The sequence below is a fragment of the Pelosinus fermentans DSM 17108 genome, assembly GCF_000271485.2.
GTDB classification, from domain to species: domain Bacteria; phylum Bacillota; class Negativicutes; order DSM-13327; family DSM-13327; genus Pelosinus; species Pelosinus fermentans.
Window position 1 is genome coordinate 3,064,900 of the sequence record NZ_AKVN02000001.1, and the last position, 57,671, is coordinate 3,122,570.

Below are 57,671 nucleotides of genomic sequence, written 5' to 3' on the forward strand. Positions count from 1 at the left end.
GTTGTCAGGGTCTTCTACGGCAAAAGACATGGATTTGTCCTTGAGTTTTTCAACGACATGACGGATGACTTGTTCGGAAGTTTCAGCTCCTGCTTGACTGGCTTTAGTACTCAGCTGTAAAGGATTTTCACTAAACTGAGGGTAGGAAGGCATCCATCCAAGTCTAGCGGCTAACACATTATAGTCTGCGGGATGGCTATAGCGGCTTTTAGTGACTGTTGGTGATTTTAGTCCATCCATGCTATGTGTTTCATACTGCCACTGGTTGGTGGCAAAATAAAAAAAGGAGGTCGCATTCTGCAGACGGGGAGGCATTGACCAGTCACGAGCAAATGCTACTGTACCCCAGCCTTCGATAGGACGACACTTCTCCTGTCCTACATAATGAGCCCAACCACCGCCATTTACGCCCTGACAGCCAGTTAGGATTACCAAATTTAATATAGCCCGATAAATGGTATCTCCATTAAACCAATGATTAATGCCTGCTCCCATGATAATCATGGACCGCCCCAACGTATCGGCAGCATTTTGGGCAAATTCTCTAGCTATCTGAATCACTAATTCCGTTTCCACATTCGTATGTTTCTTTTGCCAAGCCGGGGTATATGTTTGTTCATCATAATAATCTACAGGATATTGTCCTGGCAGATTACGTTTCACTCCATATTGAGCTAACATCAGATCAAATACAGTTGTGACTCTTAGCAATTTACCGTTATTCATAATCAATTTAACAGGGATGCCTCGTTTAACAATTCCAGTACCACCTTCCGTAAATTCAGGAAGATCCACGCAAATTTGCTCATCTTCCAGGCCAAGGAATGTCAGTAAAGGAGAAAGAGCCTCACCAGATTCATTCTCCATTTTCAGATTCCATTGTCCCGTACTATCCCAACGCTGGCCAATGGTCCCTTTAGGAATTGCCGGGCCTTCTTGTACTGCATCCCACAGTACTGGTTTCCACTCGCCTTTATTTACTGCCAGCCCAAGATCACTAGCCCTTACAAAACGCCCCGGGGTATAAACAGTATCCTCTTTTTCAATGAGTACTAAAAATGGCATATCCGTAAACTGTTTTGCATAGTCCAGAAAGTATTTTTCTTGTTTATCAACATAAAATTCTTTCAAAATTACATGGGTCATTGCCTGAGCTAGAGCAGCGTCTGATCCCGGATTAACTGGAAGCCAATTGTCAGCAAATTTTACATTTTCCGCATAGTCAGGACTGACGGCTACGACCTTCGTACCTTTATAACGGACTTCCGTCATAAAATGGGCATCCGGTGTTCGAGTCATTGGTATATTGGAACCCCACATAATGATATACCCCGCATTATACCAGTCGCTGCTTTCTGGTACATCCGTCTGCTCACCCCATATCTGTGGTGATGCAGGGGGCAAATCTGCATACCAGTCATAAAAGCTTAGCATAGGGGCACCTAAGAGTGATAAAAATCGTGATCCCGCTGCATAGCTGACCATGGACATGGCAGGTATAGGCGTAAAACCAGCAATGCGGTCAGGTCCATAAGTGATAATGGTATATAGCAGCATAGCTGACATGATTTCATTAACTTCTTGCCACTCAGCCCGTACAAAGCCGCCCTTGCCCCGCACCTCTTTATATTGTTTTGCTTTGTCTTGATCTTCTACAATCGAGCCCCAAGCCTTTACTAAATGACCATTATTTTTTGTTAATGCCTCACGCCATAATGACAATAATTGACTGCGAATATAAGGGTGCTTAATTCTAAGAGGACTATATACATACCAGGAGAAGCTAGCTCCCCTTGGACATCCTCTAGGCTCGAACTCTGGCATATCCGGTCCTGTGGAAGGATAATCTGTCTGCTGGTTTTCTGAGGTAATAATACCGTCCTTAACAAATACCTTCCAGCTGCAGGACCCTGTACAGTTTACACCATGGGTCGTGCGTACCACTTTGTCATAATTCCAACGCTTACGGTATATAGTTTCAGCGTCTCGATCATCTGCAACCACTTGACTCCAGCCATTCTGCGCTGTTTCTTTGATTTTAAAGAAATTCAGTTTTTTCCATAATGGTAATTCTTGCTTCTCCATTTATTCTCACCTCCATATATTTCTTAGCACTTTATCTCTGCATTTGCACGACTATAATAATAATGAATTACAAATAGACTGATGATATAAAAGGCAATAAAACCATATAAGGCCATGGCAGGCGATCCAGTAGTCCGTGTTGACCAACCAAAAGCTATGGGAACAAAAAACGCACCATAAGCAGCAACGGCTGAAATAAAGCCAATAGCTGGCGCTGCTTCTTTAGGGTTAAATATTTTGGAAGACATGCCAAACGTGGAACCGCTGGCTGCCCCAGTAGTAACAAATAAAATTAATGCCATGATAAAAAATGCGACAAAATTATGTTGGTTCATAAAAAAGATAACTCCTAAGGTAGCACCACTCATAATAAAAATAGACCCAAAGCTTACTCGCGCCCCACCGTATTTATCAGCAGCCCAGCCTCCTATAGGACGAGAGAGAGCGCCTACGAGAGGTCCTAAAAAAGCATACTGCAACGGGTTAATGCCAGGAAATTGCAACTTTATCAATAAAGGAAACACTGCGGAATAACCAATAAAAGAACCAAAAGCAATGGTATAGATAAAACTCATGACCCACATATGTTTACAGCTAAAGATGCTGAATTGTTCACGAAGGGATGCTTTAGCAGTCTCCAGGTTATTCATACCAAAAAACGCGGCTACTGTGATCACTACAATAGGAATAATCCATATAAAGGCAGCATTTTGCAGCCAAACACTTTTAGCACTCCCACCATTCACTAAAAGTTGAGGCTCACCACCGATACTGCCAAAGATTCCAAAGGTAATAACAAACGGTACCACAAACTGTACAACACTGACGCCTACATTACCCAATCCCCCATTGATTCCTAATGCAGTTCCCTTCAATTTCTTAGGGAAAAAGAAACTAATGTTACCCATAGACGATGCGAAGTTTCCTCCACCTAAGCCACACAATATAGCCAGTATAGCCATTGTCTTATAGGTTGTCGTAATATCCTGTACTGCATATCCAATACCAATCGCTGGAATTAAAAGAGATGCTGTGCTAATCACCGTCCAATTCCGTCCACCAAAAACAGGTATTACAAAAGCATAAAAAATTCGTAACGTTGCACCTGATAATCCTGGCAAAGCAACTAAATTAAACAACTCCTCCGTACTGAATGTGAACCCTGCACTGTTAAGATTAACCGCTACAACCGACCATAACACCCAAATGCAAAAAGATACGAGTAGAGCCGGAACAGAAATCCATAAATTTCGGTTCGCAATTTTTTTTCCCTCCTGCTCCCAAAAAATAGGGTCCTCCGGATTCCATATTTTCAATTTATACAATGACTGGTCCCCCTTTAGTAAGTGTGTAATATATATTGTCAGATTTATTTTAATATTTTGTCGATGAAAAGTAATGTAGGGAATCCCCTATATCGATTAAGGGGATCCCCTACATTGGCTATAAAAAATCATTTATGTCATTATTGTTAACTTTACCAATATATATACTCCGCTACTTGCGCCTTAGGATTCAAAATTACATCTTTCAATACCCAGTTTTTGAATACCTGATAACCAGTTCTATCAACAATGTATCCTACATGTTCCTTTCCTCCTGGTGCATCTTTGTCTATATAATTATGGACATAGGCATAGGTATTTTTAATGATCTCTAAAACACTAGCTTCATCAATCCACTTGATAAACGGCTGCGCAATTCTAGGGTTCTTTCTTCCCGTTCTTCCCATAATTACAAGCTGATATAAATTATTGGAACTTCTCGTCCAAGCCCCTGTTGGGCACTTTAATACACATTCTCCGCAGCCAATGCATTTATCTGAATGCCTGACTACCTTAAAGTTTTCAAATTTCAAGGCGCCAGCAGATTTTTTTTCACAAGCTTTTACACATGCCTGACATCCAATGCACCGATAGGAATCATACTGTGGCTCGTTCATGCCAATAATGCCAAAATCATTCATTCTTGCCTTAATACAATCATTAGGACAACCAGTAAGAGCAATTTTCACATGATAATCATTAGGAAAAATCACTTTCTCTATCCGTTGAGCAAAAGCACTTGTATCAAAATTAGCAAACTGGCATACCCGACTCCCAATACAGGCCGCAACATTTCTGGTACCTGCTGCAGAATATCCTGCATTAGAATCAGTTTGGTTAACTTCAAGTCCGTCGATTAGACTTTGAATTATGGCATTCACCTCTGCCATTTTTTCAATATCAATACCTGAAATCTCAAAACCTTGTCGCGTTGTTATATGAATGGTACCATTACCAAATGTTTCTGCCACGTACTTAACCGTATCCAGATATTTTGCTGCCATTTCTCCCCCTGGAACCCTAATCCTAATAGCAGTCTTATATCTTTCCTTTGTTATACGAAAGGCATTCTTTTTTAGTATTTTTGTATTTATATCCATACATACTGCTCCTCCTTAATTAATCAATAAAACTTTTAGCTTTCACATAATTAAACACAGGTCCCTCAAGACAAATATAAGTATCGTCAATTTTACAGTGTCCGCATTTGCCAACGCCACAGCACATTTTTCTCTCATAAGACACCCATATATTTTCTTCCCTAATCCCTCTTTTTAAAAATTCTGCCACAGTAAAACGAATCATTACAGGCGGGCCTACAACAATCACATTTGCCATTGATTGATTTTCTATGGAGATATCTTGTATATAATTTGTAATAAGACCCGTATTGCCTGTATACGTTTCATCATCTGAACCATCTACTGTTACTATAACATTGATTGTCCTTTGCCACTTCTCAAAGTCAGCTTTATAAAGTATATCTTTAGGTGATTTGAATCCAGCAATCAAGGAAAAGACTGTCACTTCATGAACATTATCAGCAAAGTAATCTACAACGCCTTTGACTGGTGCTAACCCCGTCCCACCAGCAGCAACAATAACTTCCTTCGATTTAAACAAGTCAATGTTAAAACCATTACCATAAGGCCCCCTTAGGAATAGCACGCCACCTTCCTGTAGCTCATGAATCGTATTGGTAACCAGCCCCACTCTGCGAATTGTCAATCCAACATACCCTTCACCAATTTCACTCACAGATATGGGTGCTTCGCCAAATTTAGGAATGGATACTTCAAAAAACTGTCCAGGCTTTACATCGCCCTTATACTCCATTAAGAAAGTATAATCAATAGCAGTATGAGGAATTATTTTTATAATTCGGGATTTAAAAGGCAGATACGTATTGCTCATTATTTCTCCTCCACTATGCTCTTAAGTCTATTTGCACAATGCGCAATCGAAATATACTCTGGACATGCATCATCACATCTTCCACACCCGACACACATATGGTAGCCAAAGCGCTTTTTATAATCATGAAACTTATGCATCACTCTAAATCGCATACGATCTCCTTGCTTTTTGCGGAAAGAATGTCCTCCGGCCATATCCGTGAAGCCATCAACCATACAGGAAGACCAAACCCGTCTTCGCTCTCCCATGTTTTTATTTTCTTTATAAAAGATATCTTGCATCGAGAAACAACTACAAGTTGGACATACAAAACTACATCTTCCGCAGCCGATGCAGCGAGATGAATATTCTTCCCAAAAAACAGATTGTGCCAGCCCTTTTGATAGCTCTTTCGGTATAGAAACCTTCGTTTTATTTTCCATGACGAAATGCGGAGAAAGGTCTACTACCTTTTCATCCAGCCGACTCATCTCTTTATTATTAATTCCGACATATACATAATCACCATCAGGACGTATAAACATATCATATTCATCCGTAATATTGGTTCCCATACTGGCGCAAAAACAGTTTGCAAAACTTTCATGACATTCGATGAGACAAAATCTTACTTTTTCACGAAATACCTTATAGTAAGGATCTTCACATCCATTTCTTAGATAGATATCATCAAGCCTTTTTATGCCATGTATGTCACAACTTCTCAAGAATAGCAGTACTTTTTTATCATGAACCTTGGGTTCTGTCCAATTATCCTCGTTAAAATAAAATAAATTCTCAGTAATGGGTAGAAGAATTTCTTTAGCAGAAAAATTAGTTTTTATCGTCAGTTCGACTTCTTCCAGCTTTGTTATTTTCTGATACCTAACTGAATCCGTATTGGTAAAAGCCCCCTTCCCCAAGAGAGCTACGGGAGCAAAAATTAGATACTCCTTTTCTAGTTCTTTTAAGTACTGGTTAAACCTTATCCCGGTTACTTTATATGCCATTATTTTTTTCCTTTCCTACGTTTGTTTTTTCTTATGAATCCTGCTTTTACCCTTGCCTCTTTAAGAACCTTATTATTCTATAGTTCTTTTGTGCAATGAATAGACATCAGGCTAATTTTAATATTTAACTACTAAAAAGTAATGTAGGGAATTCCCTCTATTGCTAAAGGAAATTCCCTACATTGTTTATTTTAATAAATTTCTATTCCTAGAGGGATTACACCATTTTAATTATTTGCAAAGAAAGTAACACATTATTTTAGAATGTATCTACCACCAATAATGAGGGTATTTGTACTTTAGTACATATTTATTAAAAACCACTGCTACAGCTGCTACCATGATGCTGCCAATCAATACTGTAAAGAAAACCTTCCTCGCACACAAGCTCCCTAAAGTAGACCAACTAATGTGTTTAAAGTTTAATTTGCGATGCAGTATTTGTCGCGAATTAGTATGCATACATGTCGTTATTCCTCTCCAACATCTAATAAGGCCCATGGAACAATTTACAAACATCGTAAATATACTTGTACCTATATCAGCAGGAAATTTATTATACTCTTTTGATGGCTAAAAGTAATCTAGGGAATTCCCTATTGTTAATTGTTTATTGTTCCTAACTTAGTCTGTAATTCGCTTTTCTCCCGTAATCGCTTGAATCGGCTTAATATCCTGGGTAACTTCTAAAACACCAGCGAAATTTTCCTCCCTGTCTCTTACCGCAAAATAACGAATATATACGAATTTATCTCCCATCTTAATCCAAAAGTCTTCATCGTCCTTTTTCCCGCTTTTAAAGTCCTCCACTATTTTTTCTACCACATGGGCACTCGCTGGAGGATGGCAGTTTTCTACCTTACGACCTATAATCGTACGGGTGCGTGGGAAAATTCGATCCTTGGTCGTAGAGAAAAACTTAACGACTCCATTTTTATCAACAAAAGTGATATCAACTGGTAAATGCCGATAAATCAATTCAATTTCTTGGGGTGATAAAAAACCAGTGTCAAACTTAACATGACCACTTGTATTATTTTCATTGAGCGGATTTATAACGCCTTCCTTCACATCCTCCCGATATGGTTTCCAGCCATACTGAGGTTCCACTAAGCAATAACCAATTTCATCACTGTCGAGTAGAGCACGGTACCATTCATCTTCTGAGAGGGTTTCCATCGCCATTGGCAGAAATATTTTTTCTTCTTTAAATATCATTTCCTCAACTTGTACTAATGTTTCTTCCGTTTTAGCTATTAACTTCTCTTTTATAGGTGATTGATAAGCAACAGCCAAGCTTTTTGCTTCTTTTAACAAGTTTCTGATTTTATCGTCGACGCCCCACATGACTTTGGGTGGCCCAGTAATTTCATACTTCTCCAAAAACGGAAATATAAGATCCTCTTTTCGCCTATAATGTTTATCAACATCCCATAGCAAGTTTATTTTTTCAGTCAATTGTAAAGCTAATGCTTTTTCAGCCTGGTCTGACGCCTGCTTTAGTTCGATGAGGATAGGCCTAATTTCCTGATCTATTAGCTTTTGCACTGCTTGATTCTCTGCTATAAAAATTGCTGCTGGATGTCCATGCTCTACTGATAATTCCGGATTTTTCTCTAATGCATCTCGGAAGACCGCAGCATGAACATCGCAAAGTCGTTGGACTTCTTCCACTGGTAACCCCTCATTAATCAGTCCTTGTTCAATCAAAGAGAGTTCAGATGGATCCATACCTACAGCAATTTTATCAAATTTGGCTTTGACGTCCTGAACTGATTTTCCCTGATGAAGTTCCAAGATTATTTCTTTTAAAGCCTTTTGCCTGTATTCTCGATTATTAATTAGTTCACTCATTTGTACCTCCCCAGCACTTTACCACCATTGCTATTTACGTTGCTTTATTTGCTTTATTTTTGACACTACTTAGCATTTCCACACTTAAATAATTCATACAAAAACTAAACGAGCATATTGCTTTTACTTACATCCAGCTCGTTAACCTTTAAATAAAAACAGTTTACAGTAATGGTAAAATTATTATAAACTATACATATGGATTTCACACAGCAGGAGGACAGTTTATGAAGTTAACACTTAGAGAAATGATCTTAATTTCTATTTTTGCTGCATTAACTGCAGTAGGTGCATTTATAAGAATTCCTACTCCCCTTGTACCTTTCACATTGCAATTTTTATTTTGTGCCTATTCCGGTGTGTTTTTGGGGGGAAGAAAAGGCTTATACTCTCAGATGCTCTATGTTGGGATTGGTCTAATCGGTATTCCCGTCTTTGCCAGTGGCGGCGGTCCTGCCTATGTACTACAGCCTACTTTTGGCTATTTGTTAGGTTTCATAGCCTGTTCTTATACCATCGGCCAACTGGTTCAACGCTTTTCTGCTATAACCTTTATAAAAGTTTATAGCGCAGTCCTCTTAGGATTATTCTTTGTTTATGTTTGTGGCGTAGGATATTTATATCTCATTATAAATTTTTACTTACATAAACAAATGACACTACAAGCTGCTATCGGAGTAGGCCTTCTTCCTTACATTACTTCCGATTTAATATTAAGCCTATTTATTGCACTAACTGCCATTCGGGTTATTCCGATACTAAAGAAAAGTGGATATTATGCCTCAACTTGCAATGCAGAATAATCTTTCTCAACACAAATAAAATCCCCTGAATTCATAGAGTTTGAATTCAGGGGATTTTATTTGTTCATTCTATTGTTTACGTTTTCTTTATTTATTAAGTTTCAATAGTTCTTTGACTTTGGCAACCACATGCTCTACAGTAAATCCATATTCTTTAAGTACGATTGATTCCGGCGCAGAAGCACCAAATGTATCAATTCCTAATACACATCCCTGATCGCCAACATAACGTTCCCACCCTAATGTTGATCCCATTTCAATTGCTAGGCGGACTTTCACATTAGAAGGAAGCACTGTTTCTTGATACTCCCGAGACTGATTTTCAAATAAGTTCCATGAAGGGAAACTGACTACGGATACAAAAATATTTTCACTTGCAAGCTGGCTTTGTGCCTGCACGGCTAATTGGACTTCTGATCCAGTTGCCAACAATAAAGCATCTGGATTTTCTGCCCGTGCTTTTGAAATTACATATGCCCCTCGTCGTACCCCTTGATCTGCAGATTCTTTCGTCCCAGGGATTATAATAAGATCTTGCCTTGATAAGACTAAAGCTGTAGGTTTATCAAGAGACTCTAAAGCTATTTTCCAGGCAGCTACTGTTTCATTCCCATCTGCCGGACGAATCAGGTTTAGATTGGGCAAGGCTCTTAACGAAGCCAGTTGTTCAATCGGTTCATGTGTAGGACCATCTTCTCCAACTGCAATACTGTCATGAGTAAACACATAAGTAACTGGCAGCTTCATTAAGGCTGCCAAACGAATTGCCGGGCGTAAATAGTCCGAGAAAATAAAGAACGTTGCACCATATACTTTTAATCCGCCGTGTAAAGCCATGCCGTTTAAAGCAGCTCCCATGGCAAACTCCCGCACACCAAACCAAATATTACGTCCACTGTAATCAGCAGAAGAAAAAGGATTTGCATCTTTTATTGTTGTTTTGTTAGAACTGGCTAAATCGGCTGATCCGCCAAAGAGTGCAGGCACTGTTTTAGCAAGTACATTTATCACTTCACCAGAAGAAGAACGGGAAGCAATTTTTTTACCGTCTTCATATCTTGGCACATTGCTATCCCAATGATTTGGCAACAGTCCATTGATAGCATCCTCAAGATTTTTTGCTAGCTTTGGATACTGAATGCGATATTTCTCCAATAGGGTATTCCATTCTTCTTCTAAATGGGTTCCCTGCTCAATGACCTGCTCAGAAAAATGAGCATACACTTCATCGGCAACATGAAAATCATTTTCGTAAGACCATTTATAAGCTGCTTTGGTTAGCTGTACTTCATCTTTCCCTAAGGGCGATCCATGAGAAGCAGAAGATCCCGCCTTATTAGGTGAGCCAAAGCCAATTGTTGTCTTAACTTCTATTAGTGTAGGACGAAGGATATCCGCTTTTGCCTTTACTAACGCTTTATCAATGTCAGCCAAATCATTGCCATCTTCTACATAAAGCACTTGCCAGCCATAAGCTTTAAAGCGCTTTTGTACATCTTCAGAAAAAGACAAATTTAGTTTTCCGTCTAATGATATGTTATTGGAATCATATAAAACAATAAGACGTCCTAATTTAAGATGACCTGCAAGAGAAGCTGCTTCTGCTGAAACGCCTTCCATTAAGTCGCCATCACTGCAAATACTATAGGTGCAGTGGTCTACTATGTTGTATTCGTCTTTATTGTATTGAGCAGCTAGATGCCGTTCAGCCATCGCCATTCCAACTGCCATAGCGATTCCCTGCCCTAACGGTCCTGTAGTAGCATCCACCCCTGGTGTATGCCCATATTCAGGATGTCCAGGTGTCCTGCTTTGCCATTGACGAAAGCTTTTCAAATCTTCGATTGTAAGATCATAACCTGATAAATGCAATAAGCTATACAGCAAGATTGAACCATGGCCTGCAGACAGTACAAAACGATCCCTGTTAAACCATTTTGGATTCTTTGGGTTGTGATGCATATGCTTCGTCCAAAGTTGATAGGCCATAGAAGCTGCTCCCATAGGCATTCCCGGATGGCCAGAGTTGGCTTTTTCCACTGCATCAATCGACAAGTTGCGAATTGTATTGATTGCTAATTGATCTAATTTTTTAGATTTCATACGTAACTCCTCTCTATTTCCATCGAATTCAGGTAGAAATGCAGAAAATTCCTTTAAAGCTGCTGCTTGAAGAAAAGCAACAACTTCAAAGGAATTCTTATATTTATATCTTAGGCTTTATATAGGCAGGAACAGAATACGCATATAGCTCTTTCTCTATATCTACATGTCCTGGAACATAAATAAATACAGAATCAGCAATCCGCTGTACATTACCAGATACTACATAACATACTCCATTCATAAAATCTTTAATAGCGTGCTGCATATTCAGATCTACACCTGAAAAATTAATTACTACTGCCACATTTTCCTTCAGATGATTTGCATATATGCACACATCATCATATGTTACTGGTGAAGCCACTACTACTTTTAAAGACATCGATTCACTGGTATGAACCTGTAAATTCATCGACTTACGAGCACGAGCTGCATCCATTTCCGATACAACACTCCCTCCAGCAGCCACTTCCTCCAGTGGCATCAAATAATTTGTCAGCTTATCGATTAAACTAAGCCCCATTATTCTTGCCCTCCAGACATTTTCCAAATAAATTTAACTAATATTTCCATTATAACTTATTCATTCGACACGTTATTAATAAATCCCTGCATATCAATCATATTTTTTATATTTTTTTATAAGATTATGCATAAAGATTAGAAAAAAGACGCCCCAAAGGGCGCCCAAGTTTATATCTTAGCCATTTTTACGTTCTCTGCCACGTAATGTGCGGCTTAGAATTGCTTTACGCAGACGAATACTCTTAGGAGTCACCTCTACCAATTCATCTTTATTAATATATTCTAATGCTTGTTCTAAACTTAATATTCGAGGTGCAGTTAAACGCAAGGCTTCATCAGAAGCACTTGTACGCATATTCGTAACATTTTTCTTTTTGCATGGATTAACATCCATATCCATTTCTCTAGTGTTTTCACCAATGATACTACCCTCATATACAGTTTGTCCTGGTACAATAAATAAGGTTCCTCTTTCTTGCACACCAAAAATACCATAACCGGTTGTTTCACCTGCTTCAAAAGCAACTAAAGCACCGCGGCTGCGTCCTGGTATATCGCCTTTATATGGTGCATAGCCATGGAATAAGTGATGCATAATGCCATTGCCTTTGGTACTAGTTAAGAATTCAGAACGGAAACCGATTAATCCACGAGCAGGAATTACAAATTCCATACGAAGATAACCAGCGATTTCTGTCATATTCACTAAGTCAGCTTTACGAGTGCCCAGTTTTTCCATAACAGCTCCCATAAATTCTTGAGGAACATCAATGGTTAAAGCCTCCATAGGCTCACACCGCTGTCCATTAATGGTCTTGTAAATAACTTCCGGCTTACCAACTTGAAATTCAAAACCTTCACGGCGCATAGTTTCAATTAAAATTGACAGATGCAGTTCACCACGACCAGATACTTCAAATGTATCTGCACTTTCTGTTTCCCGAACTTTTAGGCTTACATTGGTTTCTACTTCACGAAATAGTCGGTCACGCAAATGCCTCGTAGTAATGAATTGACCTTCACGTCCAGCAAGAGGGCTATTGTTAACACTAAAGGTCATAGCCAATGTTGGTTCATCAATATCAATGGTTGGCAATGCTTCTGGATTTTCCGTATCGGCAATGGTTTCACCAATATTTACATCATCCAGTCCAGTAATCGCAACGATATCTCCTAATGCCACCTCTTGGACTTCAGTACGTTTTAAACCCTGGTAGGTATATAAACGGCCAAGTTTCGCCTTCTTTTGAATTTCACCATTTAAAACTAAAACCTGTTGTCCATTCGTAGCTTTACCACGAATAACACGTCCGATAGCAATACGTCCTACATAATCATCATAGTCCAGGGTGGTAACCATGATTTGCAGTGGTCCATCAATTTCGCCTTGAGGAGCAGGAATTTCAGCTACCAATAACTCAAATAAAGGCTGCAGATTATCACTGTCATCTTCCATCTTCATTTTAGCAATACCAGCTCTGGCTGCCGCATAAACAATCTTAAACTCTAATTGTTCATCCGTAGCATCCAGTTCCATAAATAATTCAAACACTTCATCGGCAACGTCCTTTACCCGCTGATCTGGACGGTCAATTTTGTTGATAACAACAATCGGTTTTAATTTTTGCTCTAAGGCTTTTTTCAAAACATATTTAGTCTGAGGCATAGGACCTTCAAAAGAGTCCACTAGTAATAGAACCCCATCCACCATATTGAGTACTCGCTCTACCTCACCGCCAAAGTCCGCATGTCCTGGAGTATCCACAATATTAATTTTTACACCATCATGCATAATAGCAGTATTTTTTGACAGGATGGTAATACCCCGCTCACGTTCAAGATCATTAGAATCCATAACCCGTTCAGCCACAGTTTCATTGGCACGGAATACACCGCTTTGTCTTAGCATTGCGTCTACCAGAGTCGTTTTACCATGGTCAACGTGCGCAATAATGGCAACGTTGCGTAAATCAGTACGTTTCATAAATTAAGCCCTCCTACAAAGTCAACAAAGAAAGGATGCGTTTTACTGCACCCTTTTATTTTCGCATACAAACCACTATATTATACTGTCGTCTTGCTGTCAATTATAAATATTAAAAATTACCAATATATTTTAGATTATAGAATGATTTTTTCCTTCCTATACACCTTTTTTCAATTTATTAATGTAAACTTGCATTTTTTCTAAGTTGCGCATAATATCTCCCACCTTCTTATTATCAGCGCTGCCTAATTGTTCAAGATGTGTCCGATATTCGCCATATTCTCTGTCCAATAGTTCTAAATGCTCATGCAACTGTCTTATTGCTGGGTCTGTCACTTCGGCCTGTTCAATGTTCCACTCTAATCCATTTAGGAGTGCTGCATCACCAAAATTAGGAATATAAGTGGAAACATCTAACTTCTCTTTAATTAGCTGCGCAAAGGGTTCTGATGCTTCCACCTCTCCATGTACTAAAAAAATATTGACAGGCTTTCTTTTATAATAGGTTAACCATGTTAGCAGCTGTTCTTGATCAGCATGTGCAGAGAAACCGTCCAGGCTGTAAATAGTCGCTCTCACACTAATTTCTTCTCCCATGATTTTCACCTTGCTTGCACCTTCTACCAAACGTCGTCCTAGGCTGCCTTGTGCCTGGTAACCGACAAACAATATACTCGATTCTGGCCGCCACAAATTATGTTTTAGGTGATGAAGAATCCGACCAGCATCAGCCATACCACTGGCAGAAATAATGATCACAGGTTCATTTAAGCTATTGAGTGCTTTGGATTCATCAGCAGTTCTCGTAAAACGCAGCTGAGGCATTTGCAAAGGATTATCCTTAGTACTTTTTAGCATTTCTTTAGCTTCTGCATCAAAATCCTGAGTATTACGCATGAAAATATCGGTAGCAGATATAGCGAGTGGACTATCGATAATCACTGGTATATTAGGAATTTTTCCCGCTTTCAAAAGATTATGCAAATAATACAGCATGGTTTGCGTACGGCCTACAGCAAAAGAAGGAATAATGATGTTTCCTCCGCGAGCCACACTGTCGTTAATAATAGTTGCTAGATGTTCTTCTCTATCATACTCTTCGTGCAAGCGATTGCCATAGGTAGACTCAACAATCACATAATCGGCCTCATCAATAAAGGTGGGATCTTTTATGATCGGTTGATTTGGTTGTCCCAAGTCACCGGAGAATACCAATTTAGTTGTTTTTCCGTCTTCATTGACCATGATCTCCAGCATAGCAGAACCTAAGATATGTCCTGCATCCCGAAAACGTACAACAACATTTGGTGATAAGGTCAATTCTTGGTCATAATCGACTGGCGAGAAATGCTCTAGGGTAGCATAAGCATCCTCAATCGTATATAAGGGCTCTACGGGTTTCTTACCTGCACGCTTCCCTTTACGATTAGCAATTTCAGCATCAAAGCCTTGAATATGAGCACTATCAGGCAGCATAATCCCACAAAGCTCGTTTGTTACTCTAGTGGCATAAATTGGACCTTTGAAGCCAGATTTGCATAGTTTAGGCAATAGTCCGCTGTGGTCAATATGCGCATGAGTCAGCAACACGCAATCAATTGCTGTTGGATCATATAGAAAATCACGCCGATTGAAGGCTGTAATCGTTTTTGAACCTTGGAACATTCCACAATCGATTAAAATCTTTTGTGTATCCACTTCTAATAAATAAGACGAGCCAGTTACAATTTTTGCTGCACCTAAGAAAGTTAATTTCATAAGACTCCTCTCCTCTCATTGCTTACTATCTGTATATTTCGACAATTAGTATAAAATTCCTTCCTTTGCATAACGTAGAAAAGACTTAGACAAAGCCAAGTCTTTTCTGCTTGCTATTCTTCGCCGATGACCCGTACTTCTGGATGCAGCATGATGCCTGAATCCTCATAGACACGACGTTGTACTTCTTCAATCAGTAATAATACATCTTCTGCCGTTGCCCCGCCAGCATTAATCACAAAGCCGGCATGCTTCATCGACACCTGGGCTCCTCCTACTTGGAGTCCCTTCAAACCAGCTTTTTCGATAAGGGTCCCTGCAAAATTTCCCGGCGGACGTTTAAAGGTACTGCCAGCACTAGGCATTTCTAAGGGCTGCTTGCTTTCCCGCCTGAATGTATACTCATCCATTTTTTGCGAAATTGCTGGCTTTTCTTGTTTTTGCAGTGTTAATTCTACTTCACAAACAATGCAGTCATTGTCCTGGAAAATACTATGGCGGTAGCCAAACTGAATTTCTGCTGGTAAAAAACGTTGGATATTACCATTTCGGCAAACACCAGATACTGCCGTAACCACTTGACACATTTCACCTGAGTAAGCACCTGCGTTCATAAATACAGCACCGCCAATGCTGCCAGGAATACCAATCGCAAACTCCATTCCACTTAATCCATGTTTAGCAGCATAGCAAGAGACATCTGCCAGCATAGCCCCTGCACCGGCAGTGACTAAAGCCCCAGTGTGGAGGATATATGACATTTCACTGCCAAATTTTAAGACTAAACCTTTAATACCTTTATCACGTACTAAAATATTTGAGCCATTGCCGAGTACAGTAACTGGTATGCCATACTGCTTAGTAATAATCATGATGGAGGATATTTCATCCATGGAAGCAGGAAAGACTAAGTAATCGGCTGGACCGCCAATTTTGAAAGTCGTATGCTTGGATAAGGGCTCATTGATCAAAAGACGGCACTCAGGGATCACTTGCTTTAACTTTAGTAAAAGTTCATCAGACAGATTATTTCTTTTCAAAGAAATCCATTCCTTCAGCTACAGAATCACCCAAAATTTTATAAATATCCGCCACTAGACGTTGAAATTTCATATATGACTGCATAAATGCAGAAGCTTTACTATTTCCAACGATCAGTTGATACATTTGCTGTATTTGCTCCGTCGTTGCTTTGTCTTCCCCTTTGCCGCCCATCATGTCATATTCTAATTCCATCTGCTTGGCAATAAAATCTTTTACCATTTTCTTCGCTTGTTCATCTGTGTCAATGACCTTCTTAACTTCCATAAATTCTCTATATTCTGGAGATTCTTTAATTGCTCGCACTAAGTCATGGGTTTTATCGTAAATATTCATATTACTCCTCCTCGTTTACAATCTACTAAATACACCCAATACATTATACAATATTCTATCCATAATCGTATAGATCTGAATAGTTGATGCCTTATTTTTGCTCTATTAAGGATACATAAAGATCTTGCATCGCTTTTGCATCTGCTGCCTGCGTACCAGCAGACTCACAAATCACTCGAGGTGTAAAACCACGTTTAGCACAAACAGCAACAAAAGGCTCATAGGGAGGACCAAATTCATCTGCAAAAGTCCAATGACGTTTTTCGCCCCCTTTTGTAAACTCAATGGGACTAAAGTGAATATGCAGATTTTTCGCTACTTCCTTTCCTAAAGTTTCTCCCACCTTATCAAAAACAGCTTCAAATTCCTCTTCTGTTGTATATTTTCCCCCTGTTACCGCATGCAAATGTCCAAAATCTACAGTAGGTATAAGCCATTCGGATAAAGTGCATACAGCAAGAACTTCATCTAATGATCCCAATTGATTTTGTTTGCCCATGGTCTCTGGACAAAGATAGATGCCAGTTAGTCCTCGCTTATCTACTAATTCCAATAGGGTAAAAAGGGCGCGTTTTACATTTTCCATTGCCACTTTCCGATCTTGCTTACCCAACCCTCCCATATGGAAAACAATGCGGTCAGCTCCCATCCAGTAAGCAACTTCTAGGGATTTCAAAAAATGATTTTGTGTATTTCCAATAATTTTTACATCGTCTGTGGACAAGCTAATATAATAGGGAGCATGTATACTTAGTTTCACTCCATACTTTGCAGCTTGCTGCCCAATTTTTATGGCTGTCTCCTCTTTTATATTCACGCCGCGAGTACATTGGTATTCATAAGCCATCAGTTTCAGCATATCCAGCCATGCTGGTATCTCCACCGATGCTTTGTAGCCAGCTGCATAGAAAGCATCGGGATTGCCTCCTGGTCCAAATTGTGCGCGCATTATGTTTCACCATCTTTTCAATATTTATAGATTCTTATTTTAAACCTATAAATTGCTGCTGTCGAAGAGCCTCGTATATCACGATCGCAGCAGAATTTGATAGGTTAAGGGATCTGGCATCACTAACCATAGGAATACGAATGCAGTTTTCTTTATGTTCTGTTAGTAACGATTCAGGTAAACCAGCCGTTTCCTTGCCAAATACTAAAAAATCATCTGCTTTAAACTGAATTTGACTATAATGCTGATCAGCTTTTGTTGTGTTAAAATAAAAATTATGTCCTTTATATAATTCTATCACTTCAGCAAAATTTTCATGACTATGTACTTTCACTAAATTCCAATAATCCAGGCCAGCCCTTTTCAAATACTTATCTTCAATCGAGAATCCTAAAGGTTTTACTAAATGAAGCTCCGTATCTGTTGCTGCACACAATCGCGCTATATTACCTGTATTTCCAGGAATTTCAGGTTCAACTAATACAATATGCATGATAACACCTCATTTTTATATCATTTCCAAATACTTAATTATTACATATACTTTCACAATTTAAAATAAAGAAATTCATTTAGCCATTACGCCTTTTTCTTTTGCAGGAAACACAACCATCATAAATACCATGATGATAATGGTTAAAACAATCCCGGTAGATTGAGCATTTAATATTCCAATTCCTTTTCCATCATTACCAAACTGCAGGACCACAGTAGTCAAAACTCCAGCAATTGCGCATATAAAGGCAGCTTTAGTAGAGGGTCGCCTTGAAAACAGACCAAATAATAAAGGAGCTGTTAATGACACGGACATTAACGAATAAAAGATAGACAATGCCGTAATGATATTAGGCAGTAGTAAAGCAATGCTAATACCGAGAATTCCAGCTGCCACGGTAACGATGCGGCTCATTTTCAGTAATTCCTCATCTGAGGTTTCAGGTTTAATAAAGGTTTTATACAAATCTTTCGTAAAAGATGTTGTTATCATATATAATACTGCGTCGGCAGCACTAACCTCGGCTGAGAAGATGGCTGCCAAAGCAAATGCAGAAGCCCAAAATGGCATAAATTCTTTCATAACAATCGGCAATGCCAATTCACTCTGCGACAAGTTCGGAAATGCTGCAAAAGCACACATTCCTAGTATAACAGGGACAATGGCAAAAGCAAATTGCACCAAAGCATTAAGAGCTGTGCCAATTCTTACTGTAGCTACATCACGAGCTCCATATACCTTCCCAATTAAACCTGGAGAAATAAAAAAAGATGGCGTTAACATTAAAAAATAACCAATAATCATAGTAATTCCAATGCCGTCAAAACTCATATAGGCTTCAGCCTTATTGGCATCTGCTATGTTTTGTCCGATTAGTGCAGTAAGCCCTTCCCAACCGCCTATATAATGCAATGCAAAGGGAACGGCTAATAAGAATCCAACAAACTTTACTACGATTTGAATGCTATTTACAAATGTCGCGGCGAGCAGCCCTCCAGCACCAAAATATAAGATCACTACAATAGAACCAACCAAAATCCCCGCTGTTTTACCAGTACCAGCTACAGCGGTCAAAATCCAGGCAATTCCCATTAACTGTCCCGCAAAAATTGCCAGGGTGCCAATAGCCATCATTAATGATATGAAGCCTCGAAAATTTCGATTATAACGATAATCCAGATAATCTCCCAATGTATACAAGTTATACTCTTTTGCCACGCGCCAAATCGCAGGACCAACAATAAAGGCTAGTATGACAGAACCTACAGCTGAAGAAGCAATCCACCACCAAGCGGAAATACCAAATTTATAACCAACGCCGGCTACGCCAACGGTGGAACCAGCACCAATGTTAGGTGCAATTAAGGTAGTAAATAAAAGAGCAGGTCCTAGCCTTCTGCCAGCGACAAAAAAATCAGATGCACCTTTAACTCCCTTAGTAGCAATAAAACCTACAGCAACTAAAATACATGCATATACAATAATAGCTATTAAATACGGGTTCATGTTTACATTCTCCTTTTCAATAACAAATACCTAAAGCTTTGATTACCAACTATACAATCAAAACTTTAGGCATTATGAACTGCAATAAATATACTATATTATTTCATACAAATCAACATCGTATCCCTCTAATGCTTGCATTTATAGTGCACATTAAATTTGTTTTTATCTGCGTCATCTTAAAAATAATCATAAAAACAAAAGAACAGTAGAATAATACCTATGTAAGTAACATCTTATCATAAGGAGGAATTGTTATGACTGTACAAAAAGACTTGCAAAAAGCTGTCGCTGCAGCTGAATCAGCAAAAGGAACCTATGCAACCTTCGCCCAATCAACTGACGATCAAACAGCCAAACAACTATTTACACAGATGTCACAGGATATGGATCAACATATCAGCCAACTCAACAGCCGCCTTAACGTCACCGAGCAAAATCAACTTAATAGTCAAGCAGACTAACAAATAAGGGGGTAGTAAATGACTGCCCCCCTTATCATTTATTCATTTAATCTGTTATGCAGACGTTAACATACATTCTTTCTAGCAGCTACTTTTTTCAATAATCCCTTCACTTAATGCCTTTTCCTCCACTGGAATTCGAATACCCAGAATTAACCAAGCATTACATAGAGTCGCGAGAGCTGCTGTGATTGCAGCTCCAAATAGTAAGGGTACAACCAGCAATTCGATGGCTACAGCTACATAATTGGGATGTTTTATATATTGATATGGTCCTTTAGAAATTAGCTTTCGGCCAGGAATGACTAGAATTCGAGTGTTCCAAGCCTTCCCCAAACTACCAATACACCAATATCTCACTACTTGAGCAATAACAAATAAACTCAGCCATACATACCATAACTCACTAATGGCAACTTTACCTATGCCGCTCTCTACGATCCAGCCGATAAACCAGCAGCCATGTAAAATAAAAAATAAAGAGTAATGCTCCTTACCAAACTCCTGTGCCCCAGCTGCCACTGACCACTTATAGTTATTTTCAGCTATGTATAGCTCTAAAAGACGCTGACTGATTAGAATACATGCCATTATCAAAACCCATAGGCTCACCATTTGAATAGTACCTGTTCCGCACTAAAGCCAGGTCCTAGTGCTAACATAATTCCATATTCATCTTTTGCCGGTGTTTCAGCCATAAATTTTTCTAATACAAATAAAATGGAAGCGCTAGACATGTTGCCATAATCAATTAGTATCTTATATGCATGAGATAGCTGATCTTTACTGATATTCAAACTACCCGAATATGCGTCCAGTACCTTTGCTCCACCAGGATGAACAACATAATGAGCTATTTTTTCTTGCTCGATTCCCCATTTGCCGCAAGCCTCTTGTAATAAATCTGGTAAATAACGGCGTACAATGCTAGGAATATCTCGAGAAAACCGTACCTTAAGACCTGTCTCAACTAACTCCCATCCCATAATGTCTTCTGAATTGGGAAACAAGGTACTATGATTTCCTAAAATAGCAGGTCCTTCACCGTTCATGGTTATCAATACCGCAGCCGCCCCATCTGCAAAAATGCTGGTACCAACTATATTGGATTTAGAAAAATCATTTCTTTGAAAAGTAAGACTGCAAAGTTCCACAGCTACCAACAATATTGATTTTCCTGGCATGCTATAAGCAAGTTCATTAGCTCGTGCTAATCCAGCAGCTCCTCCCCCGCAGCCAAGTCCCCAAATAGGCAGTCGCCTTGTATGAGGTGATAATTCCAACCGATCAATTAGCTTAGCATCTAAGGTGGGAGTCGCAATACCAGTAGAAGTCACAAAGATAACCATACCGATATCCATCGGCTTTACATTCCCTCTCGTCATTGCCTGAGATGCTGCCTTTTCTGCAAGTTCAAGGGCTACTTCTTTAAATATTTGATTCGCTTCTGAAAAAGAATGAGGAGCAGCATACCATTCCAGCGGCCGAGATAAGTACCGTACTTTGACGCAGCTATTCTCAAAAATGGGAAGCAGCTTATCAATATGTTCTACATGGGAACGAAACATACTCGCAACAAATTCTTTTATCTCTTTTTGCTCTAAAGCATAATGAGGTACTGCTGTACCGATAGCCTGTATTGTAGGCTTCACCATATAATCACCACCAATTGGTATTTTTAATACTACTACACTATTAAGCAATACATTGAAAAATACCATTTTAGGTAAATTATAAAATTACTCTCTATGCTAAGACCAACTTACTATATGATAATTGCATAAAATTTTTATTGCATTATTCAATTAATGTACATTTATAAAATTAACCCCTCTGTTTATTTAAGAGGGGTTAATTACTGTCACTTTTCTGTGCTTTTTCTTTCTTCCCGATGGCTGCCTGCATAGCGAATGGCAGCAAATTCTGCCAGGTCTTTTTCTACAGTTACCAGATCACTGCGATTTAGCTCTTTAATGCTTTTTTTCCCCACAGCTTGTACGGCTAGCTGCATTTCACTCTTACAAGAAGATAGAAAGTTTGCTAGATGATTGGCAGCTGCATCGATGTGAAGTTTATCCGTTAACTTGCCTGTATATAATAACATTTGCGAAGGGGGCGCCTGTGGCAGTGCCTTTGTCATTTGGGTATGTAACGCAGCCAGTAAAGCAATCGTTCCAATATAAACTGCATCCGCTCCTAGAGCCAGGGCTTTTAGAAAGTGCCCTGGAGTCGTTAATCCACCGGCAATAATCACACTAAAACGCTCACGTAAATTATTTTTTACGAGCCAATCGATCGTTCGTACAAGGGTATAAAAGGTCGGCAGCCCCACATTATCTTGTAAAGTTGGATTCGCAACTGCTGTCCCGCCCTCAGAACCATCTACGACAATATAATCTGCTTTTGTCTGAGCAATAACCGCCAGTTCATATTCAATATAGTCAGTACCAGCTATTTTGACTCCTATGGGAACATCATACTGCGCTTTCATATCATCGATCATCTTAATATAATCTTGTGTCGAATTTTTCCCAGGCATGCGCGCATATACAGTGGCATCTTCACCTTTTTTTAGCCCCCATGCATTGCGCAGATGCTCATCAATATCTTCAGCCTTCATTGTAGAATCAACCGCACCGCCCCAAGCTCCCTGACCTAATTGAATTTCAATCGCATCCAGCTGCTTTAGCTGCTCCTGACCACTCAATTGACCTCCACGATGGTATTGTCCAATTAAGAATCGAGCTGCTCCCCGTTCTTCCTCAGTAACGGCAGACTCTCCTGTATTCGTTGAGGTTCCGACTATCGTTGCTCCCTTAGCCAGAGCAATTTTTATCGGCAAACTTAGCGACCCACCATAAGACATTCCTGTAATCATGATAGGCAGTTCAAGCTGCAGAGGTTTTTTAGCCTTTGGTCCAATAATCGTTTTCATGGTAATTCCGGTATAGTCAGAAGTAGGTAATTCAAACAATTGCTTTGGGTTTAGCAGCAGCTTATCCCATGGAGATAGAACCACCGGACTGCCTAAGGGTCGTGCCAATTCTTTGCCAGCCTCAGCACGCATAGCAGCTTCCATCATAGCTCGCGGTGATAACTTTTCTGCAACTGTAACCATTAAGAAGGGGTTGTCCTTATAATCCTCCGTAAGCATCTTTGTCATTACTTCATCCATTGAGGGATCCATAAGTTTCATCATCATCCAGCTTAATAACATCGTAACACCTCCAATATTTAGTATGTATATTTAAGATCTATATTATAACTGAACTGCTTTAAAAAACTTTCTCGCAGTAATAAAAATACGAGAAAGTGGAAATTGATTGCCACCTTCTCGTTCCTTTTTAGTTATATTCTTCATCATCAGGACGTTTATATTTATATTTACAGGGTTTTTTATCTTCCTCATCATCCACACATATATTGGGTCCTAGGCCAGTAACATCAGAAAAATTATGACAATGACCATCGTTCATGCTTGTACGGCCTTCATAATAATGAGTATGAGAGCCATCCGGCATGGCAATTGCCCGGTCTGTCATAACATCCACCCAATGCCAGTGGCCTCTAGAATTCTCAGCCGCAAAAGATGTCCGCGTACGAATTTGATGAACATGAGACCGTCCTTCCACCCTAGCAGGTTCAGTAACACCTAAAAACATATGCTGATGATCATCTGAAACATCTGTTTCCGTAGTATACACATGTACATGGACATTATCCATATTATCTTCATTGCTGCCTGTTATATATTTGTCATGGTCCACCATATATTTTCGCTCTTCATCATTAAGCATTCTCCCCACACCTCCTATAAGTATCCATAGTATTATATGCGGAATATTTTTATTTGTGCTCTCTAAGAGCTCTTCCATATAAAAATGATCTGTCAATATGTTAGGTTCTCGTAGTGTGAAGCATCCAAAGAATAATTGCTTAGATGCCATTTCCTCCTATAATAACAATAACTTTTCTTTAAAACTATATATTCTTGCTGAAAAGTATTATATAATGGTAGTCAAAATTAAAAACATATATTCATGTAAAGCCGATGAACAAAGTAGAATTTGTCATCTGCAAAAGATAACGACTGATTTATCGTATTACAAGGAGGCCATTTAATTGATTTCTAACAAGGAACGAACACCCGACGATTTTATTAATGACGAGGTAATTCTTCAGTTACTTCACGAAGCGAAAACAAAATCTCAGGATAAAGAACTCGTTAGCAGTATTATTGCGAAAGCTAACCAGTACCATGGTTTATCAGCATCTGAAGTCGCCATTCTTTTAGAAGTGACTGATCCAGACATATTGGAATCCATGTACGCTGTTGCGGCTGATATAAAACAAAAAATTTATGGCACACGTATTGTATTATTTGCACCACTTTATATCTCCAGCCACTGTATCAACGATTGTTCGTATTGCGGCTACCGCAGCGGCAATCCAAGCCAAGTACGCCGTCATCTATCCATGGCTGAAGTAAAGCAAGAGGTAGAGATCATTCAATCCTTAGGTCACAAGCGCTTAGTGCTGGAAGCTGGCGAAGATCAAGATAACTGTTCTATCGACTATGTTGTCGATACCATTAAAGAAATTTATAATGTGAAAAATAAAAACGGCAGCATACGCCGTGTTAATATTAACGTTGCCGCTACCACCATTGACGAATACAAAAAATTACAACAAGCCCAGATTGGCACTTATATCTTATTTCAAGAAACCTACCACCGTCCAACCTATGGGATACTGCATCCTTCTGGGCCCAAAAAAGATTATAACTGGCATACCACTGCCATGGATAGAGCCATGCAGGCAGGCATCGATGACGTTGGTATCGGGGTACTTTATGGACTCTATGATTATAAATATGACACGATTGCTATGTTTTTACATGCCGAGCACTTAGAAAATGCCTTTGGTGTCGGACCTCATACTATCTCAGTACCCCGCCTCAGACCAGCTGACAGTATTAACCTTGAAACCTTTCCCCACCTTGTGAATGATGAAGACTTTAAAAAAATCATTGCTATCATTCGCTTAGCAGTGCCTTATACAGGGATTATTTTATCAACCAGAGAGCATCCTGAGTTAAGAGACAAGCTTCTTACGTATGGTGTTTCACAAATTAGTGCCGGTTCCTGTACGGGTGTAGGCGGTTATCAAGAAACTCAAGAAGATTCTGTCGCAGCAAAGGGAGCCATGCAGTTTGAAACAGGGGACAATCGTTCTCCAGATGAAATCATCTCTATGCTATGCGAAAAAAACTATATACCCAGCTATTGTACAGCTTGTTATCGTCAGGGACGCACAGGTGATCGCTTTATGAGTCTTGCTAAAAGTGGTGAAATACAAAATGTTTGTTTGCCTAATGCTTTATTGACTTTTAAAGAGTATCTGCTTGACTATGGTGATGAGGCGCTAAAAAAAGTAGGCGAAACTATGATTACCAAAAACCTTGCTTCGATACCACAGGAAAGTGTCCGCACTAAAACCATCAAGCGTCTAAAAGAAATTGAAAACGGTGCCCGTGATCTATACTTTTAGATCACGACCATTCAAAAAAGGTTAGAGGAGACCACCAAACCAGAGGTCTCCCCTAACCTTTTTCTTATTTATAGTACATTGATCCCCGCTGCCAAATTGGCTGATTCAATGGCCTGATGAGCTAATTCATTAGCTTGACCAAGAGTCGTCATGGTCTGATCGGTATTATGAAAGCCCATACTATTTTCAGCTGACACAATATCCCACATCCACTGGGCTTTACGCACCAATTCTCTAGCTTTGGCAAGTTCAGCCTGATTGACATTTGGCGTATCACCAGCTTTTCGTATCGCTTCATGAGCTTTAGCTACATTTAAGCCTGCAGTATGCTGCAGCAAGAAGGTTTGATCTTGGATTGTCTTAACTCTTTCAGATAACCATTCTGTTCCTTGACTGTGGCATGGAGAACAAGAGGCATCAAGAGTCTTTAATGGGCTTGTAATAAAATGGGATGTATATTTCTGCCCATCTTTACGCATATACGGCATATGACAATCAGCACATGATACCCCAGCCTTACCATGAGTACCATTTGCGAATGTTTCATAATCAGGATGCTGCGCTTTTAGCATTGGTGCTTTAGAATCCGGATGCTCCCAATCCTGAAGGAAGTTATTAGGTTTTTCAGCATAATAAGCATACATTTCCTCTGGCTTGAAGCCTTTATCCCAAGGAAAAACTACCCGCATAGTACCAGGTTCAAAATAATATTCAGAATGGCATTGAGCACATACATACGTGCGCATTTCTTCTCTTGTTGCCTTACTCAAATCGATCCCCCGCCGTTCTTGTGCTTCAATAAATGCTGGATTAATGACACGTAAGTTCATCGTTTCCGAGTCATGACATTGGGCGCAAGTAACAGGATGTTTACTCCTTTCTAATAATTCCCCTAAAGGTTTATTGGCATATCCCCAGCCTGATTCTTTATAAAATTGTTCCACATAAGGAGTTTTACAGGTGATGCACGCACCTTTACTAGCGGGGCCAATCCGTTTACTATGAAGTAAATCTTCTACAGCATATACATGACCCCGATCCTCAGTATAATCCTTACTAAAAGGCATACCTTTAAAGTTTGTGAAAATTTCTGGCTGCATATCTGATTTTTGCACATTCACACTGCCTCCATAACCTGTAGGAGAAGGAGATACCTCAGCCATCTTTCGATAGCTTGCATATTGAAGGGGATAGACTTCTCCCCATACTGCTGCATCATATTCTCCTGCGGGGATGGGTGAGGCTTTGACTGTTGCTGCCGGTTTGACCCCAATACGTACAGCAACAAAACCAAAAAAGATGACTGCTACACCCAACAAGGCAATTAAGGTCTTTTGCATGTTACTCAACTTTTATTCCCCCTTTGCTCTTGTTCATGCCATGAACTAAGCCGCGATGGCATTTCGTACAATCCTCTCCACCGGCTCCCATACCAGTGTATTCTACTGTAGATTGATGACAGCGCATGCAATTGTCTTCTACGATCGCTTTGCCTTTAGGCGATAACTTCATTGTTGCAGGATAATCTCGCAAGACTTCATGATAGGTATCATTCATACCGGTCTGCGCTTTCGTAATCATTTTGATGGCAAAATTCTGCTGTGGCAAATGGCAGTCGGTACACTTGAGCTGCTTATGATTCGATGCCTGCCATGTAGTATGGGCTGCCTCCATCGAATGGCAACTTCCACAAAACCCTGGACTATCTGAATAAGCATAACCAGCACCTCCAGCTGCCATTCCTATCATCACCACAACCAGGACCACCAGCGCAATCTTTAAAGCATTGCGGTTTAAAAACTGACCAGTATCCAACCCCTCACCTCCTATTTTTACAGTTTTTCTTCACTACTTTTTTACAAGTCAATTATGTAGTCCTAGAAATAGGACATTGACCCCTTTTCCTTATCATCCATTTTTCTTTTAAAAAACCAAAAGCGATTGATTGCTCCCCAGCCACAGCCGAAGGTAATCAAAATTGCTCCTAACCATACTAAATTGATTAAAGGCTTATTACTGATTTCAACTTCAACACTATCTGATTTACTGATAGAAACGTTATCCAAAAGTCCAATGCTTATATTTCCATCCCTAGGATTAACCCCATTAATGACGATTTCATATTGACCAAAAACCACTACAGGAGCACCAGTAACCACTCCGTTCTTATACACAAGCTCTGGCTGAATCGCTTCTGTCCTTCCCTCTTTTACCACTTCAAAGACGGTTTGCACTTTCATTTCCTGTCCGGTGGTACCTGTAATCATTTTCCAGGAAATAAACCTAATGATTACGTCATTTTGCTGACTTTCCTCTCCTGTTGCCAATCGAATTTCTGTAGCCGTATGGTCTTCATGCTTCATGACAGGGGCTACATATAAATCCGCTAGCCATCTGCGGTCAATAGCCGGCTCTCTCGCAGATGGCTGCCCTTCTTTATTGTATTTAGTAAAGGCCTGTATCAAAGAAGGCTCTATCTTCTGGTGGCCGACAATAAATTTTTGATAAAATCCACTACCGTCGTTCGCCTCTTCTTTACCTATATATGTAATTTCACTCCCCAGGATTTGTTTAGGTTGTTGTAGATTTAAGGTTGTCACCGTCGACTCATTGGCAGCAGAAGAGGCGACAATACCGATTACCATAACGGCTAATCCAGCATGAGTAATAGCTGCTGGCCATGATGCTGCGCTTTCATTTCCCCTACCTATGATAACATTCGCAATCAAAGCCGTAATGGAAAAAATGGTCGTTATTACTATCATAGGCTGGTATAATCCCAGCTTAAGCGGCAAAACCAATGACAGCAAACCGATAATTCCCAACCACCAGTACTTCTTTAACGAAATAGCCTCATTAGGTTTTTTATTAAACATAGGAGAGATCGTAAGGAGCATAACCAAAGCTGCTGCTAATGGCAGCGACGTGTTATTATAAAAACTTTCACTCACATTTGACGGATTTCCTAATAACATCGTAACCAAGGGGGTAGACATCCCGATAAAAACCATTACCGCCATAAGACTAAAAATCAATACGCCGCAGCCCAATGTAAACTCACGGCTGTTGACCCTGGTATATAATTCACCTTTTGGCAAATCAGGCCAACGTATGATTAGCAAGGTTAGGCCAAAAAATATAGTAAGAAGCACAAACCCTGCCAGCAATCCGCCAACCCCTTCATCTGCAAAAGAGTGCGTAGAAAAATCACTTAAAACTCCGCTGCGAGTTAAAAATGTTCCATATAGTACGGTTACAAAACTAAAAATACTGGCAAAATAAGCAGATCGAATAGCCGCTGATTTTAATCTTGCCCAGAATAAGCTATGTACCAAGGCTCCATTTACCAACCACGGCACGAGAGAGGAATTCTCCACGGGATCCCAGGCCCAATACCCTCCCCAACCTAATACTTTATACGCCCAAAAACCCCCAATAAAAACACCGGCTCCCAAAGCACACCATGAAAACAAAGCCCAAGGCAATACTGCTGTCATCCAGGTTTTATGATTGTTAGAAAAAAGTCCTTCTAGAGCGTAAGCAAAGGGCACAGCCAAACCAGCATACCCCAAGAAGATAATTGGCGGATGAATAATCATCCAAAAATCTTGTAACAAAGGGTTAAGTCCCACCCCGTCCAGTTGAGGTTGTGCCAGCAGCATAAAAGGTCCTTTTGCCAACAAAACAATCAGCAATATAGCCTGCAGCACGCTATAAACGGCCATAACACCAGGAGGTGTGTCGTTCTTTCGAGATAGTAGCAATCCAAATATCACATGAAATACCAACCACAGCATAAATGAACCTTGCTGCCCCGCCCAAAATGCGGACAACTTATACATAAAGGGCAATTCGCGAGACGAATAACTAAAAACATAGGCATATTCAAAGCGATTATCTAAGATTAGATATAGCAAATAACCTGCTGCAATCCCAGCTAATATTGCAGACAAACGGTAACACTGTAATCCAACGTTAGCAGCCCTCCCCTTTCCTGAGCGCCGTGTAACATTCGACAGATGCACATTGAAATAGGAAAATGATGCTATACAGGTAACAAGCAAAGCGAAAACGATAGAAACATAGCCAACCATTACTTATTCACACTCCCTTGCACAGACTGATACTTAGAAGGGCATTTTACTAATAATTTCTCAGCAATAAACTGATCATTCTGATATTTACCAATAGCCACAATACTAGTCGCCTCTTCTATCCCATCCGGCTTAGTCCCCTTATATACAATCAACGCTTCTTGTCCGTTCTCATCTTGCAGCTTAAAAGTTATAGCTTTTTTGTCCTCTGTCATGATCACACGTTCTGAAATTAATACTCCACGCACCTGTACACTGCCGCTCATCGTTTTGGCCTTAGCAAAAGTAACGTATGGCGTTAGGGAGCTTTTAAAACTGACAGCACTAAAAATAATGAATAAAGCAATTATGCCGATACCAATTCCATGTCGTTTTTTCATGGGTTTCCTCCTTATCCCATAGTATTCTCTGGAGAAAGCTTTTCCGAGAGAATACCCATGATGCGATCCACTCTTACGCTGATTTTTGTTTGTTGTGTACCATATAGTTAAAGCACTGCCAAAATAGTGCTGTACACGCCCCAACAGCCGCTAGAAGTACATATATCATGATCGTATCCATTTCTAACTTGCCACCACTATTAATCACCGGTTCAGGATGCAAGGAGAAATAAAAACGTGGAATGATAAAAACTAAAAATGGTACCGTTAAAAAAGAGAGTGATGCATAAACAGCAGATATCTTAGCTCGCTCTTGCTCGTCTTGAATGGAGGATCGTAATACTAAATAAGCTCCATAAATGAGCAGCAAAATAAAAATAGATGTTTGCCGCGGGTCCCAATTCCAATAAGCACCCCAAGTGAGCTTGGCAAAAATGGCACCGCTTATCGTTGCCAATAAACAAAACAGTAATCCTAAACTGGCGGCTGCTGAACTTTTCCAATCATATTGTATATCTCGTGTACGCAAATATTGTATAGACCAGCCAGCCGACAATAAAAAAGCTAAAATCGATACCCAGGCAACTGGTATATGAAAAAAAGCAATTCTCACCAATTCACCCAATCCTTCTGCCGGGGGCACGATATACAATACAGCATATATCACTCCCATAATCCATAAAAGCAAGACGAGCTTCAATTACAATCCCCCCCCAAATCAGTCGTACCAAAGATAATCGAATACTATGGATGATGCAATCATCAATACCACATTATAGGATGCCATAAACAGGATGTCAGATATATCGGGCTTAACATTCATCAAAATCTTAGCTGTAGCACTAATACAACTTAAAAATTGGGGCAATAATAGGGGAAATGTCAATACCGTAAATAATGCATTTTTCCCCTGGGTCTTGGCTACCATAGCGGCAGTAATTGTGCTGGCAGCTGCAATACCTATATCGCCAAGAATCAATACCACAATAAATATCGGCCAATGATAAATATCTACATTCAGAAAAATCATAAATAATGGAATGATCAACATCGTCAGAGACAATAACATAAGAATGTTAAACAATAACTTACCAAATAGTACAGCTTGCCCTGACCCATAAATCTGCAGCGCTATGATAGTGCCCGACTCCTCTTCTTGAACAAAAACTCTAGATAATCCAGCCATAGCACAAAAAAACAATAGTACCCATAATAAAGCTGCTGTAAGATCTGCAGGTAAACTTGCTGCACCAATGGACATACTAATGCTGGCTAAGGATATTAAAGCAAACATAAGCAATGCGCTTACAGCATAACGGGTTCTAAACTCACATATTCCATCTTTCATCATGATTGCCCAAATGCAATTAAGCAAGTTCAATCTTATAGTCGGCATGTTCCGCCTCCCATGGCTCATTTGTCGCAATAATGATTGCCGCATTCTGTTCGAGCCCTTTGCGAATCATTTGGGCTATGAGCCTCTTACCATCAGCATCTAAATTGGAAGAAGGTTCATCTAATAACCACAACAACGGCTGCGTCGCTAGCATAAGAGCAAATTTTAAACGCTGCCGCATTCCTGTAGAATAGGTACGTACTAATTGATCCATATCAATTGCCAAACCAACTTGTTGGCAATATCCCTCTATCTGCTGTTCATTGCATCGTATTTTACGCAATCGAGCAAAAAACAATATATTTTCACGGCCTGTCAAATCAGCATATAATATAATTTCAGGAGATATGAGTCCCAAGCACGCCCGCCGTTCTTCTGCATCGAATTGCTTATTGTTACTTATGATCTGTATCGCACCTGTCGTTGGCTGATTAAGACCTGCAATTATTTTTAGCAAGGTTGATTTGCCTGAACCGTTAGGTCCTGTAATGATTAGGCACTGTCCAGCATTCAATGCAAGATTAATTCCCGTAAATAAAACCCGTGTGCCGATACTCTTGCTGACATTCACAAGTTTCACACTGATATCTCGATACATGCTTATGCCCCTCCTACTGTCTACTAAAAAATAGAACGAAAATATTGTGTAGGGAGTTACGCTTTTATCATACTATAAGTTACTTACATCCAGCTTACGAAACTATTACAAAATGATTACATTTGAAATTTATATCCTACACCCCATACGGTTTTAATATAAAGAGGTTTAGATGGATCCGGCTCAATTTTTTCTCGTAAGCGCCGCATATGAACCGTAACAGTATTCTCGTCACCATGGTAATCGCTATGCCAGATTTTATTAAGCAATTGTTTCCTGGTAAAAACTTGCTTAGGATTACTGGCTAAAAGCCATAGCAGATCAAATTCTTTCGTAGTTAGCTCTATGATTTGTGAATCAATGTTTACCGATCTAGCCCTACTATCAATTCGTAAATTGCCCGACAGGATGCTTTCATTCTTCTCTTGTTTTTTCCCTTTTGCCCGGCGCAGTACCGCTTGTACCCGCAATACCAACTCCGTTGGGCTGAAAGGTTTTGCAATATAATCGTCAACACCCATTCTAAAACCTGCAATACGATCTAATTCATCGCCTTTTGCCGACAAAATAACGATAGAAATATCATATTCGGCAATCAAGATATTACTTACATCCAGACCATTAATCTTTGGCAGCATTAAATCCAGCACCACTAAATCAGGTTGTTCACGTTTTGCCACCGCTAATGCCTCTTCACCATCCATGGCCATCACAACCATATAGCCTTCCCTTTCAAAACAATGCTTAAGAATTTTTAGTATTTTATCGTCATCATCCACAATTAGAATCTTTTCTTTTAACATATGTAACCTCCCGTTCCAACAATCGGCAAAGTAAATGTAAAAATGCTCCCTTTACCAACTTTACTCTCTACTCTGATTTGTCCCCCATGCAGTTGAACAAAATTATGGGCTAAAGCAAGGCCTAATCCACTCCCCATATACTCCCTTTCACTAGGACTGCCAGCCTGTTTAAACTTTTCAAAAATAGAGCTTTGTTCTTCCTCGCGGATACCAATACCCGTATCCTTCACAGCTATCTTTAGATACGATTCCTGCTTCTGATGAATGACCTCTGCCTCAATGCTAATTGAGCCTTGGGCAGGGGTGAATTTCACGGCATTACCAATGAGATTTTTGATAATATGACTTACTTTGTCATAATCAGCCATGATAATCGGTACTGCGGAACTAATATTGATATGAAACTGAAGATTCTTTTTAAGCAGTAATGGTGAGATAATGCGAGCAATACCATCAACAATCTCTCTAATATCTGTAGGTCGCCTGTCTAATCTGATTAAACCAGCCTCAATTTTGGACATATCCAAAATATCATTGATCTGACTTAGCAGTTGATGAGAACTTTCAAAGATATCTACTAAATATTCTCGTTGCTGGCTGCTCAAATTTTCTTCATATAACAATATTTCACTAAATGCAATGATGGCTGTCAAAGGCGTTCGTAATTCATGACTCATCACCGCTAAAAATTCTGACTTGAGTTGATCCGCTTGACTGAGCTTGTCATTCATAGCCCGCAATGCAGCGCCTTGTTCAAGCAGCTGTACATTCGCTTCTTGCAGCAAATAAGTGCGTTCGTTAACTTTTTGTTCTAATTCACTATAAAAATGCTGGATTTTATCTGCCATGGTATTAAAAGCTTCCACAAAGGATTTCATTTCATCATAAGTATGAATATCAACCAATTTCGTTTCCAATTGTCCATCCCCTATGGATGTCACCTTTGCAGTAAGTTCTTGGATCGGCATAATTACAATGTGCTCCATTAAAATATAAATCAATCCAATGATGGCTAAAACCATAAACACAATAAACAATAATTGATTCATGATGTAGCTTCTCTGGTTTGTTTCGTAAGCAGTCATAGGAACGATAATACTAATAGCCCCAGCAAAATCACCCGCCGTAAAGCCCTCTTTCAGATTTCCTGATATATCCTTGCCACCTGCTGGCTTACCATGGCAAGGCATGCAGCTTTCATCATAATATAAAGGAGAAAAGTAGCGAAAGACTTTTTCCCCACCATGCACATCATATCCCCATACTGCTGGAAGATCAGAATTGGCGGCCAATACTTTCATCTTTTCTATTTCAAAACTATCAGGAGTATTTTCTGGAGCACGTACAGAAAAACGAGTTTGTTTAATTTTATAACCAGAAGATTGATTGAAAAAATCACCAACCTCCTTCCCCACTGCCGCAGGGTTTAGATGTTTAAATTCATAATGTCCCTGCGAATCCGAATTGATGTTATCTTGCCTGAGAGCAATAACAGAGCGAGTAGCAATAAGCTGTCTGGCGACCACTGCTGCTTTCTCACGCATTTCTTCCTCGGCTTGTAGGCTGTATTGATGAATATTCCATAATAAATTTATTGTCATCAGCACTGTTACTACAGCAGCTATACTCAACATAAATCGTAAACTAAGACTATTTTTTATAAATATCTCACCCAGCTTTCTTCTAATTTCAATATTTCAATTTACAATACAATTCGCATAATTTTCTGCAAATCCTTCCAAAATCATCATAATTAGCCATGAATCAACATTTATGGTAGAATTGACATCAGTATCGATACATATATAAGGCACCATCCATTACCGAATGAAATCCAAACATCCATTCTTGATAGACAATCAATATACAAAGTTTTAATACATTGTATAGATAAATAAGCAGGTGTTTACATGAGACGATTTTTATTTTTAATACTAATACTACTGACTGTTCTATTATTTTTTATTGAAGGCAGCGACAGGATTGGTTTAACGAATTATAAACCAGCCATAGAAATTACCAATCTAGAAGATACATATAGGTTAACCTGGTCGCCGATATCATATTTTGCTTATTACGAGGTGGAAATCGTAAACCAAATTCCAGAGAAAGAACACCTAATTATCAAATATCGTACTTTTGAAAATTCAATTACAATCAATCAGAACTTTCCAGAAAGCGCCTATCTTAGAGTATCAGCACATAGCTTATTTCACCATCCTTTGGGTTCATATTCTGACTTTACCCCCATAACAACGACTGGCACGAATCAAGAAGATGCAGTGCACAATAAGCCCCGTTCTTTGATACATTATCCCATTCATGCTCCTGCTTCTAATTTTCCGCTGCTGATGTGGACTCCCCTCCCAGGTGCTGTTTATTATGAAATCGAATTATTAAACTCTCCTCCTGAAAATCCAAACGATATACTCCCTTCCCGCTTCCAGATGCTTTCTTCACGAGAAGTATTTACGAATGGCTATAGCATCGATCTATCTACCTATCCCAATGATCACTTCTATTGGCGAGTTCGGGCTCTGGATTATACCGGAAATCCAATCGGTGTTTTTTCCGATGCTGCCGAAGTTCGCATTGATCATACATTGCCTCCAAATCTAAAACCTCTCTCAAACACTGGCTATAAGACTGCCAATATACCAGTACCTCTCTATCCTGTATTTTCATGGATTCCCATTGCCGGGGCCACCTCCTATGAATTTGAATTAACCTCAGCACCGCCCGAAAATCCCAATGGAGTGCAACCGTCTCGTCATCGCCTTAGACAACAAATTATTTCTATAGGTTCAGATTACTATGATGAAACGCCATTAGGCACCCCTGGCACCTATTACTGGCGTGTTCGCGGCTTAGATGAAAGTGGCGCTGCCGTTGGTGTTTATTCGAATGCAGAATCCTTTGTCGTTGACCGCACCCCGGGCAACTATGCAGCTACTTTGGGCGACAGCATCACTCATGGCGGCGGTGCAGTTTCTTATTCACCTGCCGATGTTGAATATAGTTTTCAAAATTATTTATCCTTTCCCACTATTAATTTAGGCAGAAGCGGCGATACTTCTGCTTCTATGTTAAGTCGATTTGATGCAGATGTACTGCCGTATCATCCTATGTTTCTAATTATTATGGGCGGAACCAATAGCTTGCGGGGAGGTGTACCCGGCAGCCAAGTCATCAAAGAACTAAGTGCGATTCGCGATAAATGCTTAGTTCATGGCATTCGGCCAATTTTTCTAACATTGCCGCCGATTAACCCTCAGGCTATTCAGCAGGTATTTAATGAAGACACCGTACCCGAATGGAAAAAAGAATTTGCTGTCGTAAATCACTTTATTCGTCAGCAGGGGTATTATATTGACCTTGAGCCTTATTTTGCAGATGGAAATCAGACATTGCCCCTCCGCTATGCTACGGATGGGTTGCATTTAGATATAGAAGGCAAAAAGTTAATGGCACAAATCATTAACGCCAACTGGGCTGCAGTAACGCAATAATTTAAAAACTACTGCCTACTAAAAAAACAGGCTCCCACGCCTCTTAGACGACATGGGAGTCTGTTTCTTCTATTAAAATATCCCTTCGAACTTTCGCTCTCTTGAAAAAATGATGTATGGCTGGACGATCAGCTTTTTCTACAGCTTGAATCATTTCATCCAGCAACTCTTTTAGCTGCAATAGGCTTTGGGTAATAGGCTGAGAATTTGTCAAACAGATGTCTGCCCACATATCGGCATTAGAAGAAGCAATACGGGTAGTATCACGAAACCCGCCACCTACTAATTTAAAACTTTCCTCCAAAGCTGGATATTTGCCTAAGAGGTTCACAAGAGCAGCAGCTACTACATGTGGAATATGGCTAATGATTGCCGCACATTGATCATGATCGTATAAGTCCATTGTAGTAATTCTAGCTCCGGTCCAGGTAAGTGTCTGAGAGATGATTTCAACAGCCTCAGGAGAGGTAGATGCTTCTGGGATTAGAATATACCATTTATCTTTAAATAATCCTCGATCCGCTGCCATAATACCACTTCTCTCGATCCCCGTCATAGGATGCCCACTTACATAATGAACACCAGAAGGCATCATATACAGCAATTTTTCTGCTAGGAATCCTTTCGTACTGCCTACATCTGTTAAAATGCCGCCAACTTTTACATAGGGCAAAATTTGTTCTACAATCGGTATGATTTGCAGTACAGGAGTACATAAAAAGATAATATCAGCTTGTTCTACACCCCTTTTCCAATCATTCGTACTGTAATCTACAGCACCGCGCTGTACAGCAAGCTCTAACGTTTCCTGATCATGATCAACCCCTGTTACTTTTAGCGCTTCTCCACACTGCTTTTTCAATGCTAAACCAAGAGAGCCACCAATTAGCCCTAAACCAATGATTGTAATATGCTTCACCTTCATGCCATATCCTTCCCCATGACCTTGGCAATTGTTTTTACTTCTTGCATCGTCAGTTCAAAATTCTCCGGAGTTAAAGATTGCTTGCCATCGGATAAAGCTTCCGCAGGATTTGGGTGAACCTCAATCATAAGTCCATCAGCACCAGCAGCGATACCAGCTCTGGCCATAGGACGCACTAAATTCCAGCGACCTGTACCATGACTAGGATCTACGATAATCGGTAGATGACTAATATTTTTCACTGCCGCCACTGCACTTAAGTCCAATGTATTTCGCGTGTATTCTTCATAGGTTCGAATACCGCGTTCGCACAATACTACATTGTAATTTCCTTCACTCATAATATATTCCGCGGCATTCAACCATTCATTAATAGTTGCTGATAAGCCACGCTTTAATAATACAGGCTTATTGGTTTTTCCTACTGTTTTGAGCAACTGGAAATTTTGCATATTGCGTGAGCCGATTTGCAGCATATCAGCATAAGCACTGACCACAGGTACTGATTCAACATCCACAACTTCAGTCACTATTTTCAGTCCCGTTTTCGCTCTTGCTTCCGCCAGCATTTCCAGTCCCTTTTCCTCTAATCCTTGAAAAGCATAAGGGGAGGTTCGGGGTTTGTAAGCTCCTCCACGTAAAAATTGTGCACCTGCTTCTTTGACAATAAAGGCGGACTGCAATAGCTGTTCCCGGCTTTCAACTGCACAGGGTCCAGCCATAACTGCCAAATGATTCCCACCAATTAAAATACCACCAACGTCCACAATCGTATCGTCCTGCTTAAATTCACGACTAACTAATTTGTAATCAACAGTTACAGATACTGTTTTTTCTACACCATCCATCGCCTCTATCGGTAATTGAGCAATCAACTGTTTATTACCAATAATTCCAATGATCGTACGAGTCGCCCCTTCTGACAAATGCACCTTTAAACCTAAAGCCGTTAACTTATTCATTATTACATGTACTTGCTCTTGTGTTGCTTCTGGTCCCATTACAATAATCATAATCTGTATCTCCTCTACATTTTTTATTTTAAAATTTAGAACACCAATTAATAAGTGGCAGATTGAGATTCATTTATATATTAGCTTAACCACTTCCTTATTTATATAAATAAAAAACACCTCATCCCCTATACAGGGACGAGATGTTATTACTCGTTGTACCACCCTGCTTGCATTGCAAGCCGATTACTTTTCGAGTACGAAGCAGTTAACCTGATACTCTAGCCTTTAATAACGGTGGCATTCCGGCACGGTCTACTTGTTACCTTTCAACCTGCTACTCCTAGGTGTATTTCAATCAGTACATTTACCAGGTCACACCAACCCCTGGCTCTCTGAAAAATGCTGCCGATTTACTTATCCTATTCATCATATTTACAAATCTTTATTTGATTTAATGATAATATAACAAAACTTTACACTACTGTCAAGCGTTCAAGGACATTTTTATTTATTGTTTATTATCAAATAATTCGCCTCGCACCAAGATACCGCATCTTCCAGTAACTTTCGTCCAAGTGACTGATCATGACACCATGGCTGGATGCATGAATAAATTTACCCTGTTCTAAATAAATGCCACAATGGGAAGTACCTTTTTCATAGGTACTAAAAAAAACTAAATCTCCTTGCTTAAGCTCTTTTTGCTTTATTGTTTTCCCCACCTTATACTGAGCATCCGCAGCCCGCGGCAAGGTTATTTTGCTTTGATTGAATACATATTGAACAAAACCGGAACAATCAAACCCTTTGGGGTTAGTACCCCCAAACTTATAAGGTACGCCTACATAGGTTTTAGCTGTATCTGTTATTTGTTTTGCATTATTCTGTACCTTTTCATTACCTACTTTTAAATTCTTTCCCATTAATATATAATAGGTTCTATTCTCAACAATTCCGTCAGATTTGAGCTTTTGCCGCTTTTGAAAACTGCGAACGGCCTTCGTTGTTTCCGCTGTAAATTTGCCATTAATCCTGGTAATTTTATAGCCCTTTTCCTTCAGCTTCATTTGTATTGCTGCAATTTCACTCCCTTGGTCACCTTCTTTAAATTGAGTGTCAGCAGCATATACAAATAACGGCATTATAGAAAATAAAAGACCTAATAATAATCCTCTTACCATAACTCCCACTTAGGTATTCCCCCGTTTCTTTCCAATTACTCACATATTTCGTTAAATACTGCCAAAATCCTGCAATTGCATCTCTATTCAGTAATTTTTCATATATTAAACCTTCATTATTGATTTTCCTGGAAAGTTCCTTGTATACTATCAATAAAAGAGAAAATAAACAGGAGGCTACTATGCTTACATTGAAATTTCACGGTCATGCTTGCTTTCAGCTAACCTATAATCAGATTTCTATTGTATTTGATCCCTTTTTTACCGGTAATCCAAAGGCAACTCTATCGCCAGAAGAAATAAACTGCAACTATATTCTAACTTCCCACGGTCACGATGATCATTTAGGTGATACTGTTGCTATTGCCCAACGCACAGGTGCAACTGTCATTGCCACGGCTGAGATAGCTAAGTTTTGCAATGAACAAGGCTGTACTACTCATGCCATGCATATTGGCGGCAAACATTCCTTCGATTTCGGTTATGTGCGAATCACCCTTGCCTTCCACGGCTCAGGTATACCAGGAGGTCATGCCTGTGGTTTTATTGTCAACTTTTTCGGTAAGACAGTCTATTTTGCTGGTGATACAGGTATCTTTGGTGACATGGCATTGCTTGGGCGTTTAGAAAAAATTGATTATGCCTTACTGCCAATTGGTGACAATTACACCATGGGGCCATCAGATGCTGCCGAAGCTGCTAATTTATTAAAGCCTGGCAATGTCATACCGATGCACTATAACACTTGGCCTCTCATTGCTCAAGACCCATCAGTCTACAAAAAAGACGTGGAAGAGCGTTTTAATATTCCTGTACATATCATAAATCCCGGTGAAGAAATCACTTTGCTTTAAAACTTAGAACTTAAAACAATCGAACCACAAAGACGCGAAGGACACAAAGGGCTTGCCGCGGCAGCGGCATTGTGCTTTTGTGGTTCATAATGTTAGCATAGTAATAAAAAAACGCTCCCAATGTGAGGAGCGATTTTTTATTACACATTATATAACTTTTGTTGTCCAATCTTCGACGTTCCAGATATGTGTTACCCAGTCTTCATAAAAGTCTGGCTCATGAGATACCAAAAGAACAGTTCCTTTAAATTCAGCGAGAGCTTTTTTCAGCTCGGCTTTGGCATCTATATCCAAGTGATTGGTAGGTTCATCTAATACGAGCCAGTTTGCCTCTGTCAGCATTAATTTACATAATCGTACTTTCGCATTTTCACCACCGCTTAATACCATCATCTGGCTGGTGATATGATCATTCGTCAATCCACAGCGAGCTAATGCCTGACGTACTTCAAAGTGGCTTAGTCCAGGGTATTCCTGCCATACTTCTTCCATAGCGGTATTGTTATTATGACGATTGGATTCTTGTTCAAAATAACTTGAGTGCAAATTATCACCAAGTTCCACCTTGCCTGCGACTGGCTGAATTTTCCCCAATATGGTTTTTAAAAGCGTAGTTTTTCCTAAGCCATTGACACCACGAATGGCTACCTTCTGGCCCCGCTCTAATTGAAATGTAACAGGTCTCGTTAACGGTTCATCATAGCCCAATACTAAATCCTCAGCCTCAACAATCATGCGGCTTGGCGTTCTTGCTTCTTTAAAACGAAAGGTTGCTTTTGGTTTCTCCCGCGGCTTTTCCAATACTTCCATTTTATCCAATTGCTTCTGCCGGCTTTTTGCCCGTCCGGTAGTAGAGATACGAGCTTTATTACGGGAAATAAAGTCTTCTAATCGATCAATTTCTTGCTGCTGCCGTTCGTAAGCTTTTGACTCTTGCCCTTTACGTATATTGTATAATTGTTGAAACTGCTCATAATCTCCTGTATAGCGTGTCAATATCGTATTTTCCACATGATAAATGACATTTACAACCTCGTTTAAGAAGGGAATATCATGAGAGACTAGGATAAAGCTATTCTCATATTCTTTTAAATATCGCTTTAACCATTCAATATGCTCTACATCCAAATAGTTCGTAGGCTCATCTAAGAGTAAAATAGTTGGATTCTGCAATAATAATTTAGTTAATAATACCTTTGTTCTCTGCCCGCCGCTTAAATCAGCCACATCCCTATCAAGACCGATTTCAGCCAATCCTAAACCATTTGCTACTTCAAGAATCTTGGCATCAATCATGTAAAAACCGTTTGTCTCTAAAATGGTCTGAATCTCGCCTACATCTTCCATCATTTTATCTAGCTCTGCAGGTGATGCATCCCCCATGGTATCATAAATCGCCAGCATTTCAGCCTCCAGATCAAACATGCCTTGAAAAGCTTCCCGCAGTGCTTCCCGGATGGTTTTTCCTTTACTCAATACTGTGTGCTGATCCAAATATCCGACTGTTACTCGATTGGACCATTCTACCTTACCTTCATCAGGCATTAATTGCCCTGTAATAATATTTAAAAAGGTAGATTTTCCTTCACCATTTGCTCCAATTAAACCAACATGTTCTCCTTTTAATAAACGAAAGGATGCATTTTCTAGTATTTGTCTGCCGCCAAAGCCATGGGTTACATTTTCTACTGTTAATACGCTCAATCTATTCACCTGCATTGTTTAAATTTTTCTTTAACTTTTTTCGATATGTTTTATTATTGTAGCTTGTAAAACCTATTGTGTCAAAATCGATAATCCCTTCAACCACAAAAACGCAACGGCATGCAATGTTTACATACCTTTGCGTCCTTGTCATTCATAGTTTTCTCATCGTCTAACTATTGACAAATTCACGAATTAAATCCAACTTTTTACATCGTGGCATTTTTTTTATTCTTGCTTCACGTTTTTGTGCAGCACTTTGATTTGCTTGGGATTCCCAATACACAAGGGTTACCGGTACACGGCTGCTGGTATATTTAGCACCAATTCCCTCATTGTGGGCAGCAAGCCGTTTCTCCAAATCTACTGTCCAACCAGTATATAACGTGCCATCAGCACACTGAACAATATACGTATATGGCATGATTACTCTACTACGGCTGCTCAATGGTAATTTTTTTAATTACAACATCTTCTGCAGGTTTGTCGTTTGCCCCGACTTTAACCTTGCCAATTGCTTGAACAACCTCTAAACCAGTAGTGACTTTGCCAAAAACTGCATGCTTTTTATCCAACCAAGATGTAGGCGCTAATGTAATGAAAAACTGTGATCCACCTGTATTCGGTCCCGCGTTGGCCATAGAAAGGACGCCGGCGCTGTCATGTTTTAAATCAGGGTGAAATTCATCTTTAATCGTATACCCAGGTCCCCCTGTACCATTTCCTTTAGGATCACCGCCTTGAATCATAAATCCATCGATAACCCGATGAAAGATCAATCCATCATAGAACTTTTTGTTTACCAGGTCAATAAAGTTCTTAGTGGTGACAGGTGCTTTATCTTCAAATAATTCTATTTTAAAGTCACCTTTGGAAGTCTCAAATTTGGCTATACTATTCTTTTTTGCAATCGTTGTTTGTTTCGGCGTGCTCTCTGGAGCTGCCTGACTACCTGTATTGCCAGTATTACCAGAGCACCCGGCAATCAAAAATACTTGTACAAATAAAACAAGCAGCATACTTACAATCTTCTTTGACATGATATTCCTCCCGAAGTTTAAATTACCTTCTCATTATATCATCACTACAGAAAATCACAAACTTTAGAGAATCTTACTTGGGCATAATGCAGCTAAAGGACAGGTATTACATTCTGGTTTCCGCGCTTTACAAATTCTTCGTCCATGCCAAATAAGCCAATGATGCGCATCACTCCATTTATTGCGAGGTATCGCTTTCATCAGCCCTTCTTCTACAGTTAAAGGGGTATCTCCTTTGGCTAATCCCAGTCGATTGGATACTCGAAATACATGAGTATCTACAGCAATTGCCGGAATGTTAAATAATTGACTTAGTACGACATTTGCCGTCTTTCTGCCAACACCTGGCAGGGTAATTAATTCCTCAAAGGTTTCTGGAACCTTTTCATCATATTCTCGGCATAAAATATCACAAGTCGCCATAATATTGCGAGCCTTACTGTGATATAATCCACAATCTCGAATATATGCCTCTAGCTTTTCCAAACCCATCTCTTTAATCTTTGTGGGCGTATTATATTCGGGAAACAAACGTTTCGTTATAATATTAACCCGTACATCGGTACATTGAGCGGATAAAACTACAGCGATTAATAATTCAAATGGGGAAGAATAATCCAGGGCTGTGGCAGTACCTTGATAGCGTTCTTCTAATATAGATAGCATTTCTTGTTTGACAGCTTTGGTAATACGCATATGTTCCTCCTAAAAAAGTAAACTTATCGAAATATCACTATAATTACTTTTTAATGTGTGCAGGATAGTTTACTCTTTGTAATCTGTAAAAAGCAAAAAGCTAACCCTTTCTTACTAAATGAAAGGGTTAGCTTTAATGTAAAACAATCTGACTAATTTGTCAAACTGCGTATCGGCGCAGGAATTCTGCCACCCCGAGCAATAAAGTCATCGGATTTAAAAGTGTTCACAGGGATAATCGGACTATACCCCAAAAGACCGCCAAATTCTACACTGTCACCGACTTTTTTACCTGGAACAGGAATAATACGTACCGCTGTCGTCTTGTTATTAATCATGCCAATTGCTGCTTCATCTGCAATAATACCTGAAATAGTAGCCGCAGACGTATCTCCCGCTACAGCAATCATATCAAGTCCTACTGAACAGACACAAGTCATGGCTTCTAATTTTTCCAATGTCAAGCTGCCGCGTTCTACTGCTGCAATCATTCCTGCATCTTCGCTTACAGGAATAAAGGCTCCGCTCAACCCGCCAACGTGAGATGAAGCCATTAACCCGCCCTTTTTCACTGCATCATTCAATATTGCTAACGCTGCAGTAGTACCAGGTGCACCACAGCTTTCCAAACCCATTTCTTCTAGAATATGTGCAACACTATCACCGACCGCTGGTGTAGGTGCCAATGACAAATCAATAATACCAAAAGGCACACCCATCCGCCTGGAAGCCTCTTGGGCAACAAGTTGTCCTACTCGCGTAATTTTAAAGGCAGTTTTCTTGATGGTTTCTGCAACAGCGCTAAAATCTTGTCCTCTTACCTCTTCCAAGGCGCGTTTTACCACACCAGGACCACTGACTCCTACACTGATTACCTTTTCCGCTTCTCCTACACCATGAAAAGCACCAGCCATAAAAGGATTGTCTTCAGGGACGTTTGCAAAAACCACTAACTTTGCACACCCTAGAGCATCACGGTCACTAGTAAGTTCAGCAGTTCGTTTAATAATCTGTCCCATTTCTCGTACACAGTCCATATTAATTCCCGCCTTGGTAGAGGCCAGATTAATGGAAGAACAGACTCTTTCCGTTTGTGCCAAAGCTTCTGGAATCGATTGGATCAAAATCCGATCCCCTTTTGTATATCCTTTTTCAACTAAAGCCGAAAAACCACCAATAAAGTTAACACCAACGGTCTTGGCTGCAGCATCTAATGCCTGAGCCACAGGAACATAACTATCAGTATGACAACTCTCAGCAACTATGGCAATGGGCGTCACGGAAATACGTTTATTAATAATAGGTATACCGTATTCTGCTTCAATATCTTCCCCCGTACGAACCAAATGCTCTCCTGCCCGCGTAATCTTCTCATAAATGTTCTGACAGAAGATTTTTATATCAGGATGACAGCAATCTCGCAAACTAATGCCTAATGTAATGGTACGAACATCAAAATTGTTTTGCTCAATCATCCGATTTGTTTCTAATATTTCCTGAATTGTTAACATCAACGTTCCTCCTTACTTTATATCCGGTGCATGATTTGAAAAATGTCTTCATGCTGCGCTTTTATATCCAAGCCAAGCTCATCGCCTTTTCCCTTTAAAATCTGCTGCATATCTTTAAGACTTACTTTGCTGCTCGCCATATCCACAATCATTACCATGTTAAAAAATCCATCTAAAATATTTTGATTAATATTTAAGATATTTACACTGTTAACCGCCAAAATTTCACTAACCATTGCTACAATTCCTACTCTATCCTGTCCCACAATTGTAATTACTGCTTTCATTTTTTCACTCTCCACGCACAATATTTGAAATTCCCCTAGTTTTGTCTTCTTTGAAAATACATTTGTAATATTTTTAAGAGATATTATTCTATTATACGGTATTTACAGCAAAAGCCAATACCTTGCATTAAAATTTATATTTTCCGACAACTTTAAAGAGTATGCGGCAAGTCTTAAAGTAGGACTTGCCACGTACTCTTTACTCCTTATGCAACAAATAATCATAAGCCATCAAAGCAGCTTTAGCACCATCTCCTGCGGCGATTACGATTTGTTTATCAGGGCCATCTGTAATATCTCCAGCTGCATACACTCCTGGAATATTGGTTCTAGAACGGCAATCGACCATCAATTCTTTTCTCTTATTCATCCTAACGATATCTTCTATGTACTCAGAATTGGGTTCTAAGCCAATTTCTACAAAAACCCCATCGATAGCCAGATCTTGAAGTTTTCCCGTCGTAATCTCACGGATCGTAATCTTTTCCACTACTTCATTACCATAAATTCCTTCTGATTCATAACCGATTTTTTCAATAATATTGGTAGCAGCTTTCATTTTTTCAAGAATAATCGGATCAGCAATATAATGATCATTTCGTACCACTAAGTATACGTTATGTGCAATTTTGCTAAGTTCGAGAGCTGCTTGAACTGCTGAGTTGCCGCCCCCTATGACAGCTACCGCTTTATTGTCAAAAAAGGGACCATCACAAGTGGCGCAATAGCTAACTCCCCGTCCGGTGAATTCCTTTTCGCCTGGTATGTCTAACCCCCTAGGTCTTTTACCTGTGGCTAGTATCACAGTTTTACTTTGATATTCCTTCTCTTCTGTCTTAACCAAAAATGTACCATCTTGATTCACTACAAAACCATTTACTTCTTCGTATTGAATGGCAACGGCAAAACGTTTCACCTGTTCTTCAAATTTCCCCATTAGTTCTGGACCACTAATAAATTGATACCCCATATAATTTTCTATTTCTTTTGTCCACATGAGTTGTCCGCCAAATTCTTTTGTCAGTAGCAGCGTATTCATTTTTTTGCGAGCTGCATACACTGCGGCAGTCAGTCCGGCGGGTCCACCGCCTATAATAATCAAATCATACATATATTTTCATCCTTTACGTTTTTTTACTTTACAAAATGCAAATATAATAATAAAATTTTGTAAAATGTTATTATTATTCTCTTATCTAAATAATAACATAAATAGGAAGTGAGGTCTTCATTATTATGATAACACCAGAAGATATTTCTAGGATTAATGAACTAGGACGAAAGCAAAAGGCAGGAACATTAACAGAAGAAGAACTAGCAGAACAAGCCAAGTTGCGACGTTTGTATATCGATACGATTAAGGGTCATGTAAAAACCCATTGTGATGCACAGCAAACCGCTAATCATGCTCACGGTTGTTCTTGCGGCTGTGATCACAAACACTAATTTCTAAGTTTACAGGACTAATAAAAAAATGCCGAAGGCTGATAGCAGCTTTCGGCATTTTTTTATTAGTTCTTCTTTTTAAAGGTTCTGCAATCTGTATCATCTGTTTTGGCAGCATTAGCTCCAAATACATCAATTTGGGATGCATTGCAGACATTGTTACCTTGCCAGTAACTACAGTTATTCACAAAGCACTCTACCTCAGGTGTTACTTGGGTACCATCCATAAAGGCTGCAGATATGGTCCCGCCAATATTAGCATTATGCAGTGCTCCTATCATATCCCCCATCGTCTTACGGTCATGAAAGGACTTACATTGCGTGTCTTTTACTTGTTCTGACTTTCCAGTTGCTTCTTCATTATAAATGCTAATTTTAGCTGCCATGCATTGATCACCAGGCATATAATGACTGCATTGATCCACGCTACACTTTACTATGGGATTCGACATAAAATCACTCCTTCTTGTACATTTTTTTCTGAATCCAGTATTTTTACAACAACATTGTAGGTGACAATCCACTTATTTATTTCTGTATTAGTATCCTACCATGTGCATTTTTTTATCCGTCGAATTGATTTTTCAATAAAAAATGGATTGCTAAATATAAATCAATTGCAAGGCAATTCTTGCATCATAACCGCATTCAGCGCAATACAAGATATGGATACATTGATTCTCTATATCGCTTTCCATATAGGGACTATAGGGTCCTACATAATTTTGCAACGATCCACCATCTAATAATTGTTCTCCGCAAATAGGACACTGATCTTTAATCACGTCTAAACCATTGCAAGCAGGGCAAAGTTTATCCATTGTAAGACCTCACTCATTTTTAGTATCTTGTATTGATAGGCTCTACTAGCACATTGTAAACTTTTAAACAATCTGAGCATATGATAAAACAAAATCACTCTACGTAAGAGGTGACAAATATGCTGGTCATAGCTCACAATATGCTAGGAATTTTCACAATTATACTTGGAGTTATTATCTCCTTTATTGCTTGGCATGGTATCAGCAAAAATGCAAATCATTACAGTTACTTGAAAGGAAAAGCAATCAGTTTTTTCATATTATGTGCCAGCATCTTAGATTTGTTGCAGCTGCTTTCTTATTCTGCAAATAATCCGACTGATACGAGTTGGATTATGTATTGGATGATTGCTTGTATCGTATGGGCCTGTGCTCTCTTATACACCATACGTCTTACATTAACAACACCCCGGCCTGCTGACACATTCTTGTTTTACACTGCAAGTTTATTGCTAATAGGATTACTTACAGGGCTGCTTACTAATTTTAGCTTTACTTTTGATAAATTTGATACATTGCCATCATTTCTCCACATCGACAATACAAATCATCCATTAGTTACTTCTACCTTATTGATAGCTATTAGTATTCATAGTATTTCACTTATTATTCTGCGCCGTAACTTCTCCCAATATATAACAGGTGATTATATACAAATCGCTTTACTTTTTGGCATTCTGTCTAATTTAGCCTACCTTTCAGATGTTTCTATTCAAACTAATATGTTCGCTCACCTTTGTAAATGTTTTGCCTATTATTTTGTTCTGCGAGCTGTGTTTAAATTTGTAATCAAACATCCTTATGAACAATTGCTTCTATTTAAAGAACAATTAGAACAATTGGCTGTCAACAATGCCGAATTATATAAAAAATCAGAGCAACAGCGAAATTTACTGGAAGATACTTTATCAAAAATCGGCACTATTATTTCTTCACAACTCAATGTAAAAGATACTCTTGATGCAATCGCTGATATGGTGACTGATTTAATGCATTCTCGGCAAAGTTTAATCGGTCTATTATGTACGAACCAAACCCATCTCCAAGTGGTTGCGACTTATGGCATCAATACGCCTCCAACCTGTATTCCATTAAACCATTGTTTACGCGGGCAGGTGATAGAGCAGAATATAGCTCTTTCTATTAATGATCTATCCCAGCATCCTGATATACAAAAACCGCAGCTCATATTTTCCAGCATCCAATCCATGATTTGTGCACCTTTAATTCATGACGGTGAAGTCATTGGGATTATCGAAGCCTATTCTTCTGATCTTAATGCTTTTAATGAAAGCGATCTTCGATTTCTAACAGCTTTGGGTCGTCATGCAGGCACAGCCATTGCCAGTGCTATGCTTTTTGAAAAGACAAAGCTCCATCTTGAAGAAGAGAAATTTTTATCAGAAATATCTCAAACTACTTCTACAACTATTGATACCAATACAATCATTGAACATTGTACTTCTCATGTAATGAAAGCACTCAATGCTGACGTAGCCGTCGGTATGCTTATTGATGCTGACAAAAAAAACTTTACTATTATCTCTTCGATTAATTTCAATTACAAACTGGTAAAAATGAATCTCGACTCTTATCCTGCATTGGCACCTTTACTGGAAACCTTTAGACCTTGTATTACAGCCGCAAATACCTTTGCTCCTTTCGCTGAACTGTATGACCAGAATGCATCTAGATATATGATGGTGTTGCCAATTGCTGTAGAAGAAAATCTTCTGGGGTTAATACTCTTAGGGTGGCAGCATTTCATTGCTCCTGAGCGTTTAAACCGTATATCCTTTGCATTTTTAATGTCCCAGCAAATCGCTCTTGGTTTGGAAAAAGCTCATTTATATAACCAAATAAAATTAATGGCTCTTTCTGACAGCCTCACAGGTCTAGCAAACCGACGAAATTTTGATATGTTTCTGACCATTGAGCTAAAACGTGCAGCTTCCTTAAAGCGTCCATTAAGTTTAATTATGTTGGATCTTGATAAGTTTAAACGCTATAACGATTCTTATGGGCATGTCACAGGTGACAAATTATTAAGTCAACTTGGCCAAATTCTCCAATATAATGTGCGCAATATTGATTTGCCAGCACGTTACGGAGGAGAAGAGTTTAGCATTATTTTACCTGAATGCAGTAGTAATGAAGCAAAATCCCTTGGCGAAAAATTACGTCAAATCATCGAAAGCGAAAGCTTTCCTGATGACGCTGGAACCACTACAGCAAAAATCACTGCCAGTTTAGGGATTGCCACTTATGATCCTGCTGTTTCTGCGATTCCTCCTAGTAGAGAAAAAATTACTGAGCTCGCCGACAAAGCACTCTATCAGGCTAAAAAAGAAGGCCGCAACCGTGTAATCACAAGCATTATCATCTCTTAATATTAGGATCAAATGGCAAAACCTTAGTTAGCTGGCATAATAAAAAATCATCAGCAGGAATATTCCTGCTGATGATTTTTACTATTTCTTGTCGGCATTTCTTATTTTACAAACCAATAGACCGGCAAACCAACTACGGTAATACCAATAGCCACCATTGCATCCATTGGCTTATTCATAAACATACTTGCAATAATATAGAACGCCCCTAAAATCGCAATCATAGGTATAATTGGATAACCAGGCACGCTATAAGAACGTTTAGCATTGGGATACCGTTTTCGAAGAATAAATACGGCGATAAACGCAGAAACATAAAAAGTCCACATTACGAACATCGCAATATCAGTAAGGCTATCTGGATCCCAGAAAATCATTAAAGCAGTTGCCAGACTCGCTTCTAATAACATTGCATTTACTGGCGCTCCAACTGAAGCTGGAACTTTTGCCAATATAGATGAAGCCGGCAATTGTTTATTCAATGCCATCGCATAAGGAACACGTCCATTGGTAAGAATATAGCCATTGAGGGCACCAAAAATAGATACCAAAATACCTATACTGATAATTTTGCCTCCCATCTCACCAAACAATAATCCTGCAGTAGTACTGGCAGCCATTTTTCCTAATGCAGCAATTTCCGCAGCAGGCAATACATGCATAATCGCCATATTCATAGTAAGATATGCGATCATCACGATTCCAAGCCCAAAAACAATGGCCATAGGCAATTGTTTCGCTGGATTTTTCATTTCTCCCGCTACGAAACTTACACCAACCCAACCATCATATGCCCATAACGTAGCTAAAATGGCTGCTCCCATGCCAAGAGGAGGGGTAACACCACTCGTCATGCCAAGAATTTGTCCATTTCCCTTCCATAAACCAAATATAACAATAAGTGCAATAGGAATTAATTTACCAATGGTAGCAACTGTTTGAATAAAACCCCCATATTTAGTACCTAAACAATTGACACCCGTCATAAAAAATACACTGCCCACCGCAATCGGCAGCCTCAATTCTTCGCTAATGCCAAAAAAGGGCAATAGTAAAGAAGAAAAATATAATCCAAGGGCTCCAATTGTTGCAGGCCCGTAAATTACCGTCTGCATCCAACCATACAAATATGCCCATATCTTACCATATACTTCATTTAAATATGTGTATAAGCCTCCTGTTTTAGGAATTTGTACCCCTAACTCGGAAACTGTCAGCCCTGCGGCAAGTGTTATACTACCACCTAGTACCCAAGCCATAAGAGCCATTGTGGAATCACCAGCTGCTAAAATTACACTGCCGGATTTCATGAAAATTCCTGAACCAATAACCATGCCAACTACTAATGCCATTGCTGGCATTAATCCTAAATTTTTCTGAAGATTGCTTTGTCCATCTGCCACAACGATTACTCCTTCTTACGAATATTTTTCAGACTAAATACCAGAATATCAAATTTTGTGCACAACTGCAATAGGAATTAACGTAAAAATGGCTAATAATATGTAATAAAATAACATTTAGGAGGTATAATATGGATCATACTACTTTAAACATTAAACCACGCATTCTCTATCATGTAGCTAAAGCCGCCTGGGAAGGAACCTTATTTGATCGTCGAGAAGAAATTTGCACTATGGTATCAGAAGAATTTCAAGATAAACATACTCGCCGCCAAGTAGCAAACCAAATTCGTATTGCTATGGGACTAGATCCTCATGATAATGACCTAGTTCTTAATGATTATGATGAAGAAGCGCTCATGGGTATGAGCAATGACTCCATTATTATTACCAATCCAGATGCTTGCCAATCCTGTCCCACAGAGAAACGAAATTGTGAAAAAGCCTGCCCTTTGCAGGCAATCACTCGTGATGACTTAGGTAAGGTTTCTATAAACCAGGAAAAATGTCTAGGTGAAGGTCACTGTATCCAGGCATGCTCTTTTGGTGCCTTAGCAGAAAAATCTCAATTTGTCCCTCTTATCAACCTTTTAAAACAACATAGTCATCCTGTATATGCTTCTATCGCCCCTGCTTTTGCAGGACAATTTGGTGCAGAAGTTACTCCAGGTAAATTGCGTTCTGCACTTTTAAAAATGGGCTTTACCGATGTTCTAGAGACTGCTTTATATGCTGATTTAATTACTATGAAAGAAGCCTTTGAATTTGATGAGCATGTAAAAACGGATCAAGATTTTATGTTTACCAGTTGCTGTTGTCCAGTATGGATTAAATTAATAGAAAATAAATTCCCCGATCTTATGGAGCACATCTCCCCTTCTGTCTCACCAATGATCGCATCGGCTAGAGTCATTAAACAGTTTGAACCAGATGCCAAAGTGGTCTTTATCGGTCCATGCATCGCCAAGAAATCAGAAGCTCTGTTACCTGACGTAAAAGGAGCTATCGACTATGTGCTGACCTTTCAGGAGCTGGCTACTATTTTTGAAGCCACTAACATTCATCCTGCGGATCAGGAAGACCATGAAAAAGCAGTAGCCTCATGGGGAGGACGAGTCTATGCCTATACAGGAGGTGTAAGTGCTGCGGTAGCTACGACTTTAGAGAAATTGATTCCTCACAAAGTCCAAAAGCTAGTGTCCCTTAAAGTGGACGGTATTCCAGACTGCCAAAAGCTATTGGAACAAATTCGCAATGGTCAATTTACTGCGAATTTCATTGAAGGCATGGCTTGTAAAGGAGGTTGCGTCGGTGGTCCGGGTCGCTTGCTTCCCCCTGAAGAAGGACGAGAGCATGTTAAAAAATATGGTGCGATTGCTCTGGCTAATACACCTGTAGAAAATCCACAAGTTTATACGATCCTTGCCCGCTTAGGCCACGATAGCGGCATGCCTGGTCTATCAGGAAAAAGTCCTATGGCAGAATTATTGTCACGAAAATTGGTACAAGATTAAGATTCTGTATTCTAGTAGATCACCTTACAGATTTCCGATCTGACCGGCTCTTACGCCTCGCTGGTCGACAAAATCCTTGCAAACTTAACCAATCGCAATACACTAGTTAATTTCATAATATTATGTTCTTGTTTACTGAATATTCTTTTTTGCATACAATATACTAAAAAAAATTAAAAAAATTTAAAAAAATTTTAAACTAAATGACTAGCAAAAGCATGTGAAATAATGTAGAATTATAATTGATCAATCTTGTTACATATTTAACTAAGTAGTTCTGTAGTAAATTTCCAATTCACTTTTACTTGTATACTCTTATATTTTGGAAAGTTACCACAATTACTACATTCAAAAAAAGGGGGATAATATGTCTAGAAAACCTGTACAAATCATGGAAACAGTATTACGCGATGGTCATCAATCACTTGCTGCTACTCGCATGCGCCTCACGGATATGATACCAGTGTTAGAACAACTCGATAATATGGGATATTTTGCACTAGAAGCTTGGGGTGGTGCTACTTTTGATAGTTGCTTACGTTTCTTAGGTGAAGATCCTTGGGAACGCTTACGTACCTTGAAATCCCATTTGAAGAAAACTCCTATTTCTATGTTGCTAAGAGGTCAAAACATTCTTGGTTATAATCACTATGCTGACGATGTTGTTACTGCTTTTGTAAAGAAAATGGTTGAAAATGGTATTGGTGTTATTCGTGTATTTGATGCACTCAATGATGTGCGTAATCTTGAAGTAGCTATGAAAGCTGCTAAAGAATCTGGCGCTCATGTACAAGGTGTATGCGTATATACAATTAGCCCTTATCATACTGTAGAAAGCTACATTAAATTAGCACACCAATTGGTAGAACGTGGTGCAGACTCTATCTGCATTAAAGATATGTCTGGTCTGCTCAGACCTTATATTGCTCACGATCTAGTTAAAGCTTTAAAAGCAGATCCTAAAGTAGGTGTGCCTATTCAACTTCACACTCACTATACAAGCGGTATGGGCTCAATGACTTATTTAAAAGCTATTGAAGCTGGTGTAGATGTAATTGACTGTGCACTGTCACCATTTGCTCTTGGTACTTCTCAGCCTTGTACTGAAACTATGATTGCTGCTTTAGAAGGTACTGAGTATGATACTGGTCTGAATCGTCACGCACTCAAAGAGTCCGTTCTCCATTTTGCCAATGTTAAGAAAAGCTTGGCAGCTGACTTCAACCTCAAAACGAGCTTTGATGTTGATACAAATGTTCTTGACTTCCAAATTCCTGGCGGCATGCTTTCTAACTTATTCAACCAACTTAAAGAACAGGGTATTGAAGATAAATACCAAGATCTTTTGGAAGAAATGCCTCGTGTTCGTGCAGAGCTTGGCTATCCTCCATTGGTTACACCTACCAGCCAAATTATCGGTTCCATGGCTACCTTCAATGTAATGCTCGGCGAGCGTTATAAAATGGTACCACGTGAAATCAAAGACTTGGCTCGTGGTAAATATGGTAAAACTCCTATGCCGGTTGATGAATCTGTTCGTGAAAAGATCATTGGCAACGAACCTATCATTGATTATCGTCCTGCTGATGATATTGCACCACAAATGGATCTTCTTACTAAACAGCTTGCTGAAAAGGGTTATCCAAATGCATCAATTGAGGATATTTTATCCTATGCATTATTCCCTGAAGTGGCTTTAAAATTCTTTGAAAAGAATCGTTAAGAAGTAACATAAAAAATCCCCCCTAACTTTTAGGTTAGGGGGGATTTTTTTATGTAGTTTTACTCATGGAAGCATGATTCTCCAATAAACTCTCGCAAAATGGAATTCGTTGGAATTTCACAATCATCAATATCTTGAAAATAGGAAAGGAATTTTAACAACCTTGTCGCTTCGGAATAAGCTACCTGATCTGCTGTGATTTTTTGCAATAATGGTTCTGCATATTTTTTTAGAACTCCTAGTTCATAAATTAATGCTGAATTAAACATAATATCTGCATCTTCTTGGAAGGGAAAAATATTCCGTTCCTCACCTCTTCTAACAGAGTGCCACATATTGAGAGTCGTCAGAGCATCATGAGACCGAAATTGGCTATCTCTGACAATTCTTCGTATGAGTCGTCCATCAGTAGTAGGTATACGGTTATGATTATCAATGGATAGTTGTGTTAACGCACTAATATAAATTTTTACTTTATGCTCTCTGGCAACAGCTGCCGTGAGCCTTTCATTGAGCCCATGAATCCCCTCAATAATAAGAGGTTGATCCTTTGTAATTTGAATGATATTTCCCCGATATTCCCGCTGACCATTTATAAAATTAAAAGAAGGCACGCTAACAGCCTCACCAGCTAATATTTTACATAAATGATCGTTAAAAAGTTCTAAATCAATAGCTTCAATAGCCTCAAAATCATAGGCCCCCTTTTCATCTTTGGGAGTTCGGTCACGATCAACGAAATAATTATCTAAGGATAGTGCTACAGGCCGCATAGCATTCACCCTAAGCTGAACAGTTAAACGCTGAGCAAAGGTCGTTTTACCTGATGAAGAAGGACCTGCCACTAAAATTAATCTCACTTCTTTGTGCTCAGCTACAAAATCAGCAATTTGTGCTATTTTTTTCTCATGCAATGCTTCTGCGACTCTCATAATATCCTTAATCTTACCATTTTCTACGTATTCATTTAATGTAGCTACATAACCACACTCTAAAATAGCACCCCAGCGTTCCGCCTCCAAAAATATATCTGATAGTTTTTGCTGAGGTACAAAGGCGGGCAATTGGTCAGGTGATTCTTTTTCGGGAAATCGTAAAATAAAGCCAGCGGCATGCTGCCTTAATTCAAATATTTTCAAATGCCTTGTACTCGGCGTCATCGTGCCATAGAAATAATCATATGTATTGCCACAATAATAAACCCGAACATTTTTACGGTTCAATTGCTTCAAATGCTTCACTTTTTCAGATTGCCCAGTGGCTTCAAATAAGGCTACTGCTTGCGCAATAGGAATACTCTTCATAGTTATGGGTCTATCTGCATTAATAATCTCTTGCATACGCCTTGTTATTAATTCTAGATGATTTATCGTAACTGCCTCACCAATATGCAGCTCGCAATATAAACCCTTACTTAATGAGTGTTCTACAGTAACTTCTCCTAATGGGAATAATTCAGACACGGCAGTAATCATTACAAAAGTCAAGCTGCGCTGATAAACTTTGATACCTGAATCCGTATGTAAATCTAAAAATTCAACGCTACAATCAGAGACTACTTTATACTGTAAGTCTCTGATCTCATTGTCCACTCTGGCGGCTACTATTGGCGTAGTATATCGCTTCTGTACAACCTGGCTGATATCTAACAAAGTTGTTCCAGAATCATACAGGCCTATTTCACCATTTGCAAAAGAAAGGGTAATTTGCTTTTTTTTCATCAATCTGCCTCCCGTTTATACGTTATTATATACTAACAGTAAAGATCAACTTAACTCTTTCATATCAATGAGCTCTTTTGACTTGTAAATCGGCTACTAGATCATTCTTTTATAATTATATTTTAACATAACTCTTCCTAATCCATAAAGCTTGGTAATTTTATTTATCCTATGACTAAGCCGCTCTAAAAGATACGTCTTCTAAGAACGTCTAAGTCCTAAAGATAAAGAAGGCAAATAAGCATTCAATACTTATTTGCCAGCAATTATTTATGTATTTATTATACCAACTAAAAAAACAAAGACATGACTTTATAAGCCAAGGCACTTACCAAAGCTGTGCAAGGAATTGTTAATATCCACGCCATGAGCATTTGCTGCGCTACACCCCAGTGAACTGCACTAATGCGTTTTGAAGTTCCTACCCCCATGATAGATCCTGAAACCACATGTGTTGTACTTACTGGCAAATGTAATAATGTTGCACCAAAAATGATCAATGAAGAATTCAAATCTGAGGCAAAGCCACTGATCGGCTCCAATTTAAAAATCTTACTGCCCATGGTACGGATAATTCTCCAACCACCTGCTGCCGTACCTAATCCCATAGCCGTAGCTGCTGATAACTTAACCCAGATAGGAACATCTAAACTGGTTAAATAGCCTGTACTCACTAAGGTCAAAGTAATGATCCCCATAGCCTTTTGCGCATCGTTTGATCCATGGGAAAAAGCCATCATGGCTGCTGTCAATATTTGTGCTTTCTTAAATTTAGGATTAATACGCGATGGAGCTTTTCTGCCAAATATCCACAATAGAACTGTCATAACGGTAAATCCTGTAATCATGGCAATGACTGGAGAACAGATTAAGGCAGCAACAATTTTCAAAATACCTTCTATTTTAAGCGCCTCATAACCTGTAGAAACTAATACTGCACCAACGACTCCGCCTACTAAAGCATGAGAGGAACTACTAGGAATCCCTTTCCACCAAGTTAGCAAATTCCAGAAAATTGCACCGATGAT

General features: G+C 39.3%; 52 protein-coding genes and 1 other annotated feature (2 of these 53 only partly in view). Of the genes, 9 read left to right on the plus strand and 43 right to left on the minus strand.

From position 1 onward, the window contains the following. The 6 genes from FR7_RS14170 to FR7_RS14195 all read right to left on the minus strand — a co-directional run. On the minus strand, positions 1–2,085 hold the 5' portion of the coding sequence (locus FR7_RS14170; protein WP_007935464.1) for a nitrate reductase subunit alpha. Its footprint begins 1,605 nt before the window's first position; only the first 2,085 of its 3,690 coding nucleotides appear in the window; it begins with the start codon at positions 2,083–2,085; the stop codon falls past the left edge of the window. Between the two features lie 23 nt (positions 2,086–2,108). Continuing rightward, positions 2,109–3,410, minus strand: a complete 1,302-nt coding sequence (locus FR7_RS14175) for an MFS transporter (RefSeq protein WP_007935465.1) — start codon at positions 3,408–3,410, stop codon at positions 2,109–2,111. Between the two features lie 152 nt (positions 3,411–3,562). Further along, positions 3,563–4,510 (minus strand): sulfite reductase subunit C, encoded by a 948-nt coding sequence (asrC, locus tag FR7_RS14180; protein WP_007935466.1) that lies wholly within the window; start codon positions 4,508–4,510, stop codon positions 3,563–3,565. Positions 4,511–4,529: 19 nt separating this feature from the next. After that, the gene (gene asrB / locus FR7_RS14185; RefSeq protein WP_007935467.1) at positions 4,530–5,324 is read right to left on the minus strand and encodes an anaerobic sulfite reductase subunit AsrB; all 795 of its coding nucleotides are present in this window, start codon (positions 5,322–5,324) and stop codon (positions 4,530–4,532) included. Next, on the minus strand, positions 5,324–6,316 hold the full coding sequence (gene asrA, locus FR7_RS14190) for an anaerobic sulfite reductase subunit AsrA (protein WP_007935468.1): 993 nt from the start codon (positions 6,314–6,316) through the stop codon (positions 5,324–5,326). Before asrA ends, asrB begins: the two co-directional genes overlap by 1 nt. Positions 6,317–6,940: 624 nt before the next feature. Next, complete coding sequence (locus FR7_RS14195) at positions 6,941–8,170, minus strand: DUF438 domain-containing protein (protein WP_007935469.1); 1,230 nt, start codon at positions 8,168–8,170, stop codon at positions 6,941–6,943. 227 nt (positions 8,171–8,397) lie between these two features. Here FR7_RS14195 and FR7_RS14200 point away from each other — a divergent pair, with 227 nt between their 5' ends. Further along, positions 8,398–8,973: a biotin transporter BioY gene (locus tag FR7_RS14200; RefSeq protein WP_007935470.1), complete on the plus strand. Its 576-nt coding sequence runs from the start codon at positions 8,398–8,400 to the stop codon at positions 8,971–8,973. Positions 8,974–9,060: 87 nt separating this feature from the next. Here the strand turns inward: FR7_RS14200 and tkt are convergent, their stop codons facing one another. The 9 genes from tkt to FR7_RS14245 form a co-directional block, all read right to left on the minus strand. Then, on the minus strand, positions 9,061–11,076 hold the full coding sequence (tkt, locus tag FR7_RS14205) for a transketolase (protein WP_007935472.1): 2,016 nt from the start codon (positions 11,074–11,076) through the stop codon (positions 9,061–9,063). A 103-nt stretch (positions 11,077–11,179) separates the two neighbouring features. Next, a complete protein-coding gene (locus tag FR7_RS14210; protein WP_007935473.1) occupies positions 11,180–11,602 on the minus strand; it encodes a cell division protein SepF in 423 nt (140 codons plus the stop codon). A gap of 177 nt (positions 11,603–11,779) precedes the next feature. After that, the gene (typA, locus tag FR7_RS14215; protein ID WP_007935476.1) at positions 11,780–13,588 is read right to left on the minus strand and encodes a translational GTPase TypA; all 1,809 of its coding nucleotides are present in this window, start codon (positions 13,586–13,588) and stop codon (positions 11,780–11,782) included. A gap of 159 nt (positions 13,589–13,747) precedes the next feature. After that, positions 13,748–15,349 carry an MBL fold metallo-hydrolase RNA specificity domain-containing protein gene (locus FR7_RS14220; protein WP_007935478.1) on the minus strand — a complete coding sequence of 534 codons (1,602 nt, stop codon included), beginning with the start codon at positions 15,347–15,349 and terminating at the stop codon, positions 13,748–13,750. A 113-nt stretch (positions 15,350–15,462) separates the two neighbouring features. Then, entirely contained in the window at positions 15,463–16,389 is a 927-nt protein-coding gene (murB, locus tag FR7_RS14225) for a UDP-N-acetylmuramate dehydrogenase (protein ID WP_007935480.1), read from the minus strand. Beyond that, positions 16,376–16,726, minus strand: a complete 351-nt coding sequence (locus tag FR7_RS14230) for a YlbF/YmcA family competence regulator (protein WP_007935482.1) — start codon at positions 16,724–16,726, stop codon at positions 16,376–16,378. The genes murB and FR7_RS14230 overlap by 14 nt, the downstream gene beginning before the upstream one ends. Positions 16,727–16,817: 91 nt before the next feature. Then, positions 16,818–17,675 (minus strand): TIM barrel protein, encoded by an 858-nt coding sequence (locus FR7_RS14235; protein ID WP_007935484.1) that lies wholly within the window; start codon positions 17,673–17,675, stop codon positions 16,818–16,820. 34 nt (positions 17,676–17,709) lie between these two features. After that, positions 17,710–18,168 (minus strand): tRNA (uridine(34)/cytosine(34)/5-carboxymethylaminomethyluridine(34)-2'-O)-methyltransferase TrmL, encoded by a 459-nt coding sequence (gene trmL / locus FR7_RS14240; RefSeq protein WP_007935486.1) that lies wholly within the window; start codon positions 18,166–18,168, stop codon positions 17,710–17,712. 75 nt (positions 18,169–18,243) lie between these two features. Next, the gene (locus tag FR7_RS14245; protein WP_007935488.1) at positions 18,244–19,677 is read right to left on the minus strand and encodes a sodium:solute symporter family protein; all 1,434 of its coding nucleotides are present in this window, start codon (positions 19,675–19,677) and stop codon (positions 18,244–18,246) included. A gap of 257 nt (positions 19,678–19,934) precedes the next feature. Here FR7_RS14245 and FR7_RS14250 point away from each other — a divergent pair, with 257 nt between their 5' ends. Next, positions 19,935–20,141, plus strand: coding sequence for a DUF1657 domain-containing protein (locus FR7_RS14250; protein WP_007935501.1), 207 nt, complete (start codon positions 19,935–19,937; stop codon positions 20,139–20,141). 81 nt (positions 20,142–20,222) lie between these two features. Here the strand turns inward: FR7_RS14250 and FR7_RS14255 are convergent, their stop codons facing one another. The 4 genes from FR7_RS14255 to FR7_RS14270 all read right to left on the minus strand — a co-directional run bounded on the left by FR7_RS14255 (position 20,223) and on the right by FR7_RS14270 (position 23,938). Beyond that, positions 20,223–20,732: an isoprenylcysteine carboxyl methyltransferase family protein gene (locus tag FR7_RS14255; RefSeq protein ID WP_017531334.1), complete on the minus strand. Its 510-nt coding sequence runs from the start codon at positions 20,730–20,732 to the stop codon at positions 20,223–20,225. A gap of 17 nt (positions 20,733–20,749) precedes the next feature. Then, positions 20,750–21,862 carry a type III polyketide synthase gene (locus FR7_RS14260; RefSeq protein ID WP_007939494.1) on the minus strand — a complete coding sequence of 371 codons (1,113 nt, stop codon included), beginning with the start codon at positions 21,860–21,862 and terminating at the stop codon, positions 20,750–20,752. Between the two features lie 140 nt (positions 21,863–22,002). Next, on the minus strand, positions 22,003–23,358 hold the full coding sequence (locus FR7_RS14265; RefSeq protein ID WP_007935512.1) for an FMN-binding glutamate synthase family protein: 1,356 nt from the start codon (positions 23,356–23,358) through the stop codon (positions 22,003–22,005). A 127-nt stretch (positions 23,359–23,485) separates the two neighbouring features. Next, the gene (locus FR7_RS14270; RefSeq protein WP_017531335.1) at positions 23,486–23,938 is read right to left on the minus strand and encodes a YmaF family protein; all 453 of its coding nucleotides are present in this window, start codon (positions 23,936–23,938) and stop codon (positions 23,486–23,488) included. Between the two features lie 325 nt (positions 23,939–24,263). Between FR7_RS14270 and hydG the strand changes: the two genes are divergently transcribed. Next, the gene (gene hydG, locus FR7_RS14275) at positions 24,264–25,691 is read left to right on the plus strand and encodes a [FeFe] hydrogenase H-cluster radical SAM maturase HydG (protein WP_007935527.1); all 1,428 of its coding nucleotides are present in this window, start codon (positions 24,264–24,266) and stop codon (positions 25,689–25,691) included. 68 nt (positions 25,692–25,759) lie between these two features. Here hydG and FR7_RS14280 read toward each other — a convergent pair whose 3' ends face one another. The 9 genes from FR7_RS14280 to FR7_RS14320 all read right to left on the minus strand — a co-directional run bounded on the left by FR7_RS14280 (position 25,760) and on the right by FR7_RS14320 (position 34,596). Continuing rightward, positions 25,760–27,040: an ammonia-forming cytochrome c nitrite reductase subunit c552 gene (locus FR7_RS14280; protein ID WP_007935528.1), complete on the minus strand. Its 1,281-nt coding sequence runs from the start codon at positions 27,038–27,040 to the stop codon at positions 25,760–25,762. Then, positions 27,033–27,506: a cytochrome c3 family protein gene (locus FR7_RS14285; RefSeq protein WP_007935529.1), complete on the minus strand. Its 474-nt coding sequence runs from the start codon at positions 27,504–27,506 to the stop codon at positions 27,033–27,035. The genes FR7_RS14280 and FR7_RS14285 overlap by 8 nt, the downstream gene beginning before the upstream one ends. A 62-nt stretch (positions 27,507–27,568) precedes the next feature. Then, complete coding sequence (ccsA, locus tag FR7_RS14290; protein ID WP_007935530.1) at positions 27,569–29,785, minus strand: cytochrome c biogenesis protein CcsA; 2,217 nt, start codon at positions 29,783–29,785, stop codon at positions 27,569–27,571. Then, complete coding sequence (locus FR7_RS14295; protein WP_007935531.1) at positions 29,785–30,165, minus strand: cytochrome c maturation protein CcmE domain-containing protein; 381 nt, start codon at positions 30,163–30,165, stop codon at positions 29,785–29,787. The genes ccsA and FR7_RS14295 overlap by 1 nt, the downstream gene beginning before the upstream one ends. Before the next feature lie 73 nt (positions 30,166–30,238). Then, positions 30,239–30,865: a cytochrome c biogenesis protein gene (locus FR7_RS14300; protein WP_007935532.1), complete on the minus strand. Its 627-nt coding sequence runs from the start codon at positions 30,863–30,865 to the stop codon at positions 30,239–30,241. 18 nt (positions 30,866–30,883) lie between these two features. Beyond that, positions 30,884–31,561: a heme exporter protein CcmB gene (locus FR7_RS14305; protein ID WP_007935533.1), complete on the minus strand. Its 678-nt coding sequence runs from the start codon at positions 31,559–31,561 to the stop codon at positions 30,884–30,886. Continuing rightward, positions 31,533–32,159: a heme ABC exporter ATP-binding protein CcmA gene (ccmA, locus tag FR7_RS14310; protein WP_007935535.1), complete on the minus strand. Its 627-nt coding sequence runs from the start codon at positions 32,157–32,159 to the stop codon at positions 31,533–31,535. Before ccmA ends, FR7_RS14305 begins: the two co-directional genes overlap by 29 nt. 116 nt (positions 32,160–32,275) lie before the next feature. Then, positions 32,276–32,962: a response regulator transcription factor gene (locus FR7_RS14315; RefSeq protein WP_007935536.1), complete on the minus strand. Its 687-nt coding sequence runs from the start codon at positions 32,960–32,962 to the stop codon at positions 32,276–32,278. Then, positions 32,956–34,596, minus strand: a complete 1,641-nt coding sequence (locus FR7_RS14320) for an ATP-binding protein (RefSeq protein WP_007935537.1) — start codon at positions 34,594–34,596, stop codon at positions 32,956–32,958. The genes FR7_RS14315 and FR7_RS14320 overlap by 7 nt, the downstream gene beginning before the upstream one ends. A gap of 276 nt (positions 34,597–34,872) precedes the next feature. On the opposite strand from FR7_RS14320, the gene FR7_RS14325 reads away from it, so the two are divergent. After that, positions 34,873–36,471, plus strand: a complete 1,599-nt coding sequence (locus FR7_RS14325) for a GDSL-type esterase/lipase family protein (RefSeq protein ID WP_007935538.1) — start codon at positions 34,873–34,875, stop codon at positions 36,469–36,471. Between the two features lie 43 nt (positions 36,472–36,514). Here the strand turns inward: FR7_RS14325 and FR7_RS14330 are convergent, their stop codons facing one another. The 3 genes from FR7_RS14330 to FR7_RS14340 form a co-directional block, all read right to left on the minus strand. Continuing rightward, the gene (locus FR7_RS14330) at positions 36,515–37,396 is read right to left on the minus strand and encodes a prephenate dehydrogenase (protein ID WP_007935539.1); all 882 of its coding nucleotides are present in this window, start codon (positions 37,394–37,396) and stop codon (positions 36,515–36,517) included. After that, positions 37,393–38,409, minus strand: a complete 1,017-nt coding sequence (gene aroF, locus FR7_RS14335; protein WP_007935540.1) for a 3-deoxy-7-phosphoheptulonate synthase — start codon at positions 38,407–38,409, stop codon at positions 37,393–37,395. Before aroF ends, FR7_RS14330 begins: the two co-directional genes overlap by 4 nt. A gap of 131 nt (positions 38,410–38,540) precedes the next feature. Next, positions 38,541–38,788, minus strand: a binding site (T-box leader). 85 nt (positions 38,789–38,873) lie between these two features. Then, positions 38,874–39,542: a C40 family peptidase gene (locus tag FR7_RS14340; RefSeq protein WP_007935541.1), complete on the minus strand. Its 669-nt coding sequence runs from the start codon at positions 39,540–39,542 to the stop codon at positions 38,874–38,876. A 173-nt stretch (positions 39,543–39,715) separates the two neighbouring features. Here FR7_RS14340 and FR7_RS14345 point away from each other — a divergent pair, with 173 nt between their 5' ends. Continuing rightward, positions 39,716–40,387, plus strand: coding sequence for a metal-dependent hydrolase (locus FR7_RS14345; protein ID WP_007935542.1), 672 nt, complete (start codon positions 39,716–39,718; stop codon positions 40,385–40,387). Between the two features lie 147 nt (positions 40,388–40,534). On the opposite strand, the gene FR7_RS14350 is transcribed toward FR7_RS14345, so the two are convergent. From FR7_RS14350 to FR7_RS14380, 7 genes are all read right to left on the minus strand, one after another. Beyond that, positions 40,535–42,091 carry an ABC-F family ATP-binding cassette domain-containing protein gene (locus FR7_RS14350; protein ID WP_007935543.1) on the minus strand — a complete coding sequence of 519 codons (1,557 nt, stop codon included), beginning with the start codon at positions 42,089–42,091 and terminating at the stop codon, positions 40,535–40,537. 172 nt (positions 42,092–42,263) lie between these two features. After that, positions 42,264–42,515: a GIY-YIG nuclease family protein gene (locus tag FR7_RS14355; protein ID WP_007935544.1), complete on the minus strand. Its 252-nt coding sequence runs from the start codon at positions 42,513–42,515 to the stop codon at positions 42,264–42,266. A 10-nt stretch (positions 42,516–42,525) separates the two neighbouring features. Next, positions 42,526–43,131 (minus strand): peptidylprolyl isomerase, encoded by a 606-nt coding sequence (locus FR7_RS14360; RefSeq protein WP_007935545.1) that lies wholly within the window; start codon positions 43,129–43,131, stop codon positions 42,526–42,528. A 63-nt stretch (positions 43,132–43,194) separates the two neighbouring features. Further along, a complete protein-coding gene (nth, locus tag FR7_RS14365) occupies positions 43,195–43,827 on the minus strand; it encodes an endonuclease III (RefSeq protein WP_007935546.1) in 633 nt (210 codons plus the stop codon). Between the two features lie 152 nt (positions 43,828–43,979). Further along, entirely contained in the window at positions 43,980–45,338 is a 1,359-nt protein-coding gene (locus tag FR7_RS14370) for a PFL family protein (protein WP_007935547.1), read from the minus strand. Between the two features lie 17 nt (positions 45,339–45,355). Then, positions 45,356–45,625 carry an ACT domain-containing protein gene (locus FR7_RS14375; RefSeq protein ID WP_007935548.1) on the minus strand — a complete coding sequence of 90 codons (270 nt, stop codon included), beginning with the start codon at positions 45,623–45,625 and terminating at the stop codon, positions 45,356–45,358. A gap of 199 nt (positions 45,626–45,824) precedes the next feature. Next, positions 45,825–46,736: an NAD(P)/FAD-dependent oxidoreductase gene (locus FR7_RS14380; protein WP_007935550.1), complete on the minus strand. Its 912-nt coding sequence runs from the start codon at positions 46,734–46,736 to the stop codon at positions 45,825–45,827. A 125-nt stretch (positions 46,737–46,861) separates the two neighbouring features. Between FR7_RS14380 and FR7_RS14385 the strand changes: the two genes are divergently transcribed. After that, the gene (locus FR7_RS14385; RefSeq protein WP_007935551.1) at positions 46,862–47,071 is read left to right on the plus strand and encodes a DUF896 domain-containing protein; all 210 of its coding nucleotides are present in this window, start codon (positions 46,862–46,864) and stop codon (positions 47,069–47,071) included. A gap of 65 nt (positions 47,072–47,136) precedes the next feature. On the opposite strand, the gene FR7_RS14390 is transcribed toward FR7_RS14385, so the two are convergent. Both FR7_RS14390 and FR7_RS14395 read right to left on the minus strand, forming a co-directional pair. Then, positions 47,137–47,523 (minus strand): DUF1540 domain-containing protein, encoded by a 387-nt coding sequence (locus FR7_RS14390; protein ID WP_007935552.1) that lies wholly within the window; start codon positions 47,521–47,523, stop codon positions 47,137–47,139. A 150-nt stretch (positions 47,524–47,673) separates the two neighbouring features. Further along, a complete protein-coding gene (locus FR7_RS14395) occupies positions 47,674–47,892 on the minus strand; it encodes a hypothetical protein (RefSeq protein ID WP_007935553.1) in 219 nt (72 codons plus the stop codon). A 119-nt stretch (positions 47,893–48,011) separates the two neighbouring features. On the opposite strand from FR7_RS14395, the gene FR7_RS14400 reads away from it, so the two are divergent. Next, positions 48,012–50,282, plus strand: a complete 2,271-nt coding sequence (locus tag FR7_RS14400; protein ID WP_007935554.1) for a diguanylate cyclase — start codon at positions 48,012–48,014, stop codon at positions 50,280–50,282. Positions 50,283–50,383: 101 nt separating this feature from the next. Here the strand turns inward: FR7_RS14400 and FR7_RS14405 are convergent, their stop codons facing one another. Next, positions 50,384–51,685, minus strand: a complete 1,302-nt coding sequence (locus tag FR7_RS14405; RefSeq protein WP_007935555.1) for an APC family permease — start codon at positions 51,683–51,685, stop codon at positions 50,384–50,386. Positions 51,686–51,816: 131 nt separating this feature from the next. On the opposite strand from FR7_RS14405, the gene FR7_RS14410 reads away from it, so the two are divergent. After that, the gene (locus tag FR7_RS14410; RefSeq protein WP_007935556.1) at positions 51,817–53,199 is read left to right on the plus strand and encodes a [Fe-Fe] hydrogenase large subunit C-terminal domain-containing protein; all 1,383 of its coding nucleotides are present in this window, start codon (positions 51,817–51,819) and stop codon (positions 53,197–53,199) included. A 367-nt stretch (positions 53,200–53,566) separates the two neighbouring features. After that, complete coding sequence (locus FR7_RS14415; protein WP_007935557.1) at positions 53,567–54,922, plus strand: pyruvate carboxylase subunit B; 1,356 nt, start codon at positions 53,567–53,569, stop codon at positions 54,920–54,922. A 59-nt stretch (positions 54,923–54,981) separates the two neighbouring features. Here the strand turns inward: FR7_RS14415 and FR7_RS14420 are convergent, their stop codons facing one another. Next, positions 54,982–56,643, minus strand: coding sequence for a nucleoside kinase (locus FR7_RS14420; RefSeq protein ID WP_007935558.1), 1,662 nt, complete (start codon positions 56,641–56,643; stop codon positions 54,982–54,984). 290 nt (positions 56,644–56,933) lie between these two features. Further along, positions 56,934–57,671, minus strand: partial view of an inorganic phosphate transporter gene (locus FR7_RS14425; RefSeq protein WP_007935559.1) — the 3' portion only. Its footprint extends 252 nt past the window's final position; the window shows 738 of its 990 coding nt (coding positions 253–990); its start codon lies beyond the right edge, outside the window; it ends in the stop codon at positions 56,934–56,936.

Coding starts and splice junctions, on each gene's coding strand:
- asrC (WP_007935466.1), bottom strand. CDS start 4,510: ATGGATATAAATACAAAAATACTAAAAAAGAATGCCTTTCGTATAACA.
- asrB (WP_007935467.1), bottom strand. CDS start 5,324: ATGAGCAATACGTATCTGCCTTTTAAATCCCGAATTATAAAAATAATT.
- asrA (WP_007935468.1), bottom strand. CDS start 6,316: ATGGCATATAAAGTAACCGGGATAAGGTTTAACCAGTACTTAAAAGAA.
- FR7_RS14195 (WP_007935469.1), bottom strand. CDS start 8,170: ATGAGTGAACTAATTAATAATCGAGAATACAGGCAAAAGGCTTTAAAA.
- FR7_RS14200 (WP_007935470.1), top strand. CDS start 8,398: ATGAAGTTAACACTTAGAGAAATGATCTTAATTTCTATTTTTGCTGCA.
- tkt (WP_007935472.1), bottom strand. CDS start 11,076: ATGAAATCTAAAAAATTAGATCAATTAGCAATCAATACAATTCGCAAC.
- FR7_RS14210 (WP_007935473.1), bottom strand. CDS start 11,602: ATGGGGCTTAGTTTAATCGATAAGCTGACAAATTATTTGATGCCACTG.
- typA (WP_007935476.1), bottom strand. CDS start 13,588: ATGAAACGTACTGATTTACGCAACGTTGCCATTATTGCGCACGTTGAC.
- FR7_RS14220 (WP_007935478.1), bottom strand. CDS start 15,349: ATGAAATTAACTTTCTTAGGTGCAGCAAAAATTGTAACTGGCTCGTCT.
- FR7_RS14230 (WP_007935482.1), bottom strand. CDS start 16,726: ATGAATATTTACGATAAAACCCATGACTTAGTGCGAGCAATTAAAGAA.
- FR7_RS14235 (WP_007935484.1), bottom strand. CDS start 17,675: ATGCGCGCACAATTTGGACCAGGAGGCAATCCCGATGCTTTCTATGCA.
- trmL (WP_007935486.1), bottom strand. CDS start 18,168: ATGCATATTGTATTAGTTGAACCTGAAATTCCTGGAAATACAGGTAAT.
- FR7_RS14245 (WP_007935488.1), bottom strand. CDS start 19,677: ATGAACCCGTATTTAATAGCTATTATTGTATATGCATGTATTTTAGTT.
- FR7_RS14250 (WP_007935501.1), top strand. CDS start 19,935: ATGACTGTACAAAAAGACTTGCAAAAAGCTGTCGCTGCAGCTGAATCA.
- FR7_RS14255 (WP_017531334.1), bottom strand. CDS start 20,732: ATGGCATGTATTCTAATCAGTCAGCGTCTTTTAGAGCTATACATAGCT.
- FR7_RS14260 (WP_007939494.1), bottom strand. CDS start 21,862: ATGGTATTTTTCAATGTATTGCTTAATAGTGTAGTAGTATTAAAAATA.
- FR7_RS14265 (WP_007935512.1), bottom strand. CDS start 23,358: ATGTTATTAAGCTGGATGATGATGAAACTTATGGATCCCTCAATGGAT.
- FR7_RS14270 (WP_017531335.1), bottom strand. CDS start 23,938: ATGCTTAATGATGAAGAGCGAAAATATATGGTGGACCATGACAAATAT.
- ccsA (WP_007935530.1), bottom strand. CDS start 29,785: ATGGTTGGCTATGTTTCTATCGTTTTCGCTTTGCTTGTTACCTGTATA.
- FR7_RS14295 (WP_007935531.1), bottom strand. CDS start 30,165: ATGAAAAAACGACATGGAATTGGTATCGGCATAATTGCTTTATTCATT.
- FR7_RS14305 (WP_007935533.1), bottom strand. CDS start 31,561: ATGCCGACTATAAGATTGAACTTGCTTAATTGCATTTGGGCAATCATG.
- ccmA (WP_007935535.1), bottom strand. CDS start 32,159: ATGTATCGAGATATCAGTGTGAAACTTGTGAATGTCAGCAAGAGTATC.
- FR7_RS14315 (WP_007935536.1), bottom strand. CDS start 32,962: ATGTTAAAAGAAAAGATTCTAATTGTGGATGATGACGATAAAATACTA.
- FR7_RS14320 (WP_007935537.1), bottom strand. CDS start 34,596: ATGTTGAGTATAGCTGCTGTAGTAACAGTGCTGATGACAATAAATTTA.
- FR7_RS14325 (WP_007935538.1), top strand. CDS start 34,873: ATGAGACGATTTTTATTTTTAATACTAATACTACTGACTGTTCTATTA.
- FR7_RS14330 (WP_007935539.1), bottom strand. CDS start 37,396: ATGAAGGTGAAGCATATTACAATCATTGGTTTAGGGCTAATTGGTGGC.
- aroF (WP_007935540.1), bottom strand. CDS start 38,409: ATGATTATTGTAATGGGACCAGAAGCAACACAAGAGCAAGTACATGTA.
- FR7_RS14345 (WP_007935542.1), top strand. CDS start 39,716: ATGCTTACATTGAAATTTCACGGTCATGCTTGCTTTCAGCTAACCTAT.
- FR7_RS14355 (WP_007935544.1), bottom strand. CDS start 42,515: ATGCCATATACGTATATTGTTCAGTGTGCTGATGGCACGTTATATACT.
- FR7_RS14360 (WP_007935545.1), bottom strand. CDS start 43,131: ATGTCAAAGAAGATTGTAAGTATGCTGCTTGTTTTATTTGTACAAGTA.
- nth (WP_007935546.1), bottom strand. CDS start 43,827: ATGCGTATTACCAAAGCTGTCAAACAAGAAATGCTATCTATATTAGAA.
- FR7_RS14370 (WP_007935547.1), bottom strand. CDS start 45,338: ATGTTAACAATTCAGGAAATATTAGAAACAAATCGGATGATTGAGCAA.
- FR7_RS14375 (WP_007935548.1), bottom strand. CDS start 45,625: ATGAAAGCAGTAATTACAATTGTGGGACAGGATAGAGTAGGAATTGTA.
- FR7_RS14380 (WP_007935550.1), bottom strand. CDS start 46,736: ATGTATGATTTGATTATTATAGGCGGTGGACCCGCCGGACTGACTGCC.
- FR7_RS14385 (WP_007935551.1), top strand. CDS start 46,862: ATGATAACACCAGAAGATATTTCTAGGATTAATGAACTAGGACGAAAG.
- FR7_RS14390 (WP_007935552.1), bottom strand. CDS start 47,523: ATGTCGAATCCCATAGTAAAGTGTAGCGTGGATCAATGCAGTCATTAT.
- FR7_RS14395 (WP_007935553.1), bottom strand. CDS start 47,892: ATGGATAAACTTTGCCCTGCTTGCAATGGTTTAGACGTGATTAAAGAT.
- FR7_RS14400 (WP_007935554.1), top strand. CDS start 48,012: ATGCTGGTCATAGCTCACAATATGCTAGGAATTTTCACAATTATACTT.
- FR7_RS14410 (WP_007935556.1), top strand. CDS start 51,817: ATGGATCATACTACTTTAAACATTAAACCACGCATTCTCTATCATGTA.
- FR7_RS14415 (WP_007935557.1), top strand. CDS start 53,567: ATGTCTAGAAAACCTGTACAAATCATGGAAACAGTATTACGCGATGGT.
- FR7_RS14420 (WP_007935558.1), bottom strand. CDS start 56,643: ATGAAAAAAAAGCAAATTACCCTTTCTTTTGCAAATGGTGAAATAGGC.